The 55,225-nt window shown below is 39.1% G+C and carries 57 protein-coding genes (1 of these 57 running past the window's edge); 27 read left to right on the plus strand and 30 right to left on the minus strand.

The genetic code is table 11. The annotated features are described in order from the left end of the window. The 3 genes in view from purC to dapA are tightly spaced (at most 37 nt apart) and all read right to left on the minus strand, a layout consistent with a single transcriptional unit that may run on beyond the window. On the minus strand, positions 1 to 607 hold the 5' portion of the coding sequence (purC, locus tag ACG9ZL_RS14840) for a phosphoribosylaminoimidazolesuccinocarboxamide synthase (RefSeq protein WP_419310213.1). Its footprint begins 113 nt before the window's first position; only the first 607 of its 720 coding nucleotides appear in the window; the start codon lies at positions 605 to 607; its stop codon lies beyond the left edge, outside the window. 37 nt (positions 608 to 644) lie between these two features. After that, positions 645 to 1,253, minus strand: a complete 609-nt coding sequence (locus ACG9ZL_RS14845) for a lipoprotein-34 precursor (NlpB) (RefSeq protein WP_336952534.1) — start codon at positions 1,251 to 1,253, stop codon at positions 645 to 647. Positions 1,254 to 1,268: 15 nt separating this feature from the next. Further along, positions 1,269 to 2,165 (minus strand): 4-hydroxy-tetrahydrodipicolinate synthase, encoded by an 897-nt coding sequence (gene dapA, locus ACG9ZL_RS14850; protein ID WP_336952533.1) that lies wholly within the window; start codon positions 2,163 to 2,165, stop codon positions 1,269 to 1,271. Positions 2,166 to 2,649: 484 nt separating this feature from the next. Here dapA and pncA point away from each other — a divergent pair, with 484 nt between their 5' ends. Next, a complete protein-coding gene (gene pncA / locus ACG9ZL_RS14855; protein WP_419360582.1) occupies positions 2,650 to 3,285 on the plus strand; it encodes a bifunctional nicotinamidase/pyrazinamidase in 636 nt (211 codons plus the stop codon). A 93-nt stretch (positions 3,286 to 3,378) separates the two neighbouring features. Beyond that, on the plus strand, positions 3,379 to 4,332 hold the full coding sequence (locus ACG9ZL_RS14860) for a bile acid:sodium symporter family protein (RefSeq protein ID WP_419360584.1): 954 nt from the start codon (positions 3,379 to 3,381) through the stop codon (positions 4,330 to 4,332). Between the two features lie 61 nt (positions 4,333 to 4,393). On the opposite strand, the gene ACG9ZL_RS14865 is transcribed toward ACG9ZL_RS14860, so the two are convergent. Next, positions 4,394 to 4,864 carry a 2-thiouracil desulfurase family protein gene (locus tag ACG9ZL_RS14865; RefSeq protein ID WP_336952529.1) on the minus strand — a complete coding sequence of 157 codons (471 nt, stop codon included), beginning with the start codon at positions 4,862 to 4,864 and terminating at the stop codon, positions 4,394 to 4,396. Then, a complete protein-coding gene (locus ACG9ZL_RS14870) occupies positions 4,864 to 5,382 on the minus strand; it encodes a GNAT family N-acetyltransferase (RefSeq protein WP_336952528.1) in 519 nt (172 codons plus the stop codon). The genes ACG9ZL_RS14865 and ACG9ZL_RS14870 overlap by 1 nt, the downstream gene beginning before the upstream one ends. 105 nt (positions 5,383 to 5,487) lie before the next feature. On the opposite strand from ACG9ZL_RS14870, the gene ACG9ZL_RS14875 reads away from it, so the two are divergent. Then, positions 5,488 to 5,757 (plus strand): DUF4031 domain-containing protein, encoded by a 270-nt coding sequence (locus ACG9ZL_RS14875; protein ID WP_004718783.1) that lies wholly within the window; start codon positions 5,488 to 5,490, stop codon positions 5,755 to 5,757. 250 nt (positions 5,758 to 6,007) lie between these two features. Further along, entirely contained in the window at positions 6,008 to 6,328 is a 321-nt protein-coding gene (locus ACG9ZL_RS14880; RefSeq protein ID WP_004718782.1) for an ArsR/SmtB family transcription factor, read from the plus strand. Positions 6,329 to 6,438: 110 nt separating this feature from the next. Here ACG9ZL_RS14880 and ACG9ZL_RS14885 read toward each other — a convergent pair whose 3' ends face one another. The 9 genes from ACG9ZL_RS14885 to ACG9ZL_RS14925 all read right to left on the minus strand — a co-directional run bounded on the left by ACG9ZL_RS14885 (position 6,439) and on the right by ACG9ZL_RS14925 (position 16,241). Then, positions 6,439 to 7,410, minus strand: coding sequence for a cation diffusion facilitator family transporter (locus ACG9ZL_RS14885; protein WP_419360586.1), 972 nt, complete (start codon positions 7,408 to 7,410; stop codon positions 6,439 to 6,441). Between the two features lie 445 nt (positions 7,411 to 7,855). Further along, positions 7,856 to 9,694: a glutamine--fructose-6-phosphate transaminase (isomerizing) gene (gene glmS / locus ACG9ZL_RS14890; protein ID WP_419326923.1), complete on the minus strand. Its 1,839-nt coding sequence runs from the start codon at positions 9,692 to 9,694 to the stop codon at positions 7,856 to 7,858. A 12-nt stretch (positions 9,695 to 9,706) separates the two neighbouring features. Further along, positions 9,707 to 11,071: a bifunctional UDP-N-acetylglucosamine diphosphorylase/glucosamine-1-phosphate N-acetyltransferase GlmU gene (gene glmU, locus ACG9ZL_RS14895; protein ID WP_419360588.1), complete on the minus strand. Its 1,365-nt coding sequence runs from the start codon at positions 11,069 to 11,071 to the stop codon at positions 9,707 to 9,709. Positions 11,072 to 11,092: 21 nt separating this feature from the next. Beyond that, on the minus strand, positions 11,093 to 11,569 hold the full coding sequence (locus tag ACG9ZL_RS14900) for a phosphatidylglycerophosphatase A family protein (RefSeq protein ID WP_336952600.1): 477 nt from the start codon (positions 11,567 to 11,569) through the stop codon (positions 11,093 to 11,095). Positions 11,570 to 11,591: 22 nt separating this feature from the next. Beyond that, positions 11,592 to 12,509 carry a thiamine-phosphate kinase gene (gene thiL, locus ACG9ZL_RS14905; RefSeq protein WP_419360590.1) on the minus strand — a complete coding sequence of 306 codons (918 nt, stop codon included), beginning with the start codon at positions 12,507 to 12,509 and terminating at the stop codon, positions 11,592 to 11,594. Between the two features lie 11 nt (positions 12,510 to 12,520). After that, positions 12,521 to 12,970: a transcription antitermination factor NusB gene (gene nusB, locus ACG9ZL_RS14910; protein ID WP_004718751.1), complete on the minus strand. Its 450-nt coding sequence runs from the start codon at positions 12,968 to 12,970 to the stop codon at positions 12,521 to 12,523. A 3-nt stretch (positions 12,971 to 12,973) separates the two neighbouring features. Next, positions 12,974 to 13,444 carry a 6,7-dimethyl-8-ribityllumazine synthase gene (ribH, locus tag ACG9ZL_RS14915; RefSeq protein WP_004718750.1) on the minus strand — a complete coding sequence of 157 codons (471 nt, stop codon included), beginning with the start codon at positions 13,442 to 13,444 and terminating at the stop codon, positions 12,974 to 12,976. A 97-nt stretch (positions 13,445 to 13,541) separates the two neighbouring features. Beyond that, entirely contained in the window at positions 13,542 to 14,663 is a 1,122-nt protein-coding gene (ribBA, locus tag ACG9ZL_RS14920) for a bifunctional 3,4-dihydroxy-2-butanone-4-phosphate synthase/GTP cyclohydrolase II (RefSeq protein ID WP_336952522.1), read from the minus strand. 291 nt (positions 14,664 to 14,954) lie between these two features. Beyond that, positions 14,955 to 16,241 (minus strand): hypothetical protein, encoded by a 1,287-nt coding sequence (locus ACG9ZL_RS14925; protein ID WP_419360592.1) that lies wholly within the window; start codon positions 16,239 to 16,241, stop codon positions 14,955 to 14,957. A gap of 77 nt (positions 16,242 to 16,318) precedes the next feature. Here ACG9ZL_RS14925 and serB point away from each other — a divergent pair, with 77 nt between their 5' ends. From serB to ACG9ZL_RS14940, 3 genes are all read left to right on the plus strand, one after another. Continuing rightward, positions 16,319 to 17,539: a phosphoserine phosphatase SerB gene (serB, locus tag ACG9ZL_RS14930; protein WP_419360594.1), complete on the plus strand. Its 1,221-nt coding sequence runs from the start codon at positions 16,319 to 16,321 to the stop codon at positions 17,537 to 17,539. Between the two features lie 430 nt (positions 17,540 to 17,969). Beyond that, positions 17,970 to 18,284: a ciprofloxacin tolerance protein AciT gene (aciT, locus tag ACG9ZL_RS14935; RefSeq protein ID WP_336952519.1), complete on the plus strand. Its 315-nt coding sequence runs from the start codon at positions 17,970 to 17,972 to the stop codon at positions 18,282 to 18,284. A 215-nt stretch (positions 18,285 to 18,499) separates the two neighbouring features. Next, entirely contained in the window at positions 18,500 to 18,979 is a 480-nt protein-coding gene (locus ACG9ZL_RS14940; protein WP_336952518.1) for an SCP-2 sterol transfer family protein, read from the plus strand. 94 nt (positions 18,980 to 19,073) lie between these two features. Here the strand turns inward: ACG9ZL_RS14940 and dtd are convergent, their stop codons facing one another. Then, entirely contained in the window at positions 19,074 to 19,514 is a 441-nt protein-coding gene (gene dtd, locus ACG9ZL_RS14945) for a D-aminoacyl-tRNA deacylase (RefSeq protein WP_419326925.1), read from the minus strand. 279 nt (positions 19,515 to 19,793) lie between these two features. On the opposite strand from dtd, the gene pncB reads away from it, so the two are divergent. The 3 genes from pncB (at position 19,794) to asd (ending at position 22,809) form a co-directional block, all read left to right on the plus strand. Continuing rightward, positions 19,794 to 21,020 carry a nicotinate phosphoribosyltransferase gene (pncB, locus tag ACG9ZL_RS14950; RefSeq protein ID WP_004718736.1) on the plus strand — a complete coding sequence of 409 codons (1,227 nt, stop codon included), beginning with the start codon at positions 19,794 to 19,796 and terminating at the stop codon, positions 21,018 to 21,020. Between the two features lie 92 nt (positions 21,021 to 21,112). Beyond that, positions 21,113 to 21,961: a sulfurtransferase gene (locus ACG9ZL_RS14955; protein ID WP_419360595.1), complete on the plus strand. Its 849-nt coding sequence runs from the start codon at positions 21,113 to 21,115 to the stop codon at positions 21,959 to 21,961. Then, complete coding sequence (gene asd, locus ACG9ZL_RS14960) at positions 21,958 to 22,809, plus strand: archaetidylserine decarboxylase (RefSeq protein WP_419360596.1); 852 nt, start codon at positions 21,958 to 21,960, stop codon at positions 22,807 to 22,809. The genes ACG9ZL_RS14955 and asd overlap by 4 nt, the downstream gene beginning before the upstream one ends. Positions 22,810 to 23,001: 192 nt before the next feature. Here asd and ACG9ZL_RS14965 read toward each other — a convergent pair whose 3' ends face one another. The 4 genes from ACG9ZL_RS14965 to ACG9ZL_RS14980 all read right to left on the minus strand — a co-directional run bounded on the left by ACG9ZL_RS14965 (position 23,002) and on the right by ACG9ZL_RS14980 (position 26,499). Continuing rightward, a complete protein-coding gene (locus tag ACG9ZL_RS14965) occupies positions 23,002 to 23,433 on the minus strand; it encodes a hypothetical protein (protein WP_336952513.1) in 432 nt (143 codons plus the stop codon). Between the two features lie 23 nt (positions 23,434 to 23,456). Beyond that, positions 23,457 to 24,815 (minus strand): phosphate regulon sensor histidine kinase PhoR, encoded by a 1,359-nt coding sequence (gene phoR, locus ACG9ZL_RS14970; protein WP_419326927.1) that lies wholly within the window; start codon positions 24,813 to 24,815, stop codon positions 23,457 to 23,459. A 25-nt stretch (positions 24,816 to 24,840) separates the two neighbouring features. Further along, a complete protein-coding gene (phoB, locus tag ACG9ZL_RS14975) occupies positions 24,841 to 25,551 on the minus strand; it encodes a phosphate regulon transcriptional regulator PhoB (protein ID WP_004718724.1) in 711 nt (236 codons plus the stop codon). A 273-nt stretch (positions 25,552 to 25,824) separates the two neighbouring features. Beyond that, positions 25,825 to 26,499 carry a TetR/AcrR family transcriptional regulator gene (locus ACG9ZL_RS14980; RefSeq protein ID WP_419360598.1) on the minus strand — a complete coding sequence of 225 codons (675 nt, stop codon included), beginning with the start codon at positions 26,497 to 26,499 and terminating at the stop codon, positions 25,825 to 25,827. 212 nt (positions 26,500 to 26,711) lie between these two features. Here ACG9ZL_RS14980 and ACG9ZL_RS14985 point away from each other — a divergent pair, with 212 nt between their 5' ends. Beyond that, entirely contained in the window at positions 26,712 to 27,557 is an 846-nt protein-coding gene (locus ACG9ZL_RS14985; protein ID WP_336952510.1) for an SDR family NAD(P)-dependent oxidoreductase, read from the plus strand. A 93-nt stretch (positions 27,558 to 27,650) separates the two neighbouring features. Here ACG9ZL_RS14985 and ACG9ZL_RS14990 read toward each other — a convergent pair whose 3' ends face one another. Beyond that, a complete protein-coding gene (locus ACG9ZL_RS14990; protein WP_336952509.1) occupies positions 27,651 to 29,018 on the minus strand; it encodes an MATE family efflux transporter in 1,368 nt (455 codons plus the stop codon). Between the two features lie 127 nt (positions 29,019 to 29,145). After that, positions 29,146 to 30,300: a methionine aminotransferase gene (locus ACG9ZL_RS14995; RefSeq protein ID WP_419360599.1), complete on the minus strand. Its 1,155-nt coding sequence runs from the start codon at positions 30,298 to 30,300 to the stop codon at positions 29,146 to 29,148. 266 nt (positions 30,301 to 30,566) lie between these two features. On the opposite strand from ACG9ZL_RS14995, the gene ACG9ZL_RS15000 reads away from it, so the two are divergent. Next, positions 30,567 to 31,325 (plus strand): SIMPL domain-containing protein, encoded by a 759-nt coding sequence (locus ACG9ZL_RS15000; protein WP_336952507.1) that lies wholly within the window; start codon positions 30,567 to 30,569, stop codon positions 31,323 to 31,325. A gap of 120 nt (positions 31,326 to 31,445) precedes the next feature. Here ACG9ZL_RS15000 and ACG9ZL_RS15005 read toward each other — a convergent pair whose 3' ends face one another. Beyond that, positions 31,446 to 32,765, minus strand: coding sequence for a DUF445 domain-containing protein (locus tag ACG9ZL_RS15005; protein ID WP_419360601.1), 1,320 nt, complete (start codon positions 32,763 to 32,765; stop codon positions 31,446 to 31,448). A gap of 28 nt (positions 32,766 to 32,793) precedes the next feature. Continuing rightward, positions 32,794 to 33,360 (minus strand): CC0125/CC1285 family lipoprotein, encoded by a 567-nt coding sequence (locus tag ACG9ZL_RS15010; RefSeq protein WP_336952505.1) that lies wholly within the window; start codon positions 33,358 to 33,360, stop codon positions 32,794 to 32,796. A 222-nt stretch (positions 33,361 to 33,582) separates the two neighbouring features. On the opposite strand from ACG9ZL_RS15010, the gene ACG9ZL_RS15015 reads away from it, so the two are divergent. Beyond that, positions 33,583 to 34,110, plus strand: a complete 528-nt coding sequence (locus tag ACG9ZL_RS15015; RefSeq protein WP_336952504.1) for a dihydrofolate reductase family protein — start codon at positions 33,583 to 33,585, stop codon at positions 34,108 to 34,110. 100 nt (positions 34,111 to 34,210) lie between these two features. On the opposite strand, the gene ACG9ZL_RS15020 is transcribed toward ACG9ZL_RS15015, so the two are convergent. After that, complete coding sequence (locus ACG9ZL_RS15020) at positions 34,211 to 34,750, minus strand: DUF924 family protein (protein ID WP_336952503.1); 540 nt, start codon at positions 34,748 to 34,750, stop codon at positions 34,211 to 34,213. Positions 34,751 to 34,960: 210 nt separating this feature from the next. On the opposite strand from ACG9ZL_RS15020, the gene gshA reads away from it, so the two are divergent. The 3 genes from gshA to ACG9ZL_RS15035 all read left to right on the plus strand — a co-directional run bounded on the left by gshA (position 34,961) and on the right by ACG9ZL_RS15035 (position 37,650). Then, complete coding sequence (gene gshA / locus ACG9ZL_RS15025) at positions 34,961 to 36,538, plus strand: glutamate--cysteine ligase (RefSeq protein WP_336952502.1); 1,578 nt, start codon at positions 34,961 to 34,963, stop codon at positions 36,536 to 36,538. Positions 36,539 to 36,566: 28 nt separating this feature from the next. Further along, entirely contained in the window at positions 36,567 to 37,061 is a 495-nt protein-coding gene (locus ACG9ZL_RS15030; protein WP_336952501.1) for a disulfide bond formation protein B, read from the plus strand. A 121-nt stretch (positions 37,062 to 37,182) separates the two neighbouring features. Next, on the plus strand, positions 37,183 to 37,650 hold the full coding sequence (locus ACG9ZL_RS15035; RefSeq protein ID WP_419326930.1) for a hypothetical protein: 468 nt from the start codon (positions 37,183 to 37,185) through the stop codon (positions 37,648 to 37,650). 36 nt (positions 37,651 to 37,686) lie between these two features. On the opposite strand, the gene ACG9ZL_RS15040 is transcribed toward ACG9ZL_RS15035, so the two are convergent. Then, on the minus strand, positions 37,687 to 39,018 hold the full coding sequence (locus ACG9ZL_RS15040) for a PGAP1-like alpha/beta domain-containing protein (protein ID WP_419360603.1): 1,332 nt from the start codon (positions 39,016 to 39,018) through the stop codon (positions 37,687 to 37,689). 243 nt (positions 39,019 to 39,261) lie between these two features. Here ACG9ZL_RS15040 and ACG9ZL_RS15045 point away from each other — a divergent pair, with 243 nt between their 5' ends. The 7 genes from ACG9ZL_RS15045 (at position 39,262) to urtE (ending at position 47,969) form a co-directional block, all read left to right on the plus strand. After that, positions 39,262 to 39,846 carry a YqiA/YcfP family alpha/beta fold hydrolase gene (locus ACG9ZL_RS15045; protein WP_336952498.1) on the plus strand — a complete coding sequence of 195 codons (585 nt, stop codon included), beginning with the start codon at positions 39,262 to 39,264 and terminating at the stop codon, positions 39,844 to 39,846. Between the two features lie 16 nt (positions 39,847 to 39,862). Next, positions 39,863 to 41,743: a DNA topoisomerase IV subunit B gene (gene parE, locus ACG9ZL_RS15050; protein WP_004718669.1), complete on the plus strand. Its 1,881-nt coding sequence runs from the start codon at positions 39,863 to 39,865 to the stop codon at positions 41,741 to 41,743. Between the two features lie 574 nt (positions 41,744 to 42,317). Next, complete coding sequence (gene urtA, locus ACG9ZL_RS15055) at positions 42,318 to 43,607, plus strand: urea ABC transporter substrate-binding protein (RefSeq protein WP_419360607.1); 1,290 nt, start codon at positions 42,318 to 42,320, stop codon at positions 43,605 to 43,607. Positions 43,608 to 43,708: 101 nt separating this feature from the next. After that, positions 43,709 to 45,349: an urea ABC transporter permease subunit UrtB gene (urtB, locus tag ACG9ZL_RS15060; protein WP_336952497.1), complete on the plus strand. Its 1,641-nt coding sequence runs from the start codon at positions 43,709 to 43,711 to the stop codon at positions 45,347 to 45,349. 4 nt (positions 45,350 to 45,353) lie between these two features. Continuing rightward, a complete protein-coding gene (gene urtC, locus ACG9ZL_RS15065; protein ID WP_004718664.1) occupies positions 45,354 to 46,424 on the plus strand; it encodes an urea ABC transporter permease subunit UrtC in 1,071 nt (356 codons plus the stop codon). Beyond that, on the plus strand, positions 46,424 to 47,260 hold the full coding sequence (gene urtD, locus ACG9ZL_RS15070; protein WP_004718659.1) for an urea ABC transporter ATP-binding protein UrtD: 837 nt from the start codon (positions 46,424 to 46,426) through the stop codon (positions 47,258 to 47,260). Before urtC ends, urtD begins: the two co-directional genes overlap by 1 nt. 10 nt (positions 47,261 to 47,270) lie before the next feature. Further along, a complete protein-coding gene (urtE, locus tag ACG9ZL_RS15075) occupies positions 47,271 to 47,969 on the plus strand; it encodes an urea ABC transporter ATP-binding subunit UrtE (RefSeq protein ID WP_056517139.1) in 699 nt (232 codons plus the stop codon). Positions 47,970 to 48,031: 62 nt separating this feature from the next. Here urtE and ACG9ZL_RS15080 read toward each other — a convergent pair whose 3' ends face one another. The 3 genes from ACG9ZL_RS15080 to ACG9ZL_RS15090 all read right to left on the minus strand — a co-directional run bounded on the left by ACG9ZL_RS15080 (position 48,032) and on the right by ACG9ZL_RS15090 (position 50,217). Continuing rightward, entirely contained in the window at positions 48,032 to 48,772 is a 741-nt protein-coding gene (locus tag ACG9ZL_RS15080) for a hypothetical protein (protein ID WP_419326933.1), read from the minus strand. 105 nt (positions 48,773 to 48,877) lie between these two features. Beyond that, a complete protein-coding gene (locus tag ACG9ZL_RS15085) occupies positions 48,878 to 49,381 on the minus strand; it encodes a GNAT family N-acetyltransferase (protein WP_419326934.1) in 504 nt (167 codons plus the stop codon). 113 nt (positions 49,382 to 49,494) lie between these two features. Continuing rightward, positions 49,495 to 50,217 (minus strand): outer membrane protein OmpK, encoded by a 723-nt coding sequence (locus ACG9ZL_RS15090; protein ID WP_004718652.1) that lies wholly within the window; start codon positions 50,215 to 50,217, stop codon positions 49,495 to 49,497. 503 nt (positions 50,218 to 50,720) lie between these two features. Between ACG9ZL_RS15090 and ACG9ZL_RS15095 the strand changes: the two genes are divergently transcribed. The 4 genes from ACG9ZL_RS15095 to ACG9ZL_RS15110 all read left to right on the plus strand — a co-directional run bounded on the left by ACG9ZL_RS15095 (position 50,721) and on the right by ACG9ZL_RS15110 (position 53,421). After that, the gene (locus tag ACG9ZL_RS15095) at positions 50,721 to 51,074 is read left to right on the plus strand and encodes an HPF/RaiA family ribosome-associated protein (protein ID WP_004718651.1); all 354 of its coding nucleotides are present in this window, start codon (positions 50,721 to 50,723) and stop codon (positions 51,072 to 51,074) included. Positions 51,075 to 51,269: 195 nt separating this feature from the next. Continuing rightward, complete coding sequence (locus ACG9ZL_RS15100) at positions 51,270 to 51,812, plus strand: ankyrin repeat domain-containing protein (RefSeq protein ID WP_419326935.1); 543 nt, start codon at positions 51,270 to 51,272, stop codon at positions 51,810 to 51,812. A gap of 15 nt (positions 51,813 to 51,827) precedes the next feature. Then, positions 51,828 to 52,595, plus strand: a complete 768-nt coding sequence (locus tag ACG9ZL_RS15105) for a transporter (RefSeq protein ID WP_336952491.1) — start codon at positions 51,828 to 51,830, stop codon at positions 52,593 to 52,595. A gap of 145 nt (positions 52,596 to 52,740) precedes the next feature. Further along, positions 52,741 to 53,421: a glutathione S-transferase family protein gene (locus tag ACG9ZL_RS15110; RefSeq protein WP_419326936.1), complete on the plus strand. Its 681-nt coding sequence runs from the start codon at positions 52,741 to 52,743 to the stop codon at positions 53,419 to 53,421. A 15-nt stretch (positions 53,422 to 53,436) separates the two neighbouring features. Here the strand turns inward: ACG9ZL_RS15110 and ACG9ZL_RS15115 are convergent, their stop codons facing one another. Both ACG9ZL_RS15115 and ACG9ZL_RS15120 read right to left on the minus strand, forming a co-directional pair. Continuing rightward, entirely contained in the window at positions 53,437 to 54,552 is a 1,116-nt protein-coding gene (locus tag ACG9ZL_RS15115) for a GGDEF domain-containing protein (protein ID WP_419326937.1), read from the minus strand. 255 nt (positions 54,553 to 54,807) lie between these two features. Then, positions 54,808 to 55,143 carry a GGDEF domain-containing protein gene (locus ACG9ZL_RS15120; RefSeq protein ID WP_419360605.1) on the minus strand — a complete coding sequence of 112 codons (336 nt, stop codon included), beginning with the start codon at positions 55,141 to 55,143 and terminating at the stop codon, positions 54,808 to 54,810. Positions 55,144 to 55,225 lie beyond the last annotated feature (82 nt).

Consider the following 55,225-nt stretch of genomic DNA (forward strand, 5'->3'; position numbering starts at 1 on the left):
TATCCCATAGACGGCAACCATCTGGAGAGAATTCGTCACCCAATACGATACGGTCATGGAACACGCCAAATTCAAGTTTAAAATCAACAAGAAGCATGTTGCCTTGAGCGAATAAATCTTTAAGCACAACATTGACTTTTTGAGTCAATTCTTTCATTTGTGCCAATTGTTCAGCATTTGCCCAATCCAATGCAATTGCTTGAGATTCGTTCACCATAGGATCGCCTAAAGCGTCATCTTTGAAGAACAATTCAAACGTTGGTGGAACAAGTTCTAAACCTTCTTCAACACCCAAACGGCGACATAGTGAACCTGCTGCATAGTTACGCATTACGCATTCAACAGGGATCATTTGCAATTTTTTCACTAAAACTTCAGTTGGAGAAAGAAGTTTTTCGAAGTGTGTTTCAATACCAGCTGCAGCCAGTTTTTCCATGATAAAGGCATTAAAACGGTTGTTCACCTTACCTTTACGGTCTAGTTGCTCTATTTTTTCGCCATTAAATGCAGAAGCATCGTCACGGAAAACTAGAATTAGATGATCCGCGCTATCTGTTTCATAAACAGATTTCGCTTTACCAGTATAGAGCAAGGTTTGTTTTAACATGGGGGAACCTTTTGCAAAAAAAAATTGCCTAGAACGACTAGGCTGGCCAGTTTTGGTAAATCTGGGTTAATAGTTCTGCAGCTTTTTCTTTGTCTGCAAAGCTATTATCGGCGTTAAACACAGCAAGCGTGTTACTTGAACCTACGGAGGTAAGCTTCAATACATAGGTTGAATTATCGATTTTAACAGTTGCCTCATTGGCATTTTTGCTTTGGCCGATAACCTTATGATTTAAGCTACTGAGGGTCGCAAGTGCGTACTGCCAAATTGTAGCAGAATTTCCATCAATTTTGATCAGTGGATTGCCATTTCCATCAGTTAAAATTTGAGGACGACCAACACTTTCAGCTGATGCAGAAACTTCATCAGCAGGTGCACTGATTTGAGCAACATCTGGACGAGGAACTTCGTAACGATTGCCTCGTTTATTTTCAAATTTTGGTGCATGCTGAAGAGCAAGTGGGTCAACAATAGGAGCTGGATACATTGGCGTTGCAGGTCTAACTGTCGAACCTTCAGGGTAGCTAAGTGGCTCTACGGTGGTCGTGTTTTTATAATCTAAAGAACCATTGTTGATTCCAAGGGAACTACAACCCGCCAAGCTTAAAGCTGAAATGGCAAGAGTTAAACCTAAACGTAATTGCATAATACTAAGCTCTTATTAAATGAGACCCACTGCTTTGAGTTCTTCACGCAGTGGTGCACGGTATTGTTCTGCTAGGGGAGTTAATGGTAAGCGAATGCCAGTACCAATTAATTCCATTTCATGAAGTGCCCATTTCACTGGAATTGGGTTCGATTCGCAAAATAGAATATTGTTTAATTTTGCAACTTGGTCATCTTTGCTTTTCGCTGTTGTAGTATCACCTGCAATTGCAGCGGCACAAAGTTCACTCATGATTTTTGGTGCAATATTTGCTGTTACTGAAATATTGCCGTGGGCGCCTAACTGAATCAATTCACTCGCAGTCGCATCATCACCTGAATACACCACCATGTTTTTGCCTTTTAAGCCATCAATCAGCTCTTTACCACGAGGAACATCGCCAGTCGCATCTTTAATTCCTACGATTTGAGGAATATCTGCTAAACGAATTGCGGTGTCGTTGTGCAGATCTACACCAGTACGGCCAGGCACGTTGTACAGAATGATAGGTAAATCAACAGCTTCAGCAACTGCCTTATAGTGTTGAAATAAACCTTCTTGCGTTGGTTTGTTATAATAAGGGGTGACTAAAAGTGCGGCATCTGCGCCGAGTTGTTTGGCTTCTTTGGTGAGTTCAATCGCTTCGTGTGTCGAGTTTGCACCAGTACCGGCAATAATTGGAATACGTTTATTGGCAACACGGATAATTTCTTTAATTACTTCTGTGTGTTCTGCCATGCTAAGAGTAGATGCTTCGCCAGTTGTTCCGACAGCAACAATACTATTAGTGCCTTGTTCTATGTGCCACTCAACGAGCTTCTCGAGACCCTTCCAATCTACGCTGCCATCTTCAAACATAGGGGTGACGATTGCGACAATTGAGCCTTGAATGGTCTGTGCTTGCTGAGTCATTTTAAAAAAATATCCTATTTTTCCATCCACATGCGTTTGAGTAAACATGGATTGGGATGGTTGCAGTATTTTGATTTGAGCGAGAAACAATCATCTTAAAGATTGCCTAATGCTTACGCAAATTATGACTGATTCAGCGTGTCAGAACAATATGCTTTAGTCAAAGCTTGGAAATTCTTTAACAAAAGCAACAAATCACTCACATTTCCAAGCAATTTTTTTAATTTTCATTTTTTTATCCAAATTGAACAGCGTGCAGTTTTAATTCAAATACAGGGTGAAATCCATCCGCGCTAGAAAATAAGTTTCTATTGGATGGCTGAGCCTCGCCGTTTAGAATCTAGCTAACCGTTCTAGATGATTTCACGATTGATTTTGATAAGACGCTCGCAAAAGTATGCTTTTTTATTGTATGTTGAGTCATCGAATATTTAAATTTTTACGATTAAAATAATAGTCATTGGGCCAATATAAGGGTAGGGAAATGTTGCAATCTGAGCGTAGCGCCTTGATCGTTGTTGATGTACAAAATGGTTTCACTTCAGGGGGAAATTTAGAAGTTGCCTATGCTGAGCAAATCATTCCAACCATTAATCAATTGGCACTACATTTTGACAATATCGTACTGACCCAAGATTGGCATCCTGAAAACCATATTTCATTTGTTGAGAATCATCCCAACCGTAAAGCTTATGACCTGATCAGCTTAGATTACGGCCCGCAAGTATTGTGGCCATCCCATTGCGTACAAGGGACCCAAGATGCTGAATTCCATCCTGATCTAAACATACCAACTGCTCAACTGATCGTTCGTAAAGGTTTTCGTTCCCAAATTGACAGTTATTCAGCCTTTATGGAAGCCGATCATAAAACCACTACAGGCTTGGCGGGCTATCTTAAAGAGCGCGGTATAGATACAGTGTATATTGTGGGGATTGCGACAGACTTCTGTGTCGCATGGACGGCCATGGATGCCGCCAAGTTAGGTTTTAAAGCCTTTGTGATTTCGGACGCTACCAAAGCAATTGATTTACATGGTTCTTTACAACATGCATGGCAAGAAATGCTGGCTGTGGGTGTAAAACGCCTGATCTCAAAAGAGATTCTCAACACAGCATAAGCATCAAGACTTGCATCATTTGAGAAATATTACTGCTTTAAAACATCTTGCTTTAAGATAAGCCGAAATCCTCAATCTGCTTGGGTAGGGACAATGTCAGCAATTTTACGTTTTAGTCAGTTTGTACAAAAAACTTTTGCCTTGTGGGTTGTGGTGTTTGCCTTTATTGCATTATGTTTTCCAGCAGCATTTGTCTGGATGAAAGCATATATTCCCTGGGTTTTAGGGATTATCATGCTGGGAATGGGCATGACCATGACCGTAGATGAGTTTAAGAATGTCTTGTCAAATCCCAAAGCGGTTGTGATTGGTGTCGTTGCACATTTTGTGGTGATGCCCAGTGTGGCATTCTTGCTCTGTAAAGTTTTTAATTTACCACCCGAAATTGCGGTAGGAGTAATCCTTGTCGGCTGTTGCCCTGGAGGGACAGCATCCAATGTCATCACCTATATGGCCAAAGGAAATACAGCTCTATCCGTCACATGTACATCTGTTTCAACGTTTTTAGCGCCTATTTTGACACCTGCGATATTCTATGTTTTAGCCAGCCAGTGGATTCCGATTGATGCGGGTTCAATGTTCATCGATATTCTTAAAGTGGTGATTTTTCCAATTATTTTGGGCGTGATTTTAAGAAGCCTATTTAAACAAAAGACCGAGCAATATATTCAAGTGATGCCTCTAATATCTGTAATCGCCATTGTGGTGATCGTGGCGGCAATTATTGCAGCCAGTAAGGCTTCAATTTTACAATCGGGTTTACTGATTTTGGGTGTGGTGATTTTACATAATGGTTTAGGCTTTTTATTAGGCTATTGGGCAAGTCGCCTATTCAACTTATCTTATCCTGACTCTAAAGCTGTTGCGATTGAAGTGGGGATGCAAAATTCTGGTTTAGGTGTGACCTTAGCGGCAATACATTTTGCTGCATCTCCAATAACCGCAGTACCAAGTGCTATTTTTAGTTTATGGCATAATATTTCTGGACCTATTTTAGCCACGTATTGGGCAGCAAAAGCAGATAAAATGGCTGAAAATAAACAATAATACTATTTTAAAATTTACGTTTCATTTAGAGAGCTTTGGCTCTCTTTTTATTTATACTGACTTATTCTTGCGCTAACTGCTTTAAAAACTCATCTTCAGTGAGTACGCTAAAGCCATGTTGTTCGAGTAGAGCTGCAGTAACCCCTTTGCCTGATATTTTATGCCCTGAAAATGATCCATCATAAATCATCTGTGAACCACAAGAAGGACTGTTGGCTTTTAAAATAATATGTGTCACTTGATGGTATTGGGCGAGTTTTAGGGTTTTTTCTGCACCTAGAATAAATTCAGCTGAAACATCATCACCATTGGCATCTTTTACTTTGGCTTGCCCCTTTAAAACTTGATAACCATCACCACCTACGATTTCAGCAGGTTGCCGAGGTGTACTTAAGCCGCCTGAAACTTCAGGACAAATCACTACGGCTTGTTGCTTGTCTAACAGTTGTTTAAGCTTGTGTTGTAGGCAGTTCTTGGCATCGTAGCGAACATTTTCACCCACAAGACATGCACTAATCAGGTATTTTTTCATTATCTTGAGGTTAATTCGAGTTGCATTAAATCCATACCAATATCATATAAATCTGTTTTAAAGTCGATGCTTAATTTCTCTATAAAAGCAAAATTTTGATAGAATTTTTTTGCACGGGTGTTGGTTGTTAATACTTCCAAAAATACAGAAGCTTGTTGATATTCACGTGCAATATCAATCGCATTTTGCATAAGCGAAGATGCAAAATTTTTCCCAACCGCCTCTTTAAGCAAGTAAATTTTCTGTAATTCTGCACCAATAATATCTAAATGTGGTTCATATTGGTTGAGATTTAACTTGGCATATCCAATAATTTGCGCTTGTTCATTTTCCAGCAATAGCCAAACTTGATCAGGATCTCGCAGAGATTCGGACAAATTTTCTAAACTAAAATTTTGATTGAGAAAATTTTGTAGGCCTTGTTCTGACCAAAGATCAGCAAAATGTTGGTGATATGTGGTGCAGGCAAGCTGATTGAGTTGCTTGAGATGGATTGGTGTGGCTGGATAAATTTTCATTATATTTTGTCATCAAATGACGCTTTGCTATACCTTGAATTTGTATTCAATCATGGATGAATTTCATGGGATAATCAATCCGAAATAGGGAAAATGAATCTTGTTATGAGTGTGTATGTCGATCGCGCAAAAGTTCCGTTTAAAGGCCAAGAATGGTGTCATTTGATGGCAGATACACTGGAGGAATTACATCACTTTGCGCAAATGCTGGAAATCGATGCCCGTTTATTTCATCGCTCGGCCTCTTATCCGCATTATGATATTACCCTGCAAATGCGGGTAATGGCGATTGCTTATGGCGCAATTGATGCCGATCGAAAAACCATTATTGCTTGTGGAAAGAAACTGAAGTTACAACTCAATCAATCTTTATGAAGTGTTGATAGGCTGAATGAATATATTTATTAAATTCAATTTCTTATGTTTTTAGTATGCCTGTTTCGTACTTAGATATTTTTGATTCGTGTTTTAAACATTAGAAATAAAGAGTTGGTTTTTTATTTAAGCTTGATAAAACCGCATCTCCAGAAAAATACTTTATCGCGATTAAGTCTTGTCCTTATGAGAAGCACAAGAGTAGAATCTTTTATGATGAAAAATTATGAACAACGATTGTGATTAATATATGACTTTTAAAGACGGCTCAACAGAAATATCGCAAGACGAGATTATTATTCTGGCTGAAACTTTTCGACTTTTAGGAGATGCTTCACGTCTCAGAATTCTTTTATTCTGTATGCGTGGACCTAGTCCAGTTGGCGATATCTGCGAAGCACTCGATTTGTCGCAATCTTTGGTTAGTCATCATTTACGTTTATTACGTTCAGCACGTTTGGTGAAAAGTGAACGTCAGGCCAAACAAGTCTTATATGAAATCGCTGATACGCATGTCAGTCATGTTCTGTCTGATATGGCAAAACATATTGCAGAAGAGCAGTGCGGTTAAATTTTCTATTTTTCAAATCGATTTTAAAACTAAAGTGAATTTCAAAATGTGGATGCCACAAAGCAACAATCAATGACCTTGTGGCGATTTGTGCTTGATCCATATTAATCTTAATGATTATGTCCAGCATGAGGATCAATTTTTGTCGGTTTTTCAAGGCTACAGGTACTATCACCTTGCCAATCAATCGCGACAGTTGGATGTTCAATATCAAATTTGGTTTTTAATTCATCCTCAATTTGTTCGGTGAGTGTCTTGATATCAACATCTGCTTCAGGTTGGACATGTAATGTTGCCATTGCTCTTCCTGAAGTGATCATCCATACATGAATATGGCTAATTTTCTGAATGCCTTGAACGGATTTTAATAAGTGAGTGGTGATATCTGCGGTATTGGCATTGGCAGGCGCACCTTCTAATAAAATATGAATGGTTTGTTTAAACAAAGACCATGCACTGCGCAATACAAGTAATGATACAAGCACAGACAAAATCGGATCAATCGGTGTCCAACCTGAATACCAGATGACGATTGCAGCAATAATTGCAGCAACAGAACCCAATAAGTCACCCATCACATGCAGAATCGCACCTTTGATATTTACATGATCCGTATCATCTCGTGTGAGATACCATAAAACAAAGATATTCACCAACATACCAACAATTGCGACGATAAACATCGGTCCCGCAAGAACGGGTTGTGGTGATTGAAAGCGTACTATCGCTTCATAGATGATCCATCCAACAATCCCAAACAATGTTAGAGAATTGATCAGACCTGCAATCACTTCAAAGCGCATATAGCCGAAAGTCCGTGATTTATCCGCAGTACGACGACCAAAGCGGAACGCTACATATGCTAATCCTAATGCCAATGCATCCGTCATCATATGGCCTGCATCAGCTAACAGTGCCAGTGAACCAGATATGATTCCCCCTGCAGCTTCAACAAGCATAAAACTGAAAATAATGAAGAAGGAAATCAGAATTTTTCTTTCATTTCCTGTAGTTGCTTCAGGTACATGCGTGTGGTTGTGATCACTATGGCTATTATGGGGATGATTGTGATTGTGTCCCATAAGGACCTCTGGATTGGATTATTTACATATGAATATATGTTCATATGTTTGTTTTGTCAAATAGCTTCATGTTAATTTTTTACAGTAATATGAATCAAAAAATTTAAAATTTGATGTCACTAGGTGTTTAAGTTTAATAAAACACAATAAAGTTTTTAAAATGAACTGATTCACTTTTGAGCTTATTTACTTTGATGCGAAGTAAAAAAAAGGAGGCTTTTTCTCGCTAAGGGATCTTGTTGGTTTAAGTTTAAGAGGATGGTTTTTGTTTTGGTTATTTTTAAATTGATGGATCTATAAAAATTAGGCATCAAAAAATCCACACAGCCATGCTTTTCTAGAGCATATCTTGTGTGGATTTTTTGAGCAATCCAGTATTACACTTTATTACTCAGTATGAAACTTTATTACTCTCATACAAACACTAAAATCAGTAACTAATTGATTATTCAACCGTAACTGATTTTGCTAGGTTTCTTGGTTGGTCTACGTCAGTACCACGTAATACTGCAACATGATAAGACAACAACTGCACAGGTACACTATAAACAATTGGTGCTAACCAAGTATTGACCGTTGGAACATAGACAACATGTTGACGATCTTTAGCCACGATACCGCTATTTTCATCTGCAAAAACAAACAGTTCACCACCACGTGCTTGGACTTCTTCCATATTGGATTTAAGTTTATCCAGCATTTCATCATTCGGTGCAAGAATCACCACAGGCATATCATTGTCGACCAAAGCCAATGGGCCATGTTTCAATTCACCCGCAGCATAACCTTCGGCATGAATATATGAAATTTCTTTAAGTTTTAATGCACCTTCAAGCGCAATTGGGAATTCTGTACCGCGACCCAAGAACAAGCAATGCTGTTTTTCTTTAAACAGAACAGACAAACGTAAAATTTCTGCATCATTTTGTAAGGTATCTAAAATGACTTTAGGAATATGCCACAACGCAGAAGTGATTTCATCAATATGTTCAGCTGAAATGGTTTGCTTAACCTGACCAAGTTTAAGGGTCAATAACATTAAAGCCGCAAGCTGTGTGGTAAACGCTTTGGTTGATGCCACCCCAATTTCAGGACCAGCTAGGGTTAATAAATGATGATTTGTTTCACGAACCATAGATGAGGTCGCGACATTACAAATCGTCATAGTATAGATATTTGAGCCTTTTGCTTTAGCACGCTTTTGTGTATCACGTAATGCAGCCAAGGTATCCGCAGTTTCACCTGATTGGGAAATACAAACATACAAGGTGTTATCTACAATCACAGGCGAGCGATAACGGAATTCACTGGCAATTTCGACTTGGCAAGGCAGATCAATCAGTTGTTCAAACCAATATTTTGCAATCATTCCAGCATGGTAGCTGGTACCACATGCAAGCACTTGAACTTGCTGAACATTTTTAAAATCTATTTCAGCATTTTGTAAAAAGTCTTCTCGTAGTGTATTGCCATTTAAAGCTTGAGAGATCGTTTGTTGAATTGCTTCAGGTTGCTCAAAAATTTCTTTGAGCATGTAGTGTTTATACTCACCTTTAGAGGCATTACTCACGGTTGCATCCAGCTCTTTCACCGGACGATCAACCAATTGGTCATTGACAAAAACTTCAATCGTTTCACGAGTTAAACGCGCAATATCACCTTCTTCAAGATAGATAAAACGGTTGGTCACAGGTAACAGTGCCAATTGGTCTGAACTAATAAAGTTCTCACCAATACCGACACCAATGACTAAAGGTGAACCTTCACGAACAGCAATTAATTCGTTTGGGTAATCGGTATGCACAATCCCCAGTGCATAAGCACCTTTCAGTTGAGGTACGATTTCTTCAACAGCTTTTAATAGATTGGGTGATGATTTCAGTGCTTCAGTAATTAAGTGAGCAACGACTTCAGTATCTGTTTGAGATGTAAACACATAACCCAAAGCTTCAAGATCATCTTTAAGCTCTTGGTAATTTTCAATAATACCGTTATGTACCACTGCAACATGCCCAGAAATATGCGGATGGGCATTGTTTTCAGTTGGTTTACCATGGGTTGCCCAACGTGTGTGTGCGATACCCACAGAACCTAAAATATTAGACTCTGCAACCGCACCTTCTAAATTTGCAACTTTACCGACACGACGTTCACGTAAGATTTGCCCTTGATCAACCAGTGCAACACCCGCAGAGTCATAACCACGATATTCAAGACGTTTTAGGCCTTCAATTAAAATATTTGTAATGCTTCGTTCAGCAACGCCACCAACAATACCGCACATAATAATATCCTCTTATTTCTTGACCTTTTGGGGACGTTGATAATTTTCTTTCGAAATTTGTTTTGCACGTTCAAATGCAAGACTGTTGTCTGCTACATCATGGGTAATCACTGAACCCGCACCTGTGGTTGCGCCATGACCAATTTTAATCGGTGCAACCAGTGAGTTGTTGGTTCCAATAAAGGCATTATCACCAATGATGGTTTTGTGTTTATTGGCACCATCATAATTACAGGTAATTGTACCTGCACCGATATTTGAACCCGCACCAATTTCTGCATCGCCTAAATAGGTGAAATGATTGGCTTTTGAACCTAGACCAACAGAAGAGTTTTTCACTTCAACAAAGTTACCGATATGAACTTCATCTGCTAATTTTGCACCTGGACGTAATCGTGCAAAAGGACCAATGTGTACATCGGCACCAATTATCGCATCTTCAAAAACACTATAAGGTTGAACTTTGGTTCCTGCCGCAATTTGGGTATTTTTAATAATACATCCTGCACCAATTTCAACGCCATTTCCGAAAGTACATCGACCTTCAATAATCACATTAATATCAATACGAACATCCGTACCCGCCGTGAGTTGACCACGTAAATCAAAGCGTGAAGGGTCAATCAGATGCACGCCTTGCTGCATCAGTGATTTAGCTTGATAGTTTTGGAATTCTCGCTCTAATGCTGCAAGTTGAATACGATCATTCACACCTTCAACCTCAAAAGCTAATTCTGGTTGAATGGATGCGATTTCCATACCATCAGCTAAAGCCATTGCCACGATATCAGTGAGGTAGTACTCGCCTTGAGCATTGTCATTGCTGAGTTTCGGTAACCATTCATGTAATTTGGCATTGCTAACACAGTAAATACCTGTGTTGATTTCTTTAATTTGACGTTGTTCATCAGAAGCATCTTTATGTTCAACAATCGCTTGGATTTTTTCATCCTTACGTACGATGCGACCATAGCCTGTAGAATCTTCAAGCGTTAATGTGACTAGACCAATACCTGTTTGACTAGATACATCAACCAAACGTTGTAGGGTACTTTGTTGTACGCAAGGCACATCACCAGAAAGAATCAAAGAAATGCCGTCTTGGGGCAAAACCGGCAAAGTCACTTTAACTGCATGACCAGTACCGAGTTGTTCTGTTTGCTCTACCCATTGAATATTTTCATGTGCAAATGCATTTTTAACCAGATCACCACCGTGACCAAAGATTGTAATGATATTTTTTGCTTGTAATTGTTTTGCTGTTTCAATCACATGACCGAGTAGTGGGCGTCCTGCTAAAGGTTGGAGTACCTTGGGTAAACTAGAACGCATACGTGTTCCTTTACCTGCAGCAAGAATGATCACAGTTGTAGACATATCACACCTAACAGATCTGGCTTAAGCCATTTTAAAATATAAATAAATCACGATACATATTGCTGCCCAGAGGCCTGCAATAATATCGTCAAGCATGATCCCAAAGCCACCATCGACTTTTTGGTCAATGACACGAATAGGCCATGGTTTCCAGACATCAAATAAACGGAACAGTGCAAATCCAACCAGTGTCCAAATCCAATTCATTTGTCCTAAATAAATTAAAGGCAGGAAGGTGATTGATTGCCCAGCAAACTCATCCCAAACAATGCGCCCATCATCATGCACATGGATAATATCTGCGGTTTTCCCACAAATCCAAATACCGACCAATGACATGATTATGATGGCCAATATGGAGCCATAAAAACCAATTGCAAGCCAAATCGGAATAAACAAAAGCGCAAATGCTGAGCCAAATGTACCTGGTGCTTTAGGCGCTAAGCCTGAACCAAAGCCTACACCACAGAACACAATAAAGCGTTCAGCCCATGTCATACTTTTAAAGACAATCGGAGGTTTATGCAAAGTGTTGGTACCCTTGAAGTTGAAGTGGATGGTCTAAGCCATCTTTCTCAAATACAATCCCAGATTTTTGTGTAACTTGGCCGATGATTGTAGTGGTTACATTTGGTTTTAATTGCAAAAGTTTAGCATAATTTTGCATAGTTATTGTAAAGCATAACTCATAATCATCTCCGCCCGCTAAAGCATATTTCCATTGCTCATTGTTGCTGAGCTGCTTTAAAGCTGGATGAATTGGGAGTTGATTTAAATCTATTTTTGCACCGACACCCGAGGCATCTAATATATGCCCCAGATCTTGAGCAAGCCCATCTGAAACATCAATCATACTGGATGCCAAGTCATTCAACATAGCGCCTAATTCGCAGCGCGGTGTTGGGTAATCTAGACGTTGTTGTAGGGGATGTCCTAAATGCTTTAATCCAAAAGCGGCATCACCAATCGAGCCACTGACTACAATTAAATCATTGACTTGCGCGCCAGAACGGGTAATGGCTTTGCCTGTTTCAATCCAGCCCAGTGCAGTGACGGTAATGGTAAGATGTGGACTTTGCGTGGTATCACCGCCAATTAAACGTACGCCAAATTGATCGCAACAATCATATAAACCCTGACTAAATTGTTTTAGCCAGTCATGATCAATTTGGGATAGGCTCAATGCGAGTAAAATACTGTGGGGTTTTGCACCCATTGCAGCAATATCTGAAAGATTAACAGCAACAGATTTCCAGCCAATGGCATGTGGAGAGGCTTCTAGCGGAAAATGTCGACCAGCGACAAGCGTATCTGTGCAAATCACCAATTGATGATTTAAAGGTGGGGAAAGCAGCGCTGAGTCGTCACCGACGCCTAAATCAACATCAGTTTGCTGCTGACGATTGAAATAGGTCTCAATAATTGAAAACTCAGCCATGTAAAAACAACTTATTTGCTTTGTTGCTTTTCTGCTTCACGCAGGCTTGTTGCTAAACGATCTAATACACCATTGATGTATTTATGACTGTCAGCACCACCAAAGTGTTTTGCCAGCTCAATGGCTTCATCGAGTACAACTCGATAAGGGACTTCAAGATGGTCTTTGAGTTCGTATGCACCCAAACGTAATGTAGCAAGTTCTACACCGTCTAATGCACTCAGTTCACGATCTAGAACAGGAACAAGTAAAGCATCCAATGCTTCATGGTTTGCGATCACGGCTGTGAGCAACTCATGATAATAGCCGAGATCCACTTTATGCATTGCGTTTTCAACACGTGTACGTGCTTCAATTTCATGCACTGGGTTGTGGCTCATTTGCCATTCATAAATCCCTTGTACAGCAAAGCGACGTGCTTTACGTTTTGCTGCATAAGTAGCTTGGAGTGTTTGCGACATGCTTTAAATTGCCTTTAACAGGTTAACCATTTCAATAGCAGTAAGGGCAGCTTCACCACCTTTATTACCTGCTTTTGTACCAGAGCGTTCAATCGCCTGTTCAATACTGTCCGTAGTCAATACACCATTGATCACAGGTAGGCCAGTATCTAAACCAACTACACCTAAACCTTTGGCACATTCACCTGCAACGAAGTCGAAATGTGGCGTACTACCACGAATCACTGCGCCAAGTGCGATCACTGCATCGAATTTACCAGAAGCTGCTAATTTTTTAGCCACAACTGGAAGTTCCCATGCGCCCGGTGCATGAACGACAGTGATATTATCGTCGCTTACACCATGACGATGCAATGTATCAATTGCACCTTCTAATAAATGTTCAACAACAAAGCTGTTAAAACGACCAACTAAAATCGCGTAACGGTCTTCGCTCGCGAGATGTAATAAACCTTCAATTCGGCGAATCGCCATGGCAACCTCGATAATTTAACAGATAAGTGGTTGTACAGACTGCTTTTATTTCCCAACTAGAAACCTAATTGAGTAATACAAGCCATCTGATTAAAAATTATTGACCGGTTTTTTGGTCAGCAGTGATGTATTCCACCACTTCTAAATTAAAACCTGATAATGCATTAAAACGTAATGGTGAGCTAAGAAGTTTCATCTTTTCAACACCGAGATCACGTAAAATTTGTGCACCAACACCAATCGTTTGATATTGCTGTGAAAGTGCGGCATTTGATTTTGTTGGTTTTGGCTTACCAAGTTCTGCTAAAGCAGGGCCTAAGTCAGATAGATGACGTTGACCAATCCAGACCAAAACCCCTCGATCACTCTCAGCAATTGTTTTGAGTGCTTTATCTAGGTTCCAAGCAGGCTCACCATCTTTTTTATTAAGTTTCAATAAATCACGTACAGGGTTGAAACCATGTACGCGGACAGTTGTCACACCTTGTTGCGGTTCACCTTTAACCAAAGCCAAATGAATGTCTGGATTACCAATTTCACGGTAACGGTATAAATCAAAGGTACCGTATTCAGTATCTATGCTTTGTTGATCCAATCGTTCTACTGTTTGTTCATTGGTCATACGATAATGAATCAGATCAGCAATTGTACCAATTTTTAAGCCATGTTTTTCAGCAAATACTTCAAGATCTGGACGACGTGCCATCGTGCCATCTTCATTGATAATTTCACAAATCACAGATGCCGGCTCTAAACCCGCTAAACGAGATAAGTCACAGCCAGCTTCAGTATGTCCAGCACGGTGTAATACACCACCTGGTTGTGCCATCAATGGGAAGATATGCCCAGGTTGTACTATATCAGCAGGTTTGGCATGAGCAGCAACTGCAGTTTGTATGGTATGGGCACGTTCTGCGGCAGAAATACCCGTGGTAATACCATTTGCAGCTTCAATAGAAAGCGTGAAATTTGTACTGTGTTGTGCGCCATTATGGTCGACCATTAATGGTAGATCGAGTTGCTTACAGCGGTCACGACTTAGTGTTAGGCATACAAGACCACGAGCATGGGTGATCATAAAGTTGATGTCTTCAGGGCGTACGTGTGTTGCAGCAATGACTAAATCGCCTTCATTTTCACGATCCTCGTCATCCATGAGGATAACCATTTTACCTGCACGGATATCTGCTACAAGCTCTTCAACAGTATTGAGCGGCATCAACCTTCACCTTTTTGTTCTGTCGTATGACATTTTCATTGAATATATTCGGAGCATAGTCTAACGTGTTTTTACGTATTTTGCCTATGCTTATCATCTTCCTTTGAGATAGATAGTTATACACAAGCTTGTAGGGCAATGAAAAGAGAAGAAAAATGATTTATCGTGATTTAGTATAAAGATCAGACACTCATTTCGAAAAAAATAAGATGAACTTATCGGAAATTGAGCGTAATAAAAGAAAAACCCTCACACTTTAAAAAAGAGGAGGGCTTGATAGATGGTAAATACTTAATTCTCTGAGATTACTTCAGAGTTTGGTGTATTTTTCTTTCCTTTTAAAATCTCAGTACGAATATTTTGTGCAATTTCAGCACAGTCATTATTCATACCATTGATCATAAATGAATGACGAGTCAACACATTGGTTGGATTTGGTAAGGCAACCAATTGATAACAATCACCAATATGCTTGAGCTGATCATTACTTAAATACAATGCCATTTCTTTGGCAATTAAATGGTTCACCAAGCGCTCAGCCGCTTGAGACGCATCAAGTTGCATTGCCTCTACTGAGGTGGTGATCGCACAACGCGTCTGTAAAACAAAGCGCTTATCTTCACGGTAACGTTTATACAGAACTTCTGACAATAATTGAAATACCGAACCAACCATTAATATAGATTGTGCTGCATTGGGTTTTTCAGCATCAATACTCAGGATTGCACCATTCTGATTAAATTCTTGATGAATGGTGAAAGCTTTTGCATTCAATTTGAAATGCTGTGCGCAAAGTTCAATACTTTTATTAAGAAAAATCTGACATAAATTAAAATAAGGCAGTGAAACCGATTGGTTGACCGTATTCATCAGTTGCTTTGGATCATAGTACTGAATATTCAGCGCCAAAATCTCTTGGTCATTTTCCAGTGTCGTGGTTACAGGTGTTTTGGGTTCAGGTTTTGCTTTGGCTTGTGCTTGTTGTTGAGCTTGCGCAATCGCAATCGTGCGATTGGCTTTCTCAGCTTCAAGTGCTTCTGTCAATTGTTGAATTTCGTGTTTTAAACGGGCTTCATTGTTGATACGAGCCAAATATTCACTACGTGTTGGGCGAGCGATGGCACGATAGGCCAGCCATAAAAAGGCATGAATCAATAATGACACTAAAATAGCCAGCCATTGGGTACGTAAAATTTCACCAATACTTGGCTTGATCAAGGTAATTTCAATTGTGCCAACTTTTTTCTCGTTCTGTAATGCATCACGAACAAACACTTCACCTTGACGAGTTTTTGCCATACCACTGGTTGCCAACACTTGTTTTTTCGCATCAAGTATTCGAATCGAAGCCACACTTGGATTGGTCGCATAGCGATTTGCCAATAGCGCCAATGACACAGTATTTGCGGGTTCGAGTTCAGACAGGCTGTCCGTGACCAATTGACTGGTCATGAGTTGGCCTTGGCTGGCACGGTTTTCATTTAATTGATGTGTTGTTGCAACTACCAATAAAAAGGTATGAAATGCAAAACTTACAATAAGTAGGCTAGCAAATAGCCCTTGTCTTGGCGCATTCAACGTAAACTTCCAAAGCAAAAAATTTCGATTTCGATTATGATTCTTCCAATTGTTGTAGCTCAGACCCGAGTCAATTCATGCGAGAAATCATTCTTATTTCATTTTTAGGACCTGACCAACCCAATCAGTTTACTCGATTAATGCAAGTGTTGTCCGTACATTCTTTGCAAATATTAGATGTAGGGCAGGCGGTCATCCATAATCAATTGACTTTAGGTATTGTAGTGTCGTCAAACGATCAAACTGCAACAGCTTTAGCCATGAAAGACATCCTTATTTTAGCACATGATATTGGTTTAACAGTTCGTTTTAAGCCGATTTCAGGCGCAGAATATGACCAATGGGTGAGTGAAGGTGGGCGTACACGTTATATCGTGACCGCTTTAGCACCAGAGCTCACAGCCGAACATCTGCAAGCGGTGACCAATATTGTTTCAAGTCAAGGTTTTAACATTGAAACCGTAACTCGTTTATCGGGTCGTCCCGAGCGTAACGGAGGCCAAGATGGACTGAAGCGTTCATGTGTTCAATTTGGCTTGAGTGGGCAAATGCTTGATGCACAGGCGATGCGTGCCGCATGTTTACGGCTTTCTGCTGAATTAAATATTGATGTTGCTGTACAAGAAGACAATGCCTACCGCCGTAATCGCCGCTTAGTTTGTTTCGATATGGACTCGACTTTGATTGAGCAAGAAGTAATTGACGAACTTGCCAAAGAAGCAGGGGTGGGCGATAAAGTCGCTGAAATCACTGAACGTGCAATGCAAGGGGAGTTAGATTTTCAACAAAGTTTCCGTGCACGGGTTGCATTACTGAAAGGCCTTGATGCCAAAGTATTGCCACAAATTGCTGAGCGATTAACCGTGACAGAAGGTGCTGAGCGTTTAATCTCGACACTAAAATCATTGGGTTATAAAACTGCGATTTTATCTGGGGGATTTCAGTACTTTGCTGAATTTCTTCAAGAAAAACTGGGCATTGATGAAGTGCATGCCAATATTCTTGATGTTGAAAATGGTGTTGTGACAGGTGAGGTTAAAGGGCATATCGTTGATGGTGCACGCAAAGCGTATTTATTGACTGAGTTGGTTGGGAAAATGGGGATTTCACCTGAGCAAGCGATTGCGGTTGGAGATGGTGCAAATGATTTACCAATGCTTTCAATTGCTGGGCTCGGTGTGGCTTTCCGTGCTAAACCTGTGGTTCGTCAAAATGCCAATCAAGCCATTTCAAGCGTAGGTCTAGATGGTGTGCTTTATCTTTTAGGTGTGCATGATAAAGATTTATCACGTGCTTAAATGACTTGGATTATATTGCAGAATCATGACAAATAGCGACTTTAAGTCGCTATTTTTTATTTGAAAATGAATTACTTTGCTGTGATTAGTGGTCAATAAAACAACTTGATCAAACTATTGGTTTTAGAACTTAAAAAAAGATTTTCTAGTATTAAAAGCTGTATGTATTTTTTTGTAATGACACTGCATGATTGATGGTAAATAGATTGTGAGAAAAACAGGATTCTTAAAAAATGTAATGACAAATGAATGTGGCGACAAAGTGTGTCGTTTAACCAGAAAACAGCTCTTTCCTTCTCATAAAAACTATACATAATGCAATGCATAAGCTTCTATAAGGTGATTTAAGAAAAATTATAAAGCTTGAAATTGTTGTGAAACACCTATTTAAACGGTTTTTTTAAAAGGCATCATTTTGACGGAGGTTGTTATGGTATCAACAACATTTGCAACATTGATTGGATTCGGTCTAATTGCTGCAGCGTTGGCTACCGTTTTCTTTTCCCCTTATCGTCATTGGTTAGGGTTTATGTTTGCAGGCATGATCTTCTGGGGCATCTTGGAAGCAATGCGTTATAGTGTACAGAACATCTTTGATATTTCGGTCGCATATAGCTATTTAACCGCGATTATGTTGGCGATGTCTGCATTGATTGCACTTTTATTACGTGAAGATAGCCGTGCACAAAAAGCATTGGCAAATCGTCAATATATTGAACATACACCAGTCTATGAAGATGAATAAGTTTTGAGTGAAAACTTCAGTCAATATGAACGCTAAGATAACAATAGTGACTTTAATTACACGAAAAAAATCAATTTAGACATTCCAAGGTATATCATAATGGTATACCTTTTTTTCAGTTTATACTTTGCTCTGAAAGCCATGTCTACGCAATGACAGTTATGTTAGGATGAGCAAATTCGAATCTAATTTAAAAAACAACAGGCTTAAATGTCATGAAACTTTCTGCAATTCCAGTTGTGAAGTTACCAATCGTTGATGCAAGTACAGATCCACTGGATTTGCTTGTATTGGGTTTAGCACTTCGTATGAAACAATTGGCTCGTACCAGTCCAAAATTTATTGAATTGACTCATGATCGTCAGTTCCGTATTCAGATTGGTACCGACTTGGGCGTGGCACGCCAAATTATTGTGAACAATGGTCAAATTGATACCGTTTCAGGTGCTGAACAAAAAGCTGATTTTGTTTTACAGTTTGCTGACAGTGAGCAAGGTGTAAAAACTTTAGTAAAAGGCGATCCAACAGCTTTTATGACGGGTATGCAAAACGGCAGCATCAAAATGGAAGGAGATTTCAGTTTGCTAGTCTGGTTTAACCAAGTTGCTAAGCTGATTCCACCAAAAGTTCCCAAACCAGTAAAAGACAAAATTAAATTGGCACGTCAATTCTTAAAAGAGAAGACTGGACGCTAAGCGAATCGATAATCTTAAAAAGTCCGATCTGATCGGGCTTTTTAAGATTTAAACATTGCCATTAAGATCAAGATTTTGATTATTCAACTTCTAATTATTCAACTTCCAAGTTAAAGGTCACTGGTCCATCATTGACCAAATGAACTTTCATATCTGCTGCGAAAATACCTGTTTCAACGTTTTTAAATTGTGATCGAGCATAATCAACCAATTGTTGATAAAGCGCTTGAGCTTCAGTGGGCGGCATGGCTGGTCCAAAGTCTGGACGCAAGCCTTTTTGCGTTTGTGCCATTAATGTGAATTGAGAAACCAATAAAATCCCGCCATTGGCTTGGCTGACGTTCCACCCCATTTTGCCTTGCTCATCATCAAAAAAACGATATTTCAAAATTTTATCAATTAATTTTTGACCTTTTTCAAAATTGTCATCCTTAGCTAAGCCTAGAAAAACCAAAATTCCTTTTTGAATTTCTCCAGTGGTTTCACCCTCAACAACGACTTTGGCTTCTAACACTCTTTGTAATAATGCGCGCATATAAACAATAAGACTAAAATATGATAAGCCTATTCTAACAGGGAAAACTCAGTAAGATGATGTGAGCAAGTCATTGATGTAGAGCTGAATCTATTGGTAAGCTTTTGAATAAAAATAGAATTTATGGCATTCTAATATAAATAGATAAATTAAAAAAACAAATATGCCGAGATTTATGTTGAGCTTAACTGAAAATATAGTTCATCACTTATAAATGATTACGTTATCTCAGTGAAAAATATGCTTTAATAAAAACAGCATAGCGAAATTAAAATAGATATGGCGCCAATCATCCAATCCTTGCTCGATACAGATTTATATAAATTTACCATGTTACAAGTGGTGCTACATAAATTTCCACAAACGCACAGTGTGTATCATTTTCGCTGTCGTAATCTAGATGCTACGGTTTATCCCCTGACGGATATTCTGGATGATTTGAACGAGCAGCTCGATCATCTCTGCTTACTCAAATTCCAAGAAGATGAATTGCAATATTTACGCAGTATGCGTTTTATCAAAAGTGATTTTGTCGACTATTTAGAATTATTCCAACTGAAACGTCGTTTTATTAAAGCGGGTATTGATGAACAAGGTCGTTTAGACATTTGGGTTGAAGGCCCAATGGTTCAGGCGATGATGTTTGAAATTTTTGTTCTGGCGATTGTCAATGAACTTTATTTTAGCCGGATTCGTAATGATGACATTTATGTTGAAGGTGAACGTCGTCTACAAGCCAAAGTTGAATTATTAAAGAAATTTGAACAACAACAAGGCACACAAGCTCCTCCCTTTTTAGTTTCAGATTTTGGTACTCGCCGTCGCTATAGTCTAGATTGGCAAAGACATGTGATCCAGACCTTCCATGCAGCTGTACCCAATGTATTTAGAGGTACCAGTAATGTCCTCTTGGCAAAAGAATTAAATATTCATCCAATTGGAACCATGGCACATGAGTTTCTACAAGCATTCCAAGCGCTAGATGTCCGCTTAAGAGATTTTCAAAAAGCTGCTTTAGAAACATGGGTACAAGAGTATCGTGGCGATTTGGGCATTGCCTTGACCGATGTGGTTGGTATGGATGCATTCTTACAAGATTTTGATTTGTATTTTGCCAAGCTATTTGATGGCTTACGTCATGACAGTGGTGACCCATTTGAATGGGGTGATAAAGCTTATCAACACTACCGAAAACTAAAAATTGATACCAAAACCAAGATGCTGACGTTTAGTGATGGATTAGATATAGAGCGTGCGTGGGCGTTGTATCAATACTTTAAAGATCGCTTTCAAGTCAGTTTTGGTATTGGTACGAATTTGACCAATGATATGGGGCAAACCCCACTCAATATCGTGTTAAAACTGGTGGAATGTAACGGTCAATCAGTGGCAAAAATTTCAGATAGTCCCGGAAAAACCATGACAGACAACGATACTTTCTTAGCATACTTACGACAGGTCTTTGAAATACCTGAAGTTGTCGAAGCAGTGAAAATTGATATCTGAATTTTTGCTAAAAGAATGTGAAAAATCAGCATATTGGTAAAAAACACTGTGCTAAGATCATTTGTGCTCAAGGTCTTAAAATAGAAAAACGTATGACTACATCAGCCTTTAACTTCGAATTACTCATAGAAGCAGAACAACTTGTGCCATTTTTAGGGCATGACAAAATTCGTATTGTCGATCTAAGTCGTAGCTCTGTGTATGATCAATTACATATTCCACATGCATTGCATGTTAAACCGCAACTGCTGGTGCGACAGGAAGAACAAGCTTCAGGGTTATTGCCTGATGAGGATGGTTTAAAAGCGCTGATTGGCTATTTGAACATCTCTCCAGAACATCATGTCGTGGTCTATGATGATGAAGGTGGTGCTTGGGCTGGGCGTTTGATCTGGAATTTACATTGCCTTGGTTTTTATAATACCAGCTTACTCAATGGTGGAATTCATGCGTGGCTAGCAGCAGGCTATCCGACTTCGGCGGAAGCGGAAAGCTTTAGCAAAGTTGAAGCCTTGGTTACGGTCAATTTACAACATCTTGATCAGCACCGGATTGAATATGCTCAATTGTTGCAAAAGGTTGAGCAGCAAGCGATTCAAGTTTGGGATTGTCGAACTTCAGAAGAGTATACGGGACAGCGGTTGGCAGCGCGAGGCGGCGGTCACATTCCAAATGCACAACATTTTGAATGGAGTACTGCAATTAATCGTCAAAATCATTTAAAATTGCATCCTCTTGAACGCACGCAACAACGTCTAGAACAATTAGGCTTTCAATTTGACCAGCCTGTGGTGGTGTACTGTCAGTCACATCATCGTTCTGGTTTGGCTTATATCTTGGGGCGGTTATTGAATTGGAATATTCAAGCCTATGATGGTGCGTGGAGCGAGTGGGGCAATCGCCTCGATAGTCCAATTATTACTGGAGAATCACCTGCGTGAGTCTTACATCAGCGTTAAAAAAACAAATTTTTATCCAAGCACAAAAAGTCATTCCACAACAACAACTCAGTCGAGTTGTTGGTAAAGTTGCAGCCAGTGAAAATCCAATTGTTAAAAATATAGCGATTCAAGCATTTAAAGCCCAGTATGGGATAGACCTTTCTATTGCTGAGCAAAGTGATGCTTTAAAATATAAATCATTCAATGAATTTTTTACCCGTGCTTTAAAAGATGGTGTGCGAGAGATAGATGCAGATCAGACCAGTATTGTCTCTCCAGCAGATGGTGCAATTTCTCAGTTGGGTAAAATTAAAGATGGTGATGTATTTCAGGCCAAAGGCCAAAGTTTTTCTGTAGACAAACTGATTGGCGACCCACAATTGGCTACACCATTTATCAATGGTGAATTTGCCACGGTTTATTTATCACCACGTGATTATCACCGTGTTCATATGCCATTTGCAGGAACGTTGACAGAAACTTTGTATATCCCCGGTGAATTATTTTCTGTAAACCAAACTACAGCAGAGAATATTCCAGGTTTATTTGCGCGTAATGAGCGTATGGTATGTTTATTTGATACCGAATTAGGACGTATGGCCGTTGTTCTAGTGGGGGCAATGATTGTTGCAGGAATTGAAACTGTGGCAACTGGTAAAGTAAAACCAACAGGGCGTTTAGAGTTAAACCAGCACGATTTGGCCTTAGAAAAGGGTGCTGAGCTTGGACGTTTTTATTTAGGTTCAACCGCAGTTATATTGTTTGAACAGAATAAAATTACTTGGGATGAACAGTTTAAAGCTAATTCTATTGTAGTGATGGGTGAAGCTTTAGGGCATACCGTTTAATTTGCTTATTCTATCATGAGGTGTACTTTCTGTTGTAGAGAGTCACCGAGTCTAAAGCCTTATAGCATCTTAAATAAGTGCATGAATATAACGATATAATGAAGAATTTCTTAGAAAATTAATGTAAGAATTCCGGTATAAGTCGCAATTTAAAGAGCCCGTTATATAAATTGGTTTTATTTTTAGAATAAATCAAAGATGATAGGCATTGAAATAAGACAGCTTTAAAGCGTGTGCATCTGCTAATGCATTGTGTGGATTTTCAGAGGCAACATGGGTTTCGATTGGATCCTGCATCCATAACTGCATGGTGAGCGGAGGTGTTTGGATACATTTCCCAGCTGAAAGCATAAGACTACGGGTAAATAAGGCAAAGTCTTCAGGCCAATCTGCCACAATTTCAAGACTTGTATATCGAGATAAATGAATCTGTAAGCGACTTTGAAATTGCGCTAAGGGAATCGGTTTTCGATTTAAACGAGGCATGACATGGTCTTTAACCCAAGTAATTGGGTCTAAGCATTCTAAAACTTCATAAAAATGCTGATTATTCTCGTCAACCAATGCCAGTGAAATTAATTCACCGCCAAAGCCATTAAATTCACAATCTAAAAATAGTTTCATTAGAATTAATCAAAAAACAAATATTAACCTGCAAAATCAAGGCGCTCTTTGGGAAAAACCACTCTAAAAATAGACCCTTGATTTTCTTTAGAATCAATTTCTAAGTAAGCATTATGTTGCATTAAAACATGCTTCACAATAGCTAGCCCTAAACCTGTTCCACCCGTTTGACGGCTTCGTGCACTGTCTACGCGATAAAAGCGTTCAGTTAAACGTGGAATATGTTTTGGGTCAATCCCGATCCCGGTATCTTCAACGGTAAAATAACCATGTTCACTGTCATCATGCCAGCCGATTGTAACGGTGCCACCTTTTGGAGTGTATTTAATCGCATTGGTAATTAAATTACTAAACGCACTGGCAAGTTCTGCATCGGAACCAATCAGGTCACAATGGCTGTCGATATCTAAGTTTAAAGTATGTCCATAATCAACATTGTAGGCTTGTGCATCATCAAAAAGCTGATTCATCAAATTCGGCATATCGATGATTTGATTTTTTGCGACTTGTTTATTACCTTCCAAACGTGAAAGCAAGAGTAAGTCATTGACCAACGCATTCATACGACGTGTTTGCGATTGCATCTGTTCAAATGCTCGTTTCCAGCGCGGATTTAAATCCTCTTGGTCGGTAAATGTTTCGATATAACCACTGAGTACAGTGAGTGGTGTACGCAGTTCATGTGAAATATTGTCGACAAAGTCTTTGCGCATCTGTTCTAGATTATGTACACGTGTCACATCGTAAGCGACGAGCAAACGGCTTTCACTGCCAAAACGTGTGAGTTTAATCTGTACATAATGCTCTTCATAAACAGAAGATTTTATTTTAATGCCATCTGGAGATTGGTCGATATTATTAAAATATTCAATAAAGCTCGGCTGGCGGATAATGGTCAAGATATTACGCCCACGATCTAGAGGTTGAATGCCCAACAGTCTTTCTGCCGCAGGATTCCACCATTCAATCTGATGTAATTCATCCGTTAAAACAACAGCTTCGGCCAAAGCAATCAGTGAAGATTGGGCACGGTCAATCAAGCCGACCATTTCAGCCTGAACCACACGTTCTTGGCGTTGTGCGCGATAAACATTAAACAATAGCGCTCCCCAAATACCCTCTAAATTGGGCGGAGAATCGTAAGGACGATTCGAAATCCATTCATTCACCAAGTATAAAGAGCGTAATTGAAATAGGAAAAAAACCGCAAAACCGATGGAAATAGTAATCCAAAAATACCCTATCCCTAAACCAATAAATCCACCAATGATGAGTAAAAAACCAAGCAGGCGTAAATCTTGTTTTGCAAATTCCCACAAGCTACTGTAACGAAATTTTTTATGTTCTCGCGCAAGATCTGGGACGGGGTAGGGTTCATACATAGAAAATTATTTACCTTGAGAATGCTTAACCTAAGGCAACATCTGCACGGGTAGAGAAACGATAACCCGTTCCACGTACAGTTTGTACGTAGCGATCGGCGCCATATGGTTCAAGCACTTTACGTAAGCGGCGGATGTGTACGTCAATCGTACGGTCTTCAATATACACGTTGCCACCCCAGACCTGATCGAGTAACTGGGCACGTGTATAAGCACGTTCAGGATGAGTCATAAAAAATGCCAATAATCGGTATTCTGTTGGACCCATTTCCAAAATATTATCACTAAAACTGACGCGTTGGCTCACTGGATCAAGAATTAATCCATTGGCATCAATGGTTTTTTCGCCACTCAGGGCATTGGCACGACGAAGTACTGCTTTGATACGAGAAACCAATTCACGAGTAGAGAATGGTTTGGTCATATAGTCATCTGCACCAGCATCAAGACCTTGAACTTTATGGTCTTCTTCACCGCGTGCTGTCAACATGATGACTGGAATTTCTGCCAAATTTTCATCACGTTTTAAGCGACGACATAAGTCTACACCGCTCACACCGCCAGGCATCATCCAATCGAGTAAAATCAAAGATGGTCGTTGGTCAACAATCATTTGATGGGCTTGTTTTGCATCTTCAGCTTGCAAGCATTGAAAGCCTGCCATATCCAATGAGGTATGAATCATTTCTCGAATCGGAAGTTCGTCATCGACGATTAATATATAGTCATCTTTCACAACGCAATATCCTATGTATGAACGGTGTACCGTCTTTTATTTATGACAGGCTTATTACAAAGATTAATTATGACAGTATCATTGCAAAAAGAAGATGTTGACGAATTTTTGCAAAAAAATGTGACAAATAATCGTCGATATGATGAATAATCCATGAAATTTTTAAATAAATCTTCCATTTTATGAAAAGAAATTTATTTAAATTGAAAATAAAAATGAGATATTTGACATTTTTATGACGATTTGATGACAAAAATATTTAAGCTAACAATCTTATTGAGATGAAAATGAATCAATCAGCGATACAAATACAATTTCACATGCTGAGACAATTTCTTCAAGCGATTGTTTAAATCCACCCATGACCCAGCGAACCGCAATTTGAGTCACATAGCCATTTAAACCTGTGGCAACCAAGGAAATTTCTTGTTCACTGCGTTCAATATGCGGCATCATTAGGGTAACAAAGGAGTGAATTAATCGGTCAAAACGGCCCATCGTTTCATGGATTGTGGCATGATTATGCAGTTCTTGAACCAGCATGGCGTCAATATAAATAATACGCGCCACACGTGGATCATTTTTTAACATGGTAAAGATTGCAGTTAAGCCACCACGGATCATATTTTTAGGATCAGGTGCTGCTTGCATGACCCCTTGCATTACGGTTTGTTGTAATTGTTCAATCAGTTGTAGGAAGATGACTTGGAACAGTTCTTCACTTTTTTTGAAGGACTCATAAAAATAACGTTCAGTCAGTTTCGCTTCATTACAAATATCTTTAACGGTGACAGAAAAAAAACCATGCGTGCCATAGGCTTCAATCCCTGCTTCGATCAACTTTTCTCGACGTGCAAGTTTTCGCTCAGATAAGGACATACCCTTAAATTGACGTTCTTTGACTGCTTTATTTATAGTTTTCTTTTCAGTTGAAAGTGGTTCATTCATTGTAAAAAATTACTCGTGTCATATTTGATTGTCACAAAGAAGCGCTTATTTTAGCAATAAAAGCCATTGAAACCTATTCTAGAATTTTTGTATAAAAAAACATCGGTTAAATCACAATATAATATTGACAATAATGATTGTCAAAATTATATTGAGCAAGTGAGCTGCACATCACTCTGAATGCTTTGTGCGGGTTTAAAAAAGGATAGACAATGAAAAATTTTAAAAACAAAGTCGCTGCAATTACTGGTGCTGGCTCTGGTATGGGACAACAACTTGCTATTTTATTGGCAAAAGCAGGTTGTCATTTATCCATTAGTGATGTGAATGAAAAAGGTTTATCTGAAACCGTTGAACTGGTCAAACCATATAATGTCCGTGTGACCTCAAAAAAAGTGAATGTTGCCAAAGTTGAAGAAATGCGAGCTTGGGCTGAGGATACTGTGCAAAATCATGGTTCTGTAAACATGATTTTTAACAATGCTGGTGTAGCTTTAGGATCTACCGTAGAAGGTGCATCTTATGACGAACTTGAATGGATTATGAATATCAATTTCTGGGGCGTTGTCTATGGAACAAAAGAATTTTTGCCTTATATCAAGAAAACAGGTGATGGACATATCATCAACATTTCGAGCTTATTTGGTTTAACGGCTCAGCCGACCCAGTCTGCATACAATGCATCTAAATTTGCGGTACGTGGTTTTACTGAATCATTACGTCAAGAATTAGACATTGAAAAGTGTGGCGTATCTGCTCTATGTGTTCATCCTGGCGGTATTCGTACCAATATTGCAAATGATGCGCGTATGAATGACAGCTTACGTTCTTTGGGGATGAACCCTGAGAAATCAGCAAAAGCATTTAATAAATTATTGCGTATGCCTCCAGAAGATGCTGCTCAACAAATGTTGGATGCTGTATTGAAAGACAAGCGCCGTTTACTTATTGGGAATGATGCAAAAACCTTAGATTTAATTCAGCGTATTTTACCGACTGGATATCAAAAAATTACAGGTTTTGCGACTAAGTTTAGTAAAAAGTTAGAACCAAAATAGTTGATTGATATTAAAAAACCGTCAAGCTGACGGTTTTTTTCATTTTAGACTTTGAGAAATAATGGGTTGAATAACAACTTAATATCCATTCGTTTAAATTAAGATCTCAATGGTTTTCTTTTTCCAGACAAATTGGTAATAAAGACCTTGCATAAGACATAGACTGAAAAAGGTCAGGGCAAGAGCATACCAAATGCCTTGTAAACCAAACCATTGACTAAATAAGTAGGCACACGGAACTTCAATGAGCAGAATGGATAAAATATTAAAAATCATAGGCACAGTCACAGTTCCGCTGGCCCGCATGATCGAAGCAAAAATTGCACTTGCTCCAAAAAATATAATTGACCACAACACGATAAATAGTAATTGCTGACCCAACTCAATTACAGACGGATCTGTAATAAACAACGCCATCAAATATTTTGAACAAATATAGGCCAAGAGTACCAATGAACCTGTAATCACGATATTACTCAACAGCGCTGTTCGCGTCACTTTTGCCAGTAGTTCAGATTTCCCAGCACCAATAGCTTGAGCTGCGAAGATAGAACCAGCAATGGCAATCGACAAAGCAGGGAATTGGATATAGTTCAGGACTTGGTTGACTGCACCATATGCTGCTGTTGCGTGAGCGCCATGTTGATTGACCAGTCCAATCACCACCAGTCCTGCGACCGAGTTGGTCACCATTTGAATACCTGTCGGCACACCCAAGCGCAAGATACTGCGACTAAATTGAGGGTGATAGCGGATATGTTGGATTAACGCTGCATCAGGTCTTAAAGCATGATCTTTTTTATTCAAATAGACATAAAGGAAAACTAAAGTTGAAATAAAGCCTAGGCCACTGGCAATTGCTGGAGCAATAATGCCGAGCTTAGGTAGCCCAAAATAACCGCCAATCAAGGCTGGAGTTACAATGACGCCAACAATGATCGTTAGACTTGAAGCCATCAATGGTGTGGTACTGTCACCCACACCACGTAAAATAGACGTATAGGTGATGTAGATGAATAGAAAAGGACTACTCATTAACATCCATTGAACATAGGGCAGGGCAAGATGCATGATTTTGGGATCTATCCCCAAAAGCAATAGAATCTGTTTGGCAAAAAACACCCCTAAAAAGGCAATGATTGATCCACCAATGAGGGTCATAAATAACAATGCGCCAACAATGGTACGCACTTTTTCGATATCTTTAGCACCCCAAGCTTGTCCAACTAGAACAGTCGCACCTGTAGATAGACCAATCACAAAAGCCAGCAATAAAAATAGGATCGGAAAAAATACTGAAATTGCGGCAATCGCTTCTACTCCCAGCATTTGCCCAACAAAAATGGTATTAATTGTTCCAGACAGGTTTTGCAGAATATTGGTTAGAATCAATGGACCAAGGAAGATTAAAAAAACCTTCCAGAATTTGGGTTGGTGAAGCATATCGGGACGAGCTGGCATCTTTTATTCTACTGTCTATTTCGAGTATCTTTATCTTATTGATAATATAACAAACGCTGAGAAAAAAGCCTGAGTATTTGAGTAACTCAGGCTTTAATTTTACAGAGATGATCTGTATGGGTTGGGATTAAATTTGGGTTAAAATTTCACAGGCCTGAATCAAAGTTTGCTCCTTTTTGGCAAAACAAAAACGCACTAAACGTAAATTTTCAGGGGCTTGCTTATAAAAAACAGAAACTGGAATCGCCACAATTTTATGTTCTTCCGCTAAGAATTTACACATATCGATATCATTTAAATCTGGGCGAATTTGGCTGTAATCAACATTTTGAAAGAATGTGCCTTGAGAGGGAATTAAACTGAATTTTGAATTCGCAATACCTGAAATAAACAGGTCACGTTTTTGCTGATAGAAGCTTGATAGATCGTCAATATGTTCAGGATGCTGTTGCATAAAATTGGCAAGCGCCATTTGTACGGGTGTTACCCCACAGAAGTTGGCAAATTGATAAATTTGACGGAATACTTTCATGAGCTCGGGTGTCGCAATGCAATAACCTGTTTTCCAACCTGTTACATGGAAAGTTTTACCAAAAGAACCGACCACAAAACTACGTTCTCTGAGTTCAGGAAATGACAATGCTGAATAATGTTTTTCGCCGTCATAAATCAAATGCTCATAGACTTCGTCTGAAAGCACAATAATATTTTTATCTTGGATTAATTCAATTAAATTTAGCCAGTCTTGTTTAGACCAAATCGCGCCAGTTGGATTGTGTGGGGTATTTACAATGACCATACGGGTTTTATCTGTAATTGCAGATTTGACTTGATTCCAATCCACAGAAAACTCAGGCGCATTGAGTGGAATATGAATGGCTTTACCACCGACCAATTGCACGCTCGGAGCATAGCTGTCATAGCTTGGATCAAAAATAATCACTTCATCGTCTTGATGAATGATAGCTTGTATGGCACTAAAAATCCCGATCGTTGCCCCAGGAGTGATGGTGATTTCGGTGACTGGATCAAGTTGTAATTGATCACGTTTTAAAAACAGTTGAGCCAGTTGTTCTCTTAGGGCTAATAAACCATCACCTGCTGCGTATTGGTTAAAACCATCTAATGTAGCTTGGCTGAGTGATTGTAGCAACGCTGGTGGTGCATCAAAGTCTGGAAAACCTTGTGACAGGTTAAGGGCGTTAAGACGATGTGCCATAGCGGTCATGATGCTAAAAATGGTGACACCTTGAGCAGGGAGTTTGGAGTGGATTTCGATCATGACCAGACTGATTTTATAAATGTATTAGTGGCAGTTTAGCAGGTCGTTTTAAGGAGCTGAATAGGATTAAGTAATCTATTGGTTAGGGGGAGAGGTGCTGTAGGAATTTAAGATAGAGAAATTAGATTTGAGAGGGGTAATATGTTGTTACAGAGTATGTTGGGTGAAGTTCATTAAAGCGATGTTGTTCTAGAGTCAAAGTAAGTTGACTTGCGGTAGGATCCTGACTATAACTTATTTATAATAATTTTAGCGATACTACAATAATGGAAAATAAATCAATCACATATAAAACTTTATGGGTCTTTGCACTCATTCTAAGTTTAGGATTCATTATCTCCGCAAGTGTCTTGGGCTATGCACTTAAGCAGTTTAATGGAGAAAAAAATTCAATAGTCGTCAAAGGGTTGGCTGAAAAACCCATACAAGCGGATTTAGCACGCTGGGAAATTCATCTGCAAACCAGTCATGCTTCAGACAGTGTTTCAGCCGCCTATCAATTGTTGGATCAAGAAATAAAAGCGTTACAAGATTTCTTTGTTGAGCGTGGATTTAAGGCAACAGAAATGAAATTGGGTAATAAAAGCTCTCAACCCTATTATGAGGAAGTTAATCAGGGAGATGGGAAAGTTACCCGTGAGTTTAGAGGTTATACTGCAATGCAGTCGTTGGTGATTGATAGTCGTGATATTCAAAAGATTGAAAAAGCAGCAAAAGATGCTTATTTACTAGATGAAAAAGGCATATCCATCGAGCAGAAACCGCAGTATTTAGTGTCAAATCTGGAAGAAATAAAAATGTCATTGATCGCCAATGCAACTAAAAATGCGCATAGTCGCGCCAATGAGTTTGCAAAGGTCGGTGGGGTAAAAGTCGGTGCGATGCGTTCTGCAAGTCAGGGCGCGTTTTATATTTTACCTGAAAGTGGTTCTGATGATGATAGCGATTATGGCGGTGCTTATGACAAAGCCACCATTAATAAAATTGCGCGTGTTGTCGTGACCATCAATTATGCGATTGATTGATACAGTTGATAAAAAGTCCAGTGCTAAAAAATGGGAGCTAGACTCCCATTTTTTTATGATTTAAATATGATTCATCACGATTAGCCAAATACCTAAGATAGAATCCATTTTATTGTATTCTTAAATCGCAAAATCAATCACAGCACGAATCACACCTAAACTTAGACCAATAAATGCGCCTACTACAACACCATTGACACGGATCATATGTAAATCACCACCTACCTCATTTTCAATCTTGGCGATCATTTCGGTAGAGTCCCATTCATGGATACGTTGACTAATAAATTTAATCACTTTCTCACTATATTGGTCACTTAAATTGATGGCAATTCCGCTGATTCGATCATTCAATAATTCTCGTACAGACTGATTTTGCATCAAGTTTTCACCAAGCTGTTGAATGGCGATACGTAAATTCATGGCAATACCCGAGTCTGCTTTAAGCAAGTCAGATTTAACCGCATCACATAAAATCACCACGGCACCAGTAATAAAGTGGAGTACCGGTTCGCTGTCTAAAAGAGCATTCTTGGTTTCATTTAAACTTATGCTGGCATGACTATTGTTATCCGCCAATTGCAACATAAGCTCATGTGCAGCTTCTTCAATTTTTTGACGAATAGGATGCTCGTGATCAGCAAGCATGGATTCCACTTTTTCAATCACTGAATCAATGGTCCGTTGCTCAACATCAATCCCAATCCAGCTGGCACCTTTAGCAAGACGGGAAACACCAAGCTCTTTAAACATAGTTTGAGTGATTTCACGGGTTTTTTCAGGATGGGTCATCATCCATTCATGGGCAATATCCAGTCCACGTTGTAATACATCTTGATGAAAATCATTTTCTAAAACTGCGCGCAACATTTCACTTGCCAATTGGTTCATTCGAGTATTTCGAACCCATTGAACACTGTTGTTTTGAATAAAGCGTCCAATTTGGTCTTGCCCCACAAATTCAAAAATTTTCGGAACCGTTTGCTGAATTACGTCCACCACTTGACCGTTATTTTTAGGATTGGCCAGCCATTGACCGACAGCAAAACTAAGATCAATACTTTTTAAACTACGTTCAACAATTTGTGGAGATAGAAAATTCTCTTGGACAAATTTACCCATCGATTCCGCAATACGTGCTTTATTACGTGGAATGATTTCGGTGTGATCTTTTAGAAATTTAGGAATGGGAATTTTCCCAAAGGGATTACGGAACAATACGGTAATCGCATACCAATCGGCTAAGCCACCGACCACACCAGCTTCAGCGCCCAGCATGAGAATATGAATAAACCAAGCGTACTCAGGCATCAGTTTGGCGGAAATGATCAAAGCAAACCATGCGACAACAGCCACCACCAAGGCGATGGTCGCAAAGCGTTTGCTTCGATCTAAGTTTGGAATTTCATTAAGAACTTCACTTTGTTCAATTCCGCTCATTCATTTTCCTAAATAGATTTCTGCATTTTTATTTCGTTGATGTTACCGCATCAGGCTGTGGTTGCAGTACTTGTCCTGTCGGACTAACACCATATTTTTGTCCTAAAGATTGCAAAATCAGACGAGCGTCAAATGCATCATTCGGCGATGATTTTTTATCTTTATAACATTCTATCGTATAGGAAATTTGAACAGGGTCAATGGTCACGACTTGTGGCATATCATAAAATGGGTCATTCCAGAACACAGGATGACGACGATAGCCCCAGCCATATGGATAGTAGTTTGATGACGGATAAACTACTGCTTTACGAGGCGGTTGCTGAGTTCGATTGCTTGGGTCATCTAAAACCTTGAAGTAAGTAAATCCATTTAAAAGCGTTGTTTGTGCAGCTTTGACAAGATTAATTTCTTCAGCTGTTCCAAAACTCATATTGCTATTACCTTGGAAACTGATGCGATAGCTATGATCATTGAGAGGTACCGTGGTGTATTGTCCAAGCTGGTCAAAGGTACGCGGTTTGCTAGGGGTCGTTGCACAACCTGTGAAGGTGAGTGCCACCGCAATAACCAGACCAATGAGTACTTTGTTCATGTGTCTCTCCTTTCCATTCTTCTGGATGGAATTTAATGAATTTTTAATCCTCTGTATATTGTTCTAAATTGATGGACTGACAATGAATTTCAAGAAGAATTTTGTTAATTCAAGATGATATCGATCAGGGAAAATGGTTGTTCACATAAAGTTTAAACAGTAAGCCCAGTATTATGCGTATTTGATCCATAATAAAAATGGACCTTGTTTATAGAGAAATTAATGAGTATTCAAATCAAAGGCTATATTGCAACAAGCGCAGATGGCTATATTGCAACACTAGATGGTTCTGTAGATTTTTTAGCGCCATTTCAAAGTATTGATTGTGGATATGATGATTTTATCCAAGATATCGATATTGTGATTATGGGGCGTAAAACCTATGAAGTGATTTGTTCTTTTGGTGAGGCGTGGCCTTATCCAGACCAGAAAGGATTTATCGTCACTTCTAATCCTGATTTAGCTTTAACTCATGCCTCGCTTTCGCGGTGGAACTTAGGTGTGGATGAACTTGTTGAGCACCTTAAACAGAATTATAACGGTAATGTCTGGATTGTCGGTGGAACACAATTGCAGAATACCTTTATTGAACAGAAGCTACTCAATACCTTAGAAGTTTTTATCATGCCTGTTCTACTTGGAAAGGGCATACCGCTCTTTCCAAGTTTTGACTCGCGTGAACAGCAGTTAAAGTCCATACATGCTGAAATGATTGAAAATACCATTATTAAACACAGCTATGTTTTCTAAAAGTTGATGATTGTTGTGGGTCATTATGATTTAGATAAGGTACTAAAACAGATTATGCAAAATATTTCTGCATAAGCTGTTTAGATGAAAATGAATAGGATTAAAAATGACTATTTGGTTGTTTTAAAAATTCAATTTCTTCTACCGTTGAGCTTCGCCCTAAAATTTGATTACGGTGAGGATAACGCCCAAAACGATCAATAATCACTTTATGCTTTTTCTCAAAATCTAGATTGAGTGGATTGCCCAACTCTTCAAAAAGTTGTAAAGCTTGGATATGGATAATTTTTGATTCACTGTGCATAAATGGCATATACAGGAATGAACGCTGTTCAGGGCTTAATTGCTGATCTAAATTTAGCTGAATGGCTTCTTGTGATAACGCAAGTGCCAAGGCATCTTGTGCAAAAGATTCAGCATGATCTCTATACAAATTACGCGAGAATTGATCCAAAACAATAATTTCAGCCAAGCGACCTTCTGCTGTGGCGCGCCAAGTCCATAGTTCACAATGTTTGGCTTGATCCAAGGTATGTGCAAATCGCTGGTGCAAAGTTTGATCGAATGCGTCACTTTTTGCGAACCAAAATGGCTGAGTTTCTTCACTAAACCAAAAATCGATAATTTCTTGATAATTCATAGTAGTTACAATTCTTTAGTGATGATTTTTCTATAAAATCACAAATTTTAAATGTCTTGTAGAGGTAGTTTGTGTTAAAAACTTTTCCGAAATAAAATGAATAATTGATTTAAAACAACGATGCTTATACGTGTATATCGATAAATAACGTTATACTGCGGGCATCAAAACATTTTATTTTAAAAAATTCTTTAAGATAAGCGAGTAAGTATGAGTCAACCCGAAACGATTTCCCAATCATTAGTACCAAATTGGGTGGATTCTACCTTATTCAGAGGCATGTTACGTGGCATCGAACGTGAAAGCCTGCGTATGCAAAGTAATGGCTTTTTATCACAGGCTGATCATCCTCAGTCTTTAGGCTCAGCCCTAACACATCCGCATATCACCACAGATTATTCAGAAGCTTTGATGGAGTTTATTACCCCTCCCAAAGAAAGCATTCCTGAAGCCTTAAACTTTTTAACAGATGTACATGCTGTTGTGCATCGTCATTTAGAAAATGGTGAAAAGTTGTGGACTTTGTCCATGCCATGTATGTTGGATGACAAAGAAGAAAATATTCGTTTGGCGCAATATGGCACATCTAATATTGGTCAATTTAAAACCTTATATCGTCATGGCCTAGGCATTCGTTATGGTCGCCGTATGCAGACAATCTCGGGTGTGCACTATAATGTGTCTTTTCCAGATGCGTTATTTGAACAATTACAACAACACGAAAGCAATGAAGCACTTAAAGCATTAAGCCTGCAAGATTATCGCAGTCATCGTTATCTTGGGTTAATCCGTAACTTTATTCGTTTAACTCCTCTAGTGATGTATTTAGTAGGTGCAAGCCCTTCAGTCTGTAAATGCTTTATGACAGGGCGTGAACATCAATTGTTGCCTTTAATTAAAGGCACATTATTTCTACCTTATGCAACAGCATTGCGCATGGGGCGTTTTGGTTATCAAAATTCCGCACAAAAACAATTGGGTATTCATTACAACAATTTAGAAAGTTATGTGGCTGAATTACAAAAAGCGGTTAATTCCCCTTATGCACAGTTTAGTCATTTAGGTTTAAACGATGCCAATGGTAAGCCGATTCAAATTAATGATCACGTCTTACAAATTGAAAATGAATACTATAGCTTAGTACGTCCAAAACAAGTGCCACAAGAAGGGGAAACTCCTTCTCAGGCCTTGTCAAATCGTGGGATCGGCTATGTCGAATTACGCGCGGTAGATGTAAATCCATACAGTGCAATAGGTATTGATGAAGATACAGCAGGCTTCTTGGAAGTGGTTGCGTTGTATTGTTTACTGAAAGAAAGCCCTGATCTATGGGATGAAGAACAAGATATTATTGAGCAAAACCAAGCTGAAGTGGTCAATCGTGGTCGTGCACCAAATGCGAAAATCATTGATGCCGGTGTTGAATATCCATTACTTGAGTGGATTCAACAGCATGTCACCGCCATGCAACCCCTTGCAGATTTATTAAATCAATCCTATTCAACGGATTTATATCGCCAAGCGATGATAGTGATGCAAACACGTATTGATGATGTGGATGAAACACTATCTGCGCATGTGATTGCCGATACTGTAGAGCAAGGTGGCACATGGAATTTTGGTGGCTATATGGCCAATCAGCATATCCAAAGTTACGAACAACATGTATTAAGTCCAGAAACTTTAGCGTATTTTGAGGGGCTTACTCGAACATCTCTCGCAGAACAACAGCAACTTGAACAAAATACAAGTATAAGTTTCGAGGATTATCTGAGTAAATTTAGATAAAGCATTGATTAGATAATGAGGAAGTTCCATGCAATGGCGTAGTTATCGCTTCGTAAGTGGTCTTTTATTTTTGGCAAGTGTGATTGGTATGTCATTTGCGCTCTATTTAGAGCATGTACAAGGGCTTGAGCCATGTCCATTATGCGTATTTCAACGTATTGGATTGATTGGCCTAGGGCTAATTTCACTGATTGCCTTTTTGCATAACCCAAAAACAAATGTATTTAAACGCATTTATAGCTTCTTGGGTTTCGCTGCAATTTCTTGGTCAGTTGGTGTTGCCGCTCGCCACGTGTGGCTACAGAACTTACCTAAAGATCAGGTTCCAAGTTGTGGGCCAGGTCTAGACTATTGGGTAAATACATTGCCTTTAAAAGCGGTGTTTGAAAATGTCCTTAAGGGTTCTGGCGAATGTGCTATGGTCGATTGGACTTTTTTAGGACAATCTTTACCCGTTTGGTCATTATTGTTTTTTAGTGTATTGGCATTGATCAGTCTGTGGCAGTTGTTTAGAAAGTACTAATTTAAAACATCAAGAGCCAGTCTAAACTGGCCTTTTTTTCAAATAAACTTCATTGATGTATAAATCAAGAAAAATCATAAATCATAAAATAAATTTAGCTGGGATCAGCATACTAGTCTGCTTGTCAACGGCACAAGTCTCTGCAAAGCTAGTCACTGTGATCAGTAAAGATGTGTCTTGTCAGTTTAAATCTGAATTTGATGACACTATCCCAGCCGACATTTCCTATATAAAATTGGGTGCTCAGCCATTTAAAAAATTTATTGTCGATCCAGATTATTTTTCAAGTCGAATTGAAGACTGTCAGTTGCATGGTGGCAGATACTACGTATTGTCCGTATCACAGAGCCATCCTGCTAGAACGCTTGCCCAGTCGCTCATTGAGGTGACGCAATTTGATTTAACAGGTAAAAAACTTAGCCAAAAGAATTATAATAAAGCTTGGACTTGTGAATTAAAACAAGGCTTTATTGCAAAAAATCAAGGCTTAATGATCGATACACAATGTGCAGAAAAATCAAACTTTGATGAATATGGTGACATGATTGATCCTCATCAGAACAAGTCTTATCAAATTGAAGTGAAATAGCAGAAAAAAGCGGATTGAAGATCTGCTTTTTTACGATTAGGTTTCAACAATCCCTTGCATACTTTCTAATTTAATCAAATATTTGCGAATTTGTTCTTCCGCCAGCTCATCATGGTGCGGATAAAACCATTTGGCAATTTGTTCCGAAACCAAAGGATGATATTGAATCTCAAGATGGTTTAAGCCATAAAACACAGCTTTATGCGATTCAGGTAATTTTAACTGGAAACGTGGGTTCGGATGTTCACCCAAGGCACTTTTAACACTGACCAGATAGTCGCCAATCACTTTTAAGGTGCGGTTTTTGCGGTTTTCAAATTCTAAGGTACCTGCAATTAAAAAGGTATTGATATGAGAGGGTAGCGGAGCGGGTTTACGGTTGTCATCCATCAAACCAATACGAGCATTGTTATGCTCCCAGTCATCATCTCGAACACTTCCATAGCGCAAGTCTAGGATGCCATTACTGCGGATATTGACGATATGACTGATCATTTTAACAATAGGAAAATTACCCACTTTCTCTTGCATGGCAAATCCGAAACGTTCTAATAACGCACCATGATGCGGAGAACCAATACAAACTAGATTCTCTACCATGTGGAACCACTGGTGCATGTTTTGTTTGCCATAGAACAGCGCACTGCGAGAAACCAAGCCACCCATACTGTGCCCAATTAAATCAATACTGGTAATGCGAGGGTTACGTTTCACTAAGTCTTCTAAAAGATTTGCTAATGAACGTCCATTGGCTGAAATTCTGCGCCCAGTATTGTAGTGAAAATACAACATGGTGTTGTGATCACGCTGGGCCAATAGTTTCTCACCAATACCGCCATTGTTACGGTTGGTCCAATCTTGATAATTCATACATAAACCATGTGAGAAAATCACTACACGTCCAGCCAAATCACCTTGCTGTAATGCACCATAATGATCATAGAGTACAGGTGAGAGTGCCAGAGGATTATGGCTCGCTAACAAATAATCGCCCAATACCCCATTTAAAGCACTGACTAAAAAAGTCATATGGGAGGTCAAAGGCTTATCATGCAAATTTGGAAAACGTTCAATGGTTTTACGTAAAACTGGAGCAAGCAGATGGCTACCATAATTTTGCAACGCGTGATAACCAAATTGATAGAATTTATCGACAATTGGACGTGACTGAAATCGTTTGGCTTTTTGTTTACTTAAGCCAAAAATACTCAGCAACATTTCGCGTTGAATCGACTGGATGAAGTCTTGAACCATGCCACTGAGTGGCGTACTCACTAACTGCGCTAAACCTTCTAATACGTCGGCCTGACTTGGAGGCGAGCGATCCCACTTACAATAGGTTTCGTGTAAAGGGGTTAAGCTTGGCATTGTTATTTCCTCATCCATATTGATCTGGAACAAAGACTTTATTTTTGCTGTAGATCAATGTATAAATCCCTAGGCAATCATCTTATCTTGTTCATCCTGAACGCTATTTAAAATACCGATAATTGCGATTATGTTTTAGTTTTTTGTCGGACAATATCACGACATATACAAATTAAAACAATAATGTGATTCAAATCACATTAAAAACTAAAACATTGGTGGTAAAAAAGCAAACTATTTTCAATGAATATTATTTATTTACATGGTTTTAAAAGTAGTCCTTTATCAATAAAAGGGCAACAATTAGATGATTATTGTCGATGCTATTCATCGCATAGTGTGCATTTGCCTGATTTAAACCAACATCCGCAACTGGTTTTAGATCAAATTTCAGCGCTCATTGAAAAATTGCCTGATGTTGTACTGGTGGGGAGTAGCTTTGGTGGATTTTATGCGACACAATTGGTCGCAAAATATGGTGTGCCTGCTGTTTTAATTAATCCAGCTATGCGACCATGGCAATTGTTCAGTAACTTATTTGGAATTGAACAGATTCCCTATAAGATCAATGAAAAATGGACTTTAGATCGTTTACAACTTGACTACTTGGAAGCGATTGCCGTGCCATTTGTACAAGATGCAGACAAAATACTGGTCTTATTGCAACAAGGTGATGAAGTTTTAGATTATCGTGACGCTGAACGGTATTATAGTGCAGCTCCACACACATCATTAATCATGACAGAAATGCATGGTAATCATGCGATGGAAGATTTTGCAGATAAAATACCCATGATTCTGGAATTTTTATCATACTCCGTAAAATAAAAGGAAAAAACTCAACGTGTCTCAATATACGGCCCAATCACTTGAAGTATTATCTGGTCTAGATCCTGTACGTCGCCGTCCAGGTATGTATACCGATACCACTCGTCCAAACCATTTGGCGCAAGAAGTAATTGATAATGCTGTCGATGAGGCACTTGCAGGACATGCCAATAAAATTACTGTTACAGTATATAAAGATGGTTCGTTGTCGGTCGAAGACAATGGGCGTGGTATGCCCGTCGATATTCACCCTGAATATGGACAAAGCGGGATTGAAATTATCCTAACGAAATTACATGCTGGCGGTAAATTTAGCACTGATAACTATCAGTTTTCGGGCGGTTTGCATGGTGTAGGGATTTCAGTGGTCAATGCCTTGTCTGATCGTGTTGAGGTTGAAGTTCAACGCCACGGCAATCTTTATAAAATGGCGTTTGAACATGGTGAACCTGTTGCGCCTTTAGAGGTTTTAGAAGGCAAAGCGCCAAAACGTGCTACGGGGACAACAGTACATTTTTGGCCAGAAGCAAAATATTTTGACTCACCTAAATTTGCTTTAAAAGCGTTAAAACATAATCTCAAAGCCAAAGCTGTATTGGCTGCTGGTCTACAAATTAATTATATTGATCAGATTAATGACGAAAAAATTGAATGGCAGTTTGAAAATGGTCTCGTCGACTATTTGATGGATGAATTACAAGATCGTGAAATCATTCCAGATCCTGCCTTTGTCGCAACGGGTGAAGCTGAACGCGCCAGCGCTGAGTTTGCAATTTGCTGGAATGCTGAGGGTGGTGAACAAATTCAGGAAAGTTATGTGAATTTGATCCCAACGGCACAAGGGGGAACCCATGTAAACGGGTTACGCTCAGGTGTTACTGATGCGATGCGTGAGTTTTGTGAGTTACGTAACTTGTTGCCACGTAATCTGAAATTATCTGCTGAAGATGTGTGGGACGGGGTCAATTATATCCTGTCGCTTAAATTCCAAGAGCCACAATTCTCAGGACAAACCAAAGAACGTCTTTCAAGCCGAGAAGCATCCAACATTGTTTTAAATATTGCCAAAGATGCTTTTGCGCTTTGGTTGAATCAGAACTCTGAAGTGGCCATGCAATTGGCTGAGATTGTGATTGCGAAAGCGGGTCGCCGTTTAAAAGCAGCGAAAAAAGTTGAACGTAAAAAGATTGTTGCTGGTCCTACCTTGCCCGGAAAACTATCAGATTGCGTCGGTCATACCCTTGAAGAATCGGAATTGTTTATCGTCGAAGGTGACTCTGCCGGTGGTTCTGCAAAACAAGCCCGCGATAAAAACTTCCAAGCGATCATGCCGATTCGTGGGAAAATTTTAAATACTTGGGAAGTGTCTTCTGACGAGGTGTTGGCCTCTCAAGAAGTGCATAATATTGCGATTGCAATCGGTGTAGATCCGGGCAGTGATGATCTTTCCGAATTACGTTATGGCAAAATTTGTATCCTTGCCGATGCCGATTCAGATGGTTTACATATCGCGACCTTGCTGTGTGCACTCTTCGTGAAGCATTTCCCTGCAATGGTCGATGCTGGACACCTTTATGTTGCAATGCCACCATTGTTCCGTATCGATGATGCCAAAGATGTTTACTACGCGCTTGATAACGAAGAGTTAGAAGCTATCTTAAAGAGAGTTAAATCTAAAAACCCGCAAATTACTCGATTTAAAGGTTTGGGTGAAATGAACGCCAGTCAATTGCGTGAAACCACCTTAGATCCGAATACACGCCGTTTGGTGCAATTGGATTTGGACGACACGCATCATACAACAGGTTTACTGGATAAATTACTTGCCAAAAAAAGGTCAGGTGATCGTAAAGACTGGTTAGAGCAAAAAGGAAACTTAGCTGATTTGAGTGTTTGATTATCGAACTCATTCATATTTGAAAAATGATGCCTCAGTGCATCATTTTTTTGATACCTCTTAAATATCGCATTGATGTAAACAGAATTATATTCTTCGTAAAACAAAATATTTCTGTATAGCCTTTCTATTTTTTCTCCTGTTCTTTTACCTCTGCTCCATCCATCTCAGGGATTGGATTATTCCGTCAAAATCGTTTGGTGCTGTAAAGCAAAATTCATTAAGAAAGCTTAAAAATTTAATTTTGGGTCAATTTTTTGCACCCTCATTGCTCATTTTAAATAAAAAAAATCGCACTTAATTTGACCAGTATGACTTTTAATCTCGCATTTTCACCTGATCAACACTCGCACTATTGAGTCGTTGAAAGGCATTTAATGCTTATCAATGCACGTCCGATTTATATAAAAATAAGAGTGACTAATATTTTGATTTTATTATTTTTTATCAGGAAATATATTCAATGATAAAAGCACAAATTCTCCACTTGGCATAAAAATTGAATTAAGCCTGTCAGGTAAAAGCAAAATCGTGTATTCAAAAATGCACCAAAAGGTTTGGAGAGAAAAAGATGATGTTCCAACAAAAAATGTTTTCAAAAACACTTCTCGCTGTGGCAATGATGGGGAGCATTGCGCTGACAGCTTGCTCAAAACCAGCAGATAAAACGGAAGCGAAACCCGCAACAGGAAATAAATCGGCAACTGCAACAAGCGGTGACACAATTAAAGTGGGCATCTTGCATTCATTGTCTGGAACAATGGCTATCTCTGAAACGTCGCTTAAAGATACGGCACTTATGGCAATCAATGAAATTAATGCCAAAGGTGGGGTGATGGGGAAAAAGCTTGAGCCTGTTGTCGTCGATCCTGCATCAGACTGGCCATTATTTGCTGAAAAAGCCCGCCAATTGATTACTCAGGACAAAGTCGCTGTCATTTTTGGCTGTTGGACTTCAGTTTCACGTAAATCAGTGTTACCAGTTGTAGAGGAGCTCAATGGTCTGTTGTTCTATCCGGTGCAATACGAAGGTCAAGAACAGTCTAAGAATATTTTCTATACAGGTGCAGCACCCAATCAACAAGCGATTCCTGCTGTTGAATACTTAATGGGCGAAGAGGGAGGTAAGGCACAACGTTTTGTCTTATTAGGTACCGACTACGTCTACCCACGAACCACCAACAAAATTTTACGTGCATTTTTAAAGTCTAAAGGCGTTGCCGATGCAGACATCATGGAAGAATACACGCCGTTTGGACACAGTAATTATCAAACCATTGTCGGCAATATTAAGAAATTCGCTGCGGGTAAAAAGACCGCAGTTATTTCCACCATCAATGGCGATTCTAACGTACCGTTCTATCGTGAATTAGGTAACCAAGGCATAAAAGCTTCGGATATTCCTGTGATGGCCTTTTCAGTCGGTGAAGAAGAATTACGCGGGATTGACACCAAACCATTGGTCGGGCATTTGGCATCTTGGAATTACTTCATGTCTGTGAAGAATCCAGTGAATACCGAATTCGTCAATAAGATGAAGCAATACGCAGTTGAATATAAGCTTCCCAATGCCAGTAAATTGGTGACCAATGATCCAATGGAAGCCACCTACGTGGGTATCAATATGTGGAAACAAGCCGTTGAAAAAGCGGGAACAACGGATGTAGATAAAGTCCGTGAAGCAATGGCAGGTCAAAGCTTTAAAGCACCGTCAGGCTATACCTTAAGTATGGATGCTACTAATCATCACTTACATAAGCCTGTAATGATCGGTCAAATTCGTGGTGATGGGCAATTTGATGTGGTTTACAAGAGCCCTCAACCGATCAAAGCGGAACCATGGAGCCCGTACATTCCTAAATAAAGACTTTACGACCCCAAAAGCCTGCTACATGCGTAGTGGGCTTAACTGATGACTAAACTTTAAAGGTCATTGTATTTAAACAAAAATAGGGGGAGTTGCACATGTCACTTAGACTGAAACTCGCAGCACTTTTTTTTACGATTTCTCAATTATTTCTTATTCAACAGATTTTTGCTGAATCTGAGCATAGCGCGCAATCGTCATCTGCTCAGGCAGTGGTAAGTCATGATGATGCCATTCAAAAATTTGTACGTGCAGATTTCTCAAACCGAAGAGCGATGTTGAATCAATGGCCGGCAAGTATTGACGAGCTTGATAAGTTGGTGGCTTATGTCGAAAACGACGAGCTTTATACCGACAGTTCAGGCAATACCTACATTATGAAAGCTGGAGACAAGCTGTTCAGTTATCCAGATGAACAGGCAATTACTGATTGGCCAGGTGATTTAAATCAAGTGACGTTGGTCAACACCTTGCACAAAGCCTTGAACTTTGGTCAGGCGAAGATCAAGTTACAGTCCCAAGATGCATCACAGCGATTGGCTGCGATTGATATCTTGGAGAACAATTTAGATGAGTTGGATATCAAAGCTATCAACCAACTTTATCTCAATGAAAAAAATAATAAAGTGAAGGCTCGTTTAGCCCAGTTAAAAGCACGAATTGATTTTAATAGTCCAGATACACTCACCAAAATTCAAGCGGTCAAAACGCTAAAAGATTCTAGTCGCCCTGATGTTTTGGCGATCATCGAACAAGCGCTAACACAGCCACACTTAAATCCAGAATTAAAGGCTGCATTGGTCAGTGCGCAAAGTAGTATTAAAACCCGAATTCAAGCAAGTGAATGGACAGGACATGTTTTTTCAGGCTTAAGTACTGCAAGTATTCTTTTGCTTGCAGCATTAGGACTGGCGATTACATATGGCTTACTGGGGGTGATCAATATGGCGCATGGCGAGTTGATCATGATCGGTGCTTATACCACTTATGTGGTGCAAAGTTTCTTTAAAATCCATTTGGGTGCTTATGTCGACTGGTACCTGATTGCAGCAATTCCAGCAGCATTTTTAGTCAGTGCTTTAATTGGTATGCTGATAGAACGAACCGTGATTCGTCCCTTATACGGCCGTCAGTTAGAAACCTTGTTGGCGACCTTTGGTGTCAGCCTTATTTTGATGCAATTGGTACGGATGATCTTTGGTGCACAGAATGTTGAAGTATCAAATATTTCATGGCTTTCAGGTGGAATTTCACTTACACCTAGTTTGATGCTGCCCTATAACCGTATTGCCATTATCGTCTTCACCATCACTGTATTACTTTTACTGGTTTATCTACTCAATAAAACCCGATTCGGTTTATTCGTCCGTGCAGTCACGCAAAACCGTCAGATGGCACGTGCTGTAGGTATTCGTTCTGCACGAATTGATATGATGGCCTTTGGACTGGGTTCAGGACTTGCAGGGCTGGCAGGCTGTGCCTTGGCACAAGTCGGTAATGTCGGACCTGACCTAGGGCAAAACTATATTATTGATGCTTTCCTTGTGGTTGTAGTGGGTGGTGTTGGTCAAGTTTGGGGCGCAGTGCTTGCCGCATTAGGTTTAGGTGTGAGTGGAACAATACTCGAAATTGGTATGGGCGCAGTGCTCGCCAAAATTATTCTCTTGGTTCTTGTGATTCTGTTTATTCAAAAACGCCCACAAGGTTTATTCGCTATCAAAGGTCGTTTTGTGGAGTAAGCCTATGAAAATCACATCATTACTTTCAGATAAACCCTATAGTGCAATCGCCATAGCTGTATGTTTCGCTGTGATGCTGATTCTGCCGTGGTTTCATGTGTTGCCACAAGATTCAGCATTACACCTCTCAGCATATTGGGTGACTTTGATTGGCAAAATCATGTGTCTGGCCTTGGTTGCACTAGCTTTGGATCTGGTCTGGGGCTATGCCGGCATCCTGAGTTTAGGCCATGGATTATATTTTGCTTTGGGTGGTTATGCTTTTGGTATGTACCTGATGCGAGAGTCAGCAGGCGAGCAATTGCCTGACTTTATGCGTTTTCTCAGTTGGACTGAGTTACCTTGGTATTGGGTCGGAACCCAGCACTTCTTATGGGCTTTGGCTTTGGTGATTTTGGTACCTGGTGTGATTGCCTTTATCTTTGGATTCTTTGCCTTCCGTTCCAAAATTAAAGGTGTGTACTTTTCGATTATCACCCAAGCTATGACTTTTGCTGCAGCACTGTTGTTTTTCCGCAATGAAACAGGTTTTGGTGGGAACAATGGCTTTACTGGATTTAAAACCATTCTTGGGATGGATATTACCTCTGCTTCTATGCGAGCAACATTGTGTTTCCTTACTGCCTTAGTGTTGTTACTGAGTTTTATCGGCTTACGTAGTTTAATGAATAAGCCTTATGGTCGAGTGTTGGGGGCAATCCGTGATAGCGAAAACCGGTTGCAATATTTAGGCTATCGTACCCTGTGGTACAAACTGTCGGCATGGGTCCTTTCAGCGGTGATTGCCGGAATTGCTGGTGCATTGTATGTCCCACAAGCAGGCATCATTAATCCAAGCGAAATGAATCCTGTGAATTCGATTGAAATGGCGGTTTGGGTTGCAGCAGGTGGTCGTGGCACATTGATTGGTCCAATTCTAGGTGCAGGTCTGATCAATGGAGTTAAAACCTATTTTACCGTTGCATATCCTGAAATATGGTTATTGATCCTTGGTGCATTATTTATCGTTGTAACCATCTTCCTCCCTAAAGGGGTGATTGGATTGCTTGAGCGCTTTAAAAAGGAGGATCACTAATGTCAGAGCTATTGTCAGATTTGGGCTTAAATTCGCAACATGGTGGTCAAATCGGTGAGGGCTATGGTCGTCCTAAAGCTGAAGGTGCTGATTTCAGCCATGGTATTGCACTTTACTTAGAAAAAGTCAGTGTATGGTTTGATTCTTTCCGGGCTTTAAATGATTTGTCTCTTTACATTGAAGAAGGGGAGTTGCGCTGCATTATTGGACCAAATGGTGCGGGAAAAACCACATTGATGGATGTCATCACCGGTAAAACACGCCCTACCGAAGGTTCTGCCTTTTTTGGTCAAAACTATGATCTTGCCAAAATGAGTACAGAGCAAATTGCAGAAGCGGGTATTGGTCGTAAGTTTCAGAAACCAACTGTATTTGAAAATTTTACCGTGATGGAAAATCTGCTCCTTGCTGCACCAAAAGACAAAACTGTGAAAAAAAGTTTTTTTAGCAAGTTAAGTCCCGATGCACAGTTGGCTTTGGATGAATCTTTGCAACAGATTCGTTTACAAGAGTTTATTCAAAAGCCTGCGGGATTGTTATCACATGGACAAAAGCAGTGGCTTGAAATTGGCATGCTGTTGATGCAACGACCTAAACTGATCTTGTTGGATGAGCCTGTAGCGGGAATGACCGATGCTGAAACTGAACGGACAGCAGAGTTATGTTTGGAATTAAAAAAGAATCATACCTTGGTTGTAGTCGAGCACGATATGAGCTTTATCGACACCATTAGTGAGAAAGTTACGGTTCTGGCACAAGGTGCCATTCTAGCCGAAGGAACTTTGGCGGAAGTACAAGCCAATGAAGATGTGATTGAAAAGTATTTAGGACGTTAAGGGGAGCAATATGCTAGAAATAAAAGACGTCAATCAATTTTATGGGGGCAGTCACATTCTCCGTGATGTGACTTTAACTGCGCCGATTGGTGAGTGTTCTGTGGTTTTAGGACGCAATGGTGTGGGTAAAACCACCTTATTAAAATGTTTGATGGGAATTTTACCGATTAAGTCTGGGCAAATCTTATTGGATGGCAAAGACATTGCTAAAATGAGCCCTGAACAGCGTGTACGCGCGGGTTTGGCCTATGTTCCTCAAGGGCGAGATATTTTTTCTACACTCACAGTAGAGGAAAATATTTTGATTGGCATGGCAAAATTTTCTGGTGCAAAAACCCGTAAAGTCCCTGAGCATTTATATGAAATTTTTCCTGTCTTAGACGAAATGAAACATCGCCGTGGCGGTGATTTATCGGGTGGGCAGCAACAGCAATTAGCCATTGCACGTGCTTTAGCATCGGAGCCGAAAGTTTTGATTTTAGATGAGCCGACCGAAGGAATTCAGCCTTCGATTATTAAAGATATTGGTCGAGTGATTCGAAAATTGGCAGATGGTGGCGAAATGGCGATTGTACTTGTAGAGCAATTCTATGATTTTGCCGAGGAGCTGGCCGATAACTATACCGTGATGGCACGTGGTCAAGTGGTTGCACAAGGCATCGGTGAAGAAATGCCTGAAAAGGGGATTCGTGATTTAGTGGCAATTTAACAGAATCGTGAAAACATTTTGTTTACCTCCCTGAGTCAAGGGAGGTGTGGTTAAACCCTATATTATTGAGGCTCAACTTTCTGATAATAGCCTGTTGATGAAACATTCATCCCAAAGCCACAATCGGCTTGTTCATTTAATTCTTTCACTTTAATAAAATTGCCTAAAGAGGCGTTATAAGTGAAATTGATGTCAATTTGACAATTTTCAAAACGATAGCTTGCTTTCTTGGCATGAAGTGGCATTTCTGTTTCAAATTCGCCAATATTTGGACCATAGATGAGACTTCGAGCACCCATCCATAGACCAGTGAACTGAATGAGATATTTCTGATCACGTTTTTTAATGGTGATATTGTTCCATTCGCCAAAACCTGCATAACTGGCATATTCTCCTGTTAAGTCATTGTTTGGTTTTGGTGTTACTAACTTTTTTAAATTAAATTGACTGGTTTTTGTGGGTTTAATTTGAAACCACGCTCTTGCCCATAAGGGTTGATTGAGTTTGCTATACGTTAAACCCACATTATTATTGGCAATGTCGATGTCATTATCTGAAACCCGAATATCAGCTTCTTCTTCACCCACAGACTGACAAAAAGCACTCCAAGATGCTTGTCTTTGAAACTGATCAAGCGCTTTTTTATAGTTTTTCTGGTCGTAAAATTTTTGTCCCAATTTACGATATTGACTGAGTTTGGCACAACCCTGTTTTATATTTTGTTCATCGTAGTCAGCAGCATGGCTTGCTGTATTAAGTATCAATGCAAATGGTGCCAATAGACTGATTATAATTTTATTCATCGATATTCGCTCTGAAGTTCAGCAATATTGTTTATGGTTATACAACAAATTTTGAAAAAACGACAAAAAAATTTACGACGGATGCTGTATAAATACTGCTCTATTTTAATCAAAATTTAATTGCATCAACACCAAATCACGCCACTGCCCAAATTTTTGTCCGACTCGTGGCATATAACCTGTTTGTTTAAATCCGAGTTGTTGGTGTAGATAAATCGAACCAGTATTTTCGTGGTCAATTGCAGCAACCATAACGTGGATATTGTGCTGTTGAGCATGTTCAATCAATTTCAGCATTAAGCGTTTGCCGAGCCCTTGTCGAGTAAATTCTGGGTCGATATAAACAGAGTGCTCAACTGTATATAGATAACCGTTGATTGCTCTAAAGCTTGCATAATCGGCATAGCCTGCAATGGCATGAGTCGCTGTTTCTTCAGCAACAAAAAGTGGAAATTGCTGTTGTTGTAATTCTAGAAACCACTGCTGGTAATCTGCGAAAGTCTTTAATTGGCTGTTCCATGTTGCTAAACCTGTTGCAATTTCATGATTATAAATACGCATAATCTCAGTTAGGTCAGAAGCTTGAGCAGGGCGGATCTGAAAATTCATGGATACAGGTCAATGGAAAATTGATAGGGGTATTCTAAAAAGATTTATTTTTAAGGGCAATAAAAAAAGCAAAACCGAAGTTTTGCTTTCTGATCAATGGATTTAGCTCAGTCTTAGAAATGATACTTGATTAAAGCGCTGACATTATTTTCGTCTTTGCCTGGAACACCGTATTTGTTGTGCCATACAGAGTGTTCAACACCAAGATATAGACGGGTATCTGGAGAAATGTGTTTACCCGCATTCCATTTCCATTGTGTCGTCCAGTTCAACTCGCTTGAGTGTGCAACTTGATCTTTTTCTGCAGTTGACCAATCAAGGAAACCGTCCACAAGGAATTCTTCAGATGCAATTTTAAATGGAATTCCATAGGTAAATGTCAATTGATAGTCATCTTCTTGGATTTCATTATTGGCACGGTAGAAATTTAATTGCGCATATTGAAAATAAGGAATGGCTAAATCAACACCAACACCGTATAGGTAGTTGTTCATGTCTTTACCACCTTCCCAAGTGGTTGCAATTAATACGTCTTTAATTGGGCCTAATTCAAGTTTTTTCCCAGAAACAGCACCTAAGCTAAGACGTGGAGAAACCTCAAAATAAGTATCCGACTGACCATCACTGTTGGTACGGTCAGCAAAGGCAAAGAAATCACCGTATTTAAGTTTGGCAGCATACTCAAAAGTGATAGTAGATTGTTTCTCATCTGGTGTTAGTTCATAGTTTTCACCATAAAGACCAGTAATACTAAAATCTTGCCAAACAGGCGCAGCTTGAGCCAAAGTTGCAGTTGAAGCGATTGCGCAGATAGCCGCAATTTGTGTAAGTTTCATGAATTCTTCCTTTCCCCCAAGAAAAGCGCTTCAAGAATACAGATTCTTAAATAAAAATAAAGCGAAAATTAGATGGAATGAAAATAAATATGTAAACATCAAGAGGTGAAATGTTTTAAAACGTGAGTCGCATATTTAAAGCAAAGATTTAAAATTTATATCCATTAAAAGTTTAAGAATTAAACATAGTTGATGTTTTTAGTCAGAATTAGTCATTAAAAAATCAATTAAATCATTTAATTATAAAGTAACGTAACAAGATGTCATTTTTCATATTCTTTTCATAAAAAAGTTAAAAATCTACTTGCATATTTTCCAATATGGCCTGATATTGAATGTATAAGAACACCTATCTGCAGATCGTTAAAAGTGTTCATCTTTGCAATAGAGGAGTTACGGTTCCAATTTATTGTAGGTGAAAAGCTGTCTTATACAGCAGGCGCAAAGTGTGCCGAAAATATAAGTTTTGCACTCGTTTTTTGATTAGAAAGAGGATGTTTTTTATGAATATAGAAATCCGTACAGATAAAAATATTAGAAATAGTGATCGTTTAATTACTTACGTACGCGATGAGCTAAATCAAGAATTCCAACGTCATAGCGAACGTATTACCCAGTTTTCAGTTCATATCAGTGATGAGAACGGTGACAAAGGTGGGGCGGATGATATCCAGTGTATGATTGAAGTCAAAGCAGCAGGTTTGAAGCCAGTCGTGGTAAAACATCGAGCGAAAAACATTGATCTTTCATTACACGGTGCGATAGATCGGGTAAAGCGTAGCCTAGAGCACGTATTAGAAAAAATTGAAAATCCACGTGGTGGAAAACTAGAACTTGCTGATGCAGATGAAGCATGATCTGATAAAAAGCCCTTCGGGGCTTTTTTATGGTCTTCAATTTTATGGTTTTAAAACAGTCCTTGATTATCTTCTTTGTCATAAATGAACAATAAATGCCATTTATAAAATAAAAGCGATACGATTAAAATTTTTCAAAGCTATTTTAAAAATATTCGTCATAATGTTGTATAGGAATAGAATAGTGAGATCAACATGTTATCAGCACAACAACAAGTCTTTATACAGGCTTTAGAAGATTTAGACCTTGCTCAAGTCAAACGTTTGCTTGCAGATGGATTTGATCCTAACTTTATGGAACCTGAAAAAGGGCCAGCTGTTTCGATTTGGTCAGATGGATTGTTTAAATGGTGGGAAAAAATTTGTGATGCCTATGAAGCAGGTCATCCTTTAACGGCAGAACAAAAAGCACAAGATTTACAACCACATTTAGATATTTTGGATGCTTTAATTAGTGCCAAAGCAAACTTTTATTTGTGGGACGCTGAAGAATGCTATGGTCCACTCTGGGATGCAGCAAGCGCAGCCTGTGTACCTGCAATTCATAAGCTTTTAGATCATAAGGTTGACCCGAACACCAAAGATGAAGAAGGGAAGACCATTTTATCTTCGATCAGTGATTTGTTCTTTGATTGTGAATTTGATCAAATAGATTGGTCTCAGGCTTTACCTGAAGAGAAAGAATCTTTAGAGTTACTACGTAGTCGCGGTGCGAAAATGTCCAAAGAATTATCGTAAATTTTGAGTCTTGATATGGCAATTTTAAATAGAATCACATTAGCCCTTGCTTCGAGTCTAAGTATAAGCGCAATGGCAGCAGAATTTTCTTTTGATCGTCCTGGAACTGGTTTTGGAACAGGGATCACGCCTGTGGGACAATTGGCTTGGGAGCAAGGGCTACCAAGTGTGACCTACACGGAAACTAAAGTAGATGGCGCAAAAGCAAAAACTGTAACCCTCAATGGCGATATGCTTTTTCGTACAGGTTTAACCTCGAGTATGGAATTACAGTTAGGATGGCAAGGCCCAGCTTGGATGCAAACCAAATATAAAGGTATTAAAGAGGATGACTCTGGTTTAGGTGATGTTTCTATTGGGATTAAAAAAGCCATCGATTTAAAAGATGATAAATTATCAATGGCGATTTTGGCTCAAGCCTTGATCGCAACGGGTAATGATGGTTTTAGTGAAGAAGATGATATTTATAGCATCGGAACATCATTAGATTATCAGTATAACGATTTGGTCAATACTGGGATCACCATGAACTACGCTGTGCAAGATGGGCATTGGTCAGTGACTGCTGTACCTACTGTCGGTTATAAAATTGCAGGAAATCTTTCAGGATTCTCTGAGTTTGTTTATTCAAAAACAGAAAGCCAAGACTATAAGTATGGTCTAGGTTCTGGTTTAATCTATGCGGTCAATGAGCGTACTCAACTTGATGGAAGTGTGGGTGTAGATTTGGAAGGACGAGACCGTAGTTATAAAGCTGGTTTAGGTGTGGCATTCTTATTCTAATCAATTCAGTCTGGCACATTGTCAAGGAGTAGTAAATCTACTCCTTGACTTGTTTTAAAACCGCACATTTTTCTAAATGCTTTTAGAAAGGCTTTATCTTCTGTATGCTGAGTTCAAAATAAGCAATAAACACAGGAGTATTAAAATGTTAGAATTGTTTATTGGTGATAAAAATTATTCGACATGGTCAATGCGTACTTGGTTAGTGATTCAGCATTTCAACATCCCATTTACAGAGCACTTGATTCCTTTTGATCACTTTGACCTCGACAGCCAATTTAAACAAAGTATTTTAAAAATAAACCCAACTGGCAAAGTCCCAGCTTTAGTAGACGATGGCTTTTTAGTTTGGGATTCTTTGGCGATTTGTGAATATTTAGCAGAAAAGTTTCCTGAAAAACAATTGTGGCCTCAAGATGTAAAACAACGTGCACGCGCAAGATCGATGTCCGCTGAAATGCACAGTAGTTTTATGGCTTTGCGTAGTTGTTGTGATATGAATTTAGATGCTGATTTAAAGCATATTGGTGTACAGCTTTGGCAGGAAAATTTAAAACTACAGCAAGATGTAAAACGGATTGAACAATTATGGTCGGAGCGACCACACCCTGACAGTTTTTTATGTGCTGATGAGTTTACTATTGTCGATGCTTTTTATGCGCCAGTTGTGATGCGGTTTATGGGTTATGGCATTGCAGTATCAGCAAACAGCCAGCGTTATATTGACAAAATATTAGCCGTTCCTGCAGTACAACAATGGATAGCAGAAGCGCATGCAGAATTCCGGTTTGTTGCTTGTGAAGAGCAATATCGTAGCCAAGTTTAATGTATTAAATACCAATTAAGCAATTTCATTGATTTGATCATGATAGAACTGGACTTGATTGCGACCAGACTGTTTTGCTCGATATAGCGCTTTGTCTGCGAGATGAATAATTTTACTGATATTTTCATCGTCAATCGAGGTAGCAATACCAAAGCTGGCAGTAAGTTGTACATAATGATGATCAAGGGATTCAAGTACTTGATTTTGAATCGCTACTCGACAACGTTCAGCAAGTGCTTGTGCAATGCTTAATGATGTTTCAGGTAAGGCGATAATAAATTCTTCACCACCATAACGTGCCACAATATCAGAATGACGAATGTGAGAAGATAATAATTTGGCAACTTTACACAATGCTTCATCACCAAAATGATGCCCATATAAGTCATTGATTTCTTTAAAATGATCAATATCAATCAAGATAATGGCATAATGAGTTTGCTTATTTTGGATTTCATTAAGCTTTTCATTAAAAAAACGACGATTATATAAATTGGTCAGTGGATCTGTTTCACTGAGTTTCTTGATTAATGACTCTCTATGTCGCCACTGAGACAGTAAAATTTCACATAAAATCAAACATACAATTAAAATAGGAATAATAAAGTACAGCATAGTCCCCACCCAGAACGAATTATCATGTCGTTTATTTTCCAACATATGTTCATTAAAAATTGGTGCATAAGGAATTATGCGCCAATATGTACTGAACATCATTGAAATATAGAACAACAGGGCAGTTGTAATTTGAAGATATATAATTTTTCTATTGAATAAAATTAAACCCACACCAGAGATGCAAACGAATGCAAAAACAGTGGCTGGACTATAGATACCCACCAAAAAACCATCTGCAAGCATTAAAATGATAAAAATACTGATGACAACATGGGGCAAGATAGTATTTGCCCATTTTTTATTTTGAAAGAAATAACAAAATGCGATAAGGGAAATAAGCAGTAGGGTTGAACCTGCATTGACAACAAGTTGTGAACGAATCAAAGAGATATTGACCCATTGCCATGTTTCTGGATTCAGCAAAATAAAAATTTTCCAAGCAATCCAAGATAAATGAAGGGCAACGGTCAGGAACAGAATCAAGATACATTTATGTAAACTGCTCCAATTCATAATGATATTTGAATCTAATTGTTGTTTCAGCTTTTGCCAGTAAAGATTAAGTCTTATATTCGATTCCTCCATTCATAATTATTCCATGATTTTTAAGTGACTAGTCATTAAGTGCTGATTAATAATTTTTTAAATTATAGGGGTTAAAATTTATTAAAACAAAGAATTGTTATCATTTATTTGTTAATAATCTGGTAGTTTATTATGAACTTGAAGTAAATAATGCTGTAAATAATTTTTAATTATTTAGGTGTTTTAAGATAAGAGTCCTGTGTCAGCATAACCAGGCTTACTATTTATTTTCGCAATATATAATGCTTGATCTGCTTGTTGTAATACCGTATTACTCATTGTATCTTGTTTAGAAACTGATACGCCATAACTTGTTTGAAGTGAAATGATTTTGCTATTGATCTTTAAATCATAATTATTAATTAAAAGAGATAGCCGATCTGCGATATGGTGTGCTTGATCTTGATTCACATCACTGAGAATTAAAATAAATTCGGATTCACTATAACGACCAACAAGGTCTGTCTCACGGATGTTTTGTAATAACTCTTGGGCAATTGCTGCGGCGAATTCAAACATGAGGTGCGACAGTTTGAAAAGTCTTATGATAATCAACAAGCTGAGCAAATTTCTCTAATGGTGTAAGCCAATCTAACGCTTT

Origin of the sequence: Acinetobacter legionensis, from assembly GCF_048551735.1 — a bacterium.
Taxonomy (GTDB): Bacteria; Pseudomonadota; Gammaproteobacteria; order Pseudomonadales; family Moraxellaceae; genus Acinetobacter.

Excerpts from the sequence above, each read along its gene's own strand:
- ACG9ZL_RS14845 (WP_336952534.1), bottom strand. The coding sequence starts at position 1,253 with ATGCAATTACGTTTAGGTTTAACTCTTGCCATTTCAGCTTTAAGCTTG.
- dapA (WP_336952533.1), bottom strand. The coding sequence starts at position 2,165 with ATGACTCAGCAAGCACAGACCATTCAAGGCTCAATTGTCGCAATCGTC.
- pncA (WP_419360582.1), top strand. The coding sequence starts at position 2,650 with ATGTTGCAATCTGAGCGTAGCGCCTTGATCGTTGTTGATGTACAAAAT.
- ACG9ZL_RS14860 (WP_419360584.1), top strand. The coding sequence starts at position 3,379 with ATGTCAGCAATTTTACGTTTTAGTCAGTTTGTACAAAAAACTTTTGCC.
- ACG9ZL_RS14865 (WP_336952529.1), bottom strand. The coding sequence starts at position 4,864 with ATGAAAAAATACCTGATTAGTGCATGTCTTGTGGGTGAAAATGTTCGC.
- ACG9ZL_RS14870 (WP_336952528.1), bottom strand. The coding sequence starts at position 5,382 with ATGAAAATTTATCCAGCCACACCAATCCATCTCAAGCAACTCAATCAG.
- ACG9ZL_RS14875 (WP_004718783.1), top strand. The coding sequence starts at position 5,488 with ATGAGTGTGTATGTCGATCGCGCAAAAGTTCCGTTTAAAGGCCAAGAA.
- ACG9ZL_RS14880 (WP_004718782.1), top strand. The coding sequence starts at position 6,008 with ATGACTTTTAAAGACGGCTCAACAGAAATATCGCAAGACGAGATTATT.
- ACG9ZL_RS14885 (WP_419360586.1), bottom strand. The coding sequence starts at position 7,410 with ATGGGACACAATCACAATCATCCCCATAATAGCCATAGTGATCACAAC.
- glmS (WP_419326923.1), bottom strand. The coding sequence starts at position 9,694 with ATGTGCGGTATTGTTGGTGGCGTTGCTGAACGAAGCATTACAAATATT.
- glmU (WP_419360588.1), bottom strand. The coding sequence starts at position 11,071 with ATGTCTACAACTGTGATCATTCTTGCTGCAGGTAAAGGAACACGTATG.
- ACG9ZL_RS14900 (WP_336952600.1), bottom strand. The coding sequence starts at position 11,569 with ATGACATGGGCTGAACGCTTTATTGTGTTCTGTGGTGTAGGCTTTGGT.
- thiL (WP_419360590.1), bottom strand. The coding sequence starts at position 12,509 with ATGGCTGAGTTTTCAATTATTGAGACCTATTTCAATCGTCAGCAGCAA.
- nusB (WP_004718751.1), bottom strand. The coding sequence starts at position 12,970 with ATGTCGCAAACACTCCAAGCTACTTATGCAGCAAAACGTAAAGCACGT.
- ribH (WP_004718750.1), bottom strand. The coding sequence starts at position 13,444 with ATGGCGATTCGCCGAATTGAAGGTTTATTACATCTCGCGAGCGAAGAC.
- ribBA (WP_336952522.1), bottom strand. The coding sequence starts at position 14,663 with ATGCCGCTCAATACTGTTGAAGAGCTTGTAGCAGATATCCGTGCAGGT.
- serB (WP_419360594.1), top strand. The coding sequence starts at position 16,319 with ATGCGAGAAATCATTCTTATTTCATTTTTAGGACCTGACCAACCCAAT.
- aciT (WP_336952519.1), top strand. The coding sequence starts at position 17,970 with ATGGTATCAACAACATTTGCAACATTGATTGGATTCGGTCTAATTGCT.
- ACG9ZL_RS14940 (WP_336952518.1), top strand. The coding sequence starts at position 18,500 with ATGAAACTTTCTGCAATTCCAGTTGTGAAGTTACCAATCGTTGATGCA.
- dtd (WP_419326925.1), bottom strand. The coding sequence starts at position 19,514 with ATGCGCGCATTATTACAAAGAGTGTTAGAAGCCAAAGTCGTTGTTGAG.
- pncB (WP_004718736.1), top strand. The coding sequence starts at position 19,794 with ATGGCGCCAATCATCCAATCCTTGCTCGATACAGATTTATATAAATTT.
- ACG9ZL_RS14955 (WP_419360595.1), top strand. The coding sequence starts at position 21,113 with ATGACTACATCAGCCTTTAACTTCGAATTACTCATAGAAGCAGAACAA.
- ACG9ZL_RS14965 (WP_336952513.1), bottom strand. The coding sequence starts at position 23,433 with ATGAAACTATTTTTAGATTGTGAATTTAATGGCTTTGGCGGTGAATTA.
- phoR (WP_419326927.1), bottom strand. The coding sequence starts at position 24,815 with ATGTATGAACCCTACCCCGTCCCAGATCTTGCGCGAGAACATAAAAAA.
- ACG9ZL_RS14980 (WP_419360598.1), bottom strand. The coding sequence starts at position 26,499 with ATGAATGAACCACTTTCAACTGAAAAGAAAACTATAAATAAAGCAGTC.
- ACG9ZL_RS14985 (WP_336952510.1), top strand. The coding sequence starts at position 26,712 with ATGAAAAATTTTAAAAACAAAGTCGCTGCAATTACTGGTGCTGGCTCT.
- ACG9ZL_RS14990 (WP_336952509.1), bottom strand. The coding sequence starts at position 29,018 with ATGCCAGCTCGTCCCGATATGCTTCACCAACCCAAATTCTGGAAGGTT.
- ACG9ZL_RS14995 (WP_419360599.1), bottom strand. The coding sequence starts at position 30,300 with ATGATCGAAATCCACTCCAAACTCCCTGCTCAAGGTGTCACCATTTTT.
- ACG9ZL_RS15000 (WP_336952507.1), top strand. The coding sequence starts at position 30,567 with ATGGAAAATAAATCAATCACATATAAAACTTTATGGGTCTTTGCACTC.
- ACG9ZL_RS15005 (WP_419360601.1), bottom strand. The coding sequence starts at position 32,765 with ATGAGCGGAATTGAACAAAGTGAAGTTCTTAATGAAATTCCAAACTTA.
- ACG9ZL_RS15010 (WP_336952505.1), bottom strand. The coding sequence starts at position 33,360 with ATGAACAAAGTACTCATTGGTCTGGTTATTGCGGTGGCACTCACCTTC.
- ACG9ZL_RS15015 (WP_336952504.1), top strand. The coding sequence starts at position 33,583 with ATGAGTATTCAAATCAAAGGCTATATTGCAACAAGCGCAGATGGCTAT.
- ACG9ZL_RS15020 (WP_336952503.1), bottom strand. The coding sequence starts at position 34,750 with ATGAATTATCAAGAAATTATCGATTTTTGGTTTAGTGAAGAAACTCAG.
- gshA (WP_336952502.1), top strand. The coding sequence starts at position 34,961 with ATGAGTCAACCCGAAACGATTTCCCAATCATTAGTACCAAATTGGGTG.
- ACG9ZL_RS15030 (WP_336952501.1), top strand. The coding sequence starts at position 36,567 with ATGCAATGGCGTAGTTATCGCTTCGTAAGTGGTCTTTTATTTTTGGCA.
- ACG9ZL_RS15040 (WP_419360603.1), bottom strand. The coding sequence starts at position 39,018 with ATGCCAAGCTTAACCCCTTTACACGAAACCTATTGTAAGTGGGATCGC.
- ACG9ZL_RS15045 (WP_336952498.1), top strand. The coding sequence starts at position 39,262 with ATGAATATTATTTATTTACATGGTTTTAAAAGTAGTCCTTTATCAATA.
- urtA (WP_419360607.1), top strand. The coding sequence starts at position 42,318 with ATGTTCCAACAAAAAATGTTTTCAAAAACACTTCTCGCTGTGGCAATG.
- urtB (WP_336952497.1), top strand. The coding sequence starts at position 43,709 with ATGTCACTTAGACTGAAACTCGCAGCACTTTTTTTTACGATTTCTCAA.
- urtC (WP_004718664.1), top strand. The coding sequence starts at position 45,354 with ATGAAAATCACATCATTACTTTCAGATAAACCCTATAGTGCAATCGCC.
- urtD (WP_004718659.1), top strand. The coding sequence starts at position 46,424 with ATGTCAGAGCTATTGTCAGATTTGGGCTTAAATTCGCAACATGGTGGT.
- urtE (WP_056517139.1), top strand. The coding sequence starts at position 47,271 with ATGCTAGAAATAAAAGACGTCAATCAATTTTATGGGGGCAGTCACATT.
- ACG9ZL_RS15080 (WP_419326933.1), bottom strand. The coding sequence starts at position 48,772 with ATGAATAAAATTATAATCAGTCTATTGGCACCATTTGCATTGATACTT.
- ACG9ZL_RS15085 (WP_419326934.1), bottom strand. The coding sequence starts at position 49,381 with ATGAATTTTCAGATCCGCCCTGCTCAAGCTTCTGACCTAACTGAGATT.
- ACG9ZL_RS15090 (WP_004718652.1), bottom strand. The coding sequence starts at position 50,217 with ATGAAACTTACACAAATTGCGGCTATCTGCGCAATCGCTTCAACTGCA.
- ACG9ZL_RS15095 (WP_004718651.1), top strand. The coding sequence starts at position 50,721 with ATGAATATAGAAATCCGTACAGATAAAAATATTAGAAATAGTGATCGT.
- ACG9ZL_RS15100 (WP_419326935.1), top strand. The coding sequence starts at position 51,270 with ATGTTATCAGCACAACAACAAGTCTTTATACAGGCTTTAGAAGATTTA.
- ACG9ZL_RS15105 (WP_336952491.1), top strand. The coding sequence starts at position 51,828 with ATGGCAATTTTAAATAGAATCACATTAGCCCTTGCTTCGAGTCTAAGT.
- ACG9ZL_RS15110 (WP_419326936.1), top strand. The coding sequence starts at position 52,741 with ATGTTAGAATTGTTTATTGGTGATAAAAATTATTCGACATGGTCAATG.
- ACG9ZL_RS15115 (WP_419326937.1), bottom strand. The coding sequence starts at position 54,552 with ATGAATTGGAGCAGTTTACATAAATGTATCTTGATTCTGTTCCTGACC.
- ACG9ZL_RS15120 (WP_419360605.1), bottom strand. The coding sequence starts at position 55,143 with ATGTTTGAATTCGCCGCAGCAATTGCCCAAGAGTTATTACAAAACATC.